Origin of the sequence: Kitasatospora sp. NPDC058048, from assembly GCF_042885555.1 — a bacterium.
GTDB classification, from domain to species: domain Bacteria; phylum Actinomycetota; class Actinomycetes; order Streptomycetales; family Streptomycetaceae; genus Kitasatospora; species Kitasatospora lactacystinica.
This window is the reverse complement of record NZ_JBHVRT010000013.1, coordinates 115343-173013: the sequence shown is the minus strand read 5'-3', so window position 1 is coordinate 173013 and position 57671 is coordinate 115343. Positions and strand designations below refer to the sequence as shown.

The window sequence follows — 57671 nt, the reverse complement described above, 5'->3', positions numbered from 1 at the left end:
CTCGCTGCGCACGGTGATCGTCGGACGCCAGCGCGGGGTCCTCTTCCCGGGCTCGAACCGATCCTCGTCCCGGGCGACGACGGTGCCACTGAACGCTTCTCCGCTCAGCTCGTACTCCGCCATCACCAGCGGGTCGTCGTAGGCCCGCTGGGTCTGGTAGCGGGACGTGTCGTCCTCCAGCAGGCCCAGCCGCCGGGCCGCGCCCACCGCGCGGTCGCGCCTGCCCTGCGGGTGGCCGTGCTCCTCCAGGTAGGCCGCGTAGTCGGTGAACCGCCGACGGTCGCTGGTCCACCGTTCCTCGACATGTCCCCCTTCGGGCAGGGCGCGCGCCAGGCCGACACCCCGCCAGACCAGGTCCCACGTCGGCCGCAACTGCTCGCACAGGGCGCGGTCGATGCGCTCGCCGAACCGCTCCCGCACCCGTCCCTCGGCTTCCGCGTGGCGGGTGAGGAGGTCGTCGAGGAGCGCGTCGAACCCGGCGTCCGTGGCAGGTCCGGCAGGCGGCCAGACCAGTGGGTTCTCGGTCTCCCGGGCGGCTTCCGCCCCCGTACGGCCGTCGGGCGGATCGATCCAGGCGACGACGGCCGCCAGGTGGGAGTCCTCGGCGGAACTCTGGCCGGTCGCCCAGTGCGCGGTGAGCACCCGGCTGACGGCGAGCATGGCACTCGACCCCGGGAACTCCGCCCGACCCTCGAACCACGTCAGCCACTTGCCGAGCTTCGGCACGTCGGGATGAACAGCGTGAGATCCGTCGGTGCTGCGCAGCCGGGTGAGCCGGCCGAGGCGGCGGAGGTAGGCGATGCCTTCACCGTTGGGGACGAGCAGTTGCGGTGCGCGGCACGCCTGTTGGCGCTCCTCCGCCTTCTCGCCCTTGCCGACGGTGTAGGTCTCGGCCTCCGCCAGGCACTCCTCGAAGTAGGGAAGCAGAAGGGCCGCCAGCTCCTCCGCGAACCGGAACCGCTGGACCCGGTCCCTGGGCCGGCGGACGGTCAGCAGGGTCGGGTGGTCCGGGTCGGTGCCCGCCAGTGCGGCCAGCGGCGCACAGGCCTCCCCTGCGAGGGTCAGCGGCACCAGGACGAACGGGTGGTCGTCCAGGTGGTGGTGCCGGACCGTGGCCAGGGGCTGGGCCCTGCCGGTCTGGGTCGCGCGGAGCGTCGCGACCGTGGCAAGCATGCTCATGCGGTCTCCTCGGTGCGCAGCCGGAAGAGCCGGTCGGCGGCGATGAGCAGTTCGACGGTCTCGGCGTTCTCCGCGCCGGGCGGCAGACCGCTGTCGAGGTAGGCGAGGGCCGTGCTGGTGGAGTCGATGCCCGCCAGGGCGTTCCGTACGGTGCTGCCCAGCCGGGCGGGGTATCCGTGGGCGTCGGCCTCGTCGCGGCAGTGGTGGGCCATCTCGCAGAAGGAGAGGCAGTCGGGGACGTAGGAGGCGGGCAGCTGCTCCACCGACTCGTGGAGCACGGCCGGGTCCCGGTCGATGTCGAGGGTCGCCGTCGCCGGAAGAGCGCGCGCCAGGTCCTCGGCGCGCCGCAGCCGGTTCAGCTGGAAGTCGAGGGCGGCGAGTTCCTGACGCAGGTCGATCCCGCTGAGGCACGGCCGGTTGGAGAAGTCCTTGGGGCAGACCAGCAGGAAGGTGTCGGCGATCTGCTCCGGATCCAGCCCTGCGGCCGCGAACGCGCGCCGCAGGGCCAGCACGTACACGGAGGCCTGCTTCGCGGTCCGGGCGACGGCGGTCGGATCGGCCTGACCGTCGATCACGGGGAACGACCTGATCGCCACGACGTGAAACCTGCCGTCGATCCGGTGGGTCAGGGCATCGGGCTCCAGGTAGGCCAGTCGGCCGGCCACCTCCACGGTGAGCACCGGACTCTGCAGGATCAACCGCTCCTCGTCACCGGCGGCGATCCGCTCGATGACACCGCGGGTCTCCCGTTCCCGGACTTCGAGCGAGGTGATCCCCCCGACCTCGCCGAGGTCCTGGAGCTTGGCCTCGTCGACCGGTACGCCGAGGTCCTCCCGCAACAGCCGGATCAGTTCGGCGTACGAGCCCCAGCGCACAGTGGCCTTGAAGGCCTCCTCCCGTGCGATGGCGAACGGCGACTGGCCGAAGCGCGGTTCATGGCCCAGCCGCCGGGCCAGAGCGGTCTTGTCGACCCCTGAGGCGTCCAGGACGGACCGCCGGGCACAGGCCGGATTCGCCGTCAGCGCGGTGATCTTACGGGCGGTGTACGCCAACGGCGGCCGCGCGCCGCGAAGTTGAGCCAACCGGTCGGGCGGCTCGGATGAGTGGGAAGGCATGGCCTCTCTTCGTTCCGGGGTGGCGCCGATCTCCTGAGGTTCCGATGCGAATGCGGGACCCCTCGACTACAGGACCCCTCCCCCGCTGCGGAGGGCGTCATGGAGTTCCCTCGCACCGAAAAGCTGCTGCACATCGCTGAGTTGTTCGCGTGCGCGGCGAGCGGCGTCGATCCGCTCCCGGTTCCCCTCGCCCTGGTGGACCTCCGCCTCGGCTCGCGCGGCGGAGAGCACCCGCTCCGGGTCGGGCCGCAGGGCCTCGCTGTAGGCGCCCGGAATCGTGAGCGCGAAGCGGCGCAGCAGCCGCCATGCCGCCTCGGACGGCGGATTGCCCGCGTTGTCGAGGCGCTGGATCTGCTCGGCCGTCCCGATCGCGTGCCGAAGGAAGTCGGCACGCGGGCTAAGCGGAGTGATCAGGCGCTGCTCCAGCGACCAGACCGAGACCGCGAGCAGGCCACGGGCCGCGGTGAGGCGGTCGTGGTTGATCGCGGCACAGATGTAGTAGGGACGGGAGTAGCCCTGCGCGGTGAAGGAACGCTCCTCATCACGCCGCAGGGAGGCAAGCTTGGTGGCGACCAGCGACTCGGAGAAGAAGGCCTCGTACACCGAGGAGATGAGCTTCGGCGCGGCGGGCGCACCGAGGATCGTCAGCGACTGGTAGACCTGCTCGCGCACCGGGACGGCTCCGGGGATCGCCCTGCCGACCGGCCGCTGCTCGGCCCGCGTCGGCGGCGGCGCGGTGGAAGCGCCCTGGAGCGACTCCGACTCCTCCTCGTCCAACACCGCTTCCCAGTCCGCCTCGACCTCACGCAGCTCCTTGCGGATCCGCGCGGTCGCCGTCGCATCACCGGCGCGCCGCGCCTCCCTCAGCTGCGTACGCAGAGCGGCGAGGCGTTGCTCGAGTTCCTCCACTGGTGTGGCCATGCGGCGAGCCTAGTGCATCACCCATCATTTTCCAAGATTAACCAAAGATCTCCAAGAAAATGCACCAAGGATTCCTTCCAAAGAAATTGCGCTATCGTCATCGCCAGGCACCGGTCCTCCCAAGGGCGGCGAGGCACGGTGCCACCGCTATCGGAAGGGGGACGGAATGGGCGACAGCGCGCGCCGGCGCAAGCCGCAGTGGGGGTCCGGCAACGACGGGCACCTGCAGATCGACCAGGGACCGGAGGCCACGGGCCGGCGACCGGAACGCGGTCCCGTGTCCGGCGAAGGCCCCGGCCCGGCACGTGGCGGCGGCCCCGGGCGTTCGACCCGCTGGCTGGCGCCGACGGCCATGACAGCCACGACCGCAGGCCCGATGGTGGCGGGCTTCCAGGGCAACACGACCATCGCCGTCATCTCGGCCGCTCCGACCTTGGTGGTCGGCTTGTTGCTCTTCTTCGGCGTGGTCTGCCCAGCTGTATGGTCGACGAAGCCCCAGCGCCAGCGAGCGGCCCTCAAGGTGATGAACACCCTCATCGGCCGCAGCCCGACGAGAACACCCGCGTCGCGGTAGGCCCAGGGGAGACGGGGCGCTGCCTGCTTCCCGGGCCCGCCCACACCGCTGACGCCGGAGCTGGTGGGCTGCGAGGACGGTCGGCGCGGCGGTCCAGGTCGCCCTCGGTGGGCTCGGCGGCGAACCGGCGACTCATCGTCCGGCGCCCGACGAATGCCAGGCGCCGGATCTCAGATCGGCCACGAACGCCACCGGCATCGCACCACACACTAGGCTCGTCCAGCGCGCTCACCTGCGCACCCTACTTATGACAGAACGGAGTTGTCCGGCTTGGAACACCGACGCCCCGGAAGTCGGAGTGGCACCGACCCGTTGGAAGGACTCCTCGACCACTGGCAGAAGGCCCTCATCGATCTCGGCTTCCGCAACCGACTGGTGAGTTACCGCCGTACCAGGAATCAGGCCGGCATGGACATCACCGATCCGGGGATGTCCGCCATCCTCGACCGGCTGATCGACGGATGCGTCTTCGCACCGGTCAAGGAGCCCGAACCGGACGCCGCAGCGGCCCAGTCCGCCCTGCCTGTACGGCTCGACAAGCCAGTACGACCAGCGGCGGCCCAAGCCGGGAGCCGACCGATCGACACACCGGCCTCCCGGGCCGCCGTCAGGCGCCCCTCCCAACGAATCGAACTCGTCACCTCGAAGGCGACACAGGCTGAGCAGGACCGCCATCTGCGTCGGCTGGTGACCGTCGCGAAGGAGAAGTTCAACGACTACGGCCTGTGGGTTCTCCACCTGGGCGTCGGTTTCCTGAAGTGGCGGCCGGCCCCGTCGGCGGAGAGCGTCGTCTCACCGCTGGTGCTGGTTCCCGTGACGCTCCGCCGGTGGAAGGGCGACTCCTACCTGCTGGAGATCAACGGCGACGAGGAGGTGGCTTTCAACCCGGCCCTGGCGATCAAGATGGAGGAGCTCGGGGTCGACTGGCCGAGTCCGGAGCAGGTCGACCTCCCCGATGTCCCGGTGCTACTGGACCAGATTCGCCGGAAAGCCTCGAAGCGCGAGGGCTGGTCAGTCGATGACCGGGTCGTACTCGATGCCTTCAACTCCAGCAAGGAGGCCATGTACCGCGATCTCAAGGACAACCGGACTCGAATCCTGAAGAGCCACCTGGTCCGTGCGATCGGCCTGGGCGGAAGCTCGAACCTTCCCACCGCCACTTTCGACTTCGACCCGATGCCGCTCGACCGGATCGACCAGCTCCAGCCTCCCGAGCAGACTCCACTCGTCCTGGACTCCGATTCGTCGCAACGCCAGTGTGTGGCCGCCGCCGTCGAAGGCCGGAGCTTCGTCATGGACGGGCCGCCCGGCACTGGCAAGAGCCAGACAATCACCAACATCATCGCCGGACTCCTCGACCAAGGGCGAACCGTCCTCTTCGTCAGCGAGAAGGCGGCAGCTCTCGACGTCGTGCGCAACAGGCTCAGGGACGTGGGTCTCGACGACTACGTCCTGGCCCTGCACAGCAACACCATGGGCCGGAAGCAGGTCGCCCAGGAACTCGGCAGGGCACTCGAAGCACCTCCGCGGTCCTTCCCCAGCCCCAGGCGCGGCGAACGCTCCGTAGCGAAGGATCTCCGCGAAGAACTCTCCGGCTACGCCGCGGCGATGAACGAGCACCGTGCCGGCCTCGGTGCGTCACTCCACACGGTTCTCGGCCGGATCGCCCGGCTGGAGAACGTCCATCCACTTCGTCCGGAACCGTCCTTCGACGCCGGCGGGCTGACGGAGGAGGTCCTGCACCAGATCACCGAGGCCGCCGGCTGGATCGCCCGATCCTGGCGTCCCGCCCTTGAGGGCGAGGCCTTCGTCTGGCGTGACCTGACCGGTGCCCGCGGCGAACTTGAGGCCTTGGACCGGGCGTTGGAGGAGCTCGATGGCATCCGCCGGACTCTCGCCCCACACGCGGCCCTGCTCGACGCCATGGGATGGGAAGGCCTGCACGACGCGGCTCGTCTGGTCGAAGCACTGCACATGGGCGAGAAGCGCCCCGCGCTTCCCGTTGCCTGGCTGGGACTGGACTTTCCCCACCTCGGCTCCACGGTCGAGTCGTTCATCGGACGCTACACCGACGCCGTTGAGGCGGAGCAACGAGCGGTGGTCGCGCTCGGTGCCGGCTGGATGGACCTCGCATCGACCGGATCTCGTGCCGAGGCGACCGAGTGGTCCGCACCCTCGAACCTCTCATCCTCCTCGCTGGATCTGATGGTTCTCACATCCGACCAGGCGAAGGCACTGATCACTCAATTGGCGACCGACGCGGATGCCTTGGACCAAGCCTGCCAACTCTCCACCGGTGCCGCCAGCATGTACGGCGTTCAAGAGCCGGTCACCTGCGCGGATGCGCTCCGGCTGGCTCGGCTGGCCACGTTCTCGACTGCTCCGCCAGAGCTGAAGCCGCCTGCCCTCTGGCTCTCCCCAGAGGGGCTCAGCTCCGCGCGGACCGCCCTGTCGCGCTTGTCCAAGGCGATCCAGAAGCTACGAGCGGCACGGGGCAAGGCCCAGCACGTCTTCACCGACAGCGTGCTGACGGAGGACTCGCTGGAGGAGGTCGCGCAGCGCTTCGCCACCGTTCACCAGACCTTCACCGGCCGGTTCTCGACCGCACGCCGAACCGACCGCCGACTTGTCCGCACGCTCCTTCCCCCTCAGGGCAAGTGCACCAAGAGCGTCATCGCCGCGCTGCCCAGCGCAGTCGCATGGCAGAAAGCCCAGCAGGAGCTGACGCGGCAAGCCCGGCTGGAGAGCCAGGCACTCGCGCATCTCTGGAAGGGCGAGGACACCGATTTCGACGCCGCCGCCGACCTGATCGCCCGCGCCGAGGAGATCGTGGAGCTCGCGCCACGGGTGACGAACCCAGAGGCTCTGCGAGGAGAGCTCGCGCACGACGGAAGTCCTCGCGCGGCGGCGCGGACCGCCGCGTCGCAGGCCGCGGAGATCCTCACCCGGTGGCGGGACTCGCTGGTCCCCCCGCCGGCTGTTGGTGCTCCCTACACGCTGGAGGACGAGCCGGTCGCCTCGGTCGCCCAGTGGAGTCGGGACCAGCTGCCGCCGCTCCAAACGGCAAGAGACGTACTGCAGACCGTCGGCTCGGTGTCGGGCCGCACCGACTGGACCCTGCGTGCTGCAGTGGATGCCCTGAAGCTGGTGACCGACGCCGTCGCGGCGAACGAGCAGTTCAGGGCTTCCGCCACACAGGACCGACAGTTCCTTGAGGACCTCTACCGCGGGCGCACAACTGATCCATCGGCTCTCCGAGCGGCCGTTGCCTGGATCGCCGGGCTCCGGAAGACCTGTGGCCTCGTCACCGGCCAGGTCTTCCCGGTCGAGAGCACGAAGCCGCTCCACGCAGCCAGACGGGATGCCGAGCTGGAGGAGGCCGTGGGCGGATGGTCCCGCGCGAGTGCCCAGCTGACCGGGTTGTTCATCGCCGAGCGGGAGCAGAAACTGCAACTCGCCCTGACGCGGGACCTCGCGTCCGCCCAGGCCCTGCTGGCCCAGTTGGACGGTGACCGTGGCGGACCGGACGAGTGGGCGGCGTATCTGCGCGGCCGGCAGGTGCTCGATGCTCGGCGTCTCGGCGATCTCGTGGTGCGCGCCGCCAAGGCAGGCGTGGGACGGGATGACTTCCGCGCCGTTGTCGAGAAGGCGGTCCTCCGCTCATGGGCGGACCGCGTCATCGAGAATGACGGCCGACTCCTCTGGACCCGGTCCCAGGACCGTGACGACCGGGTGACGGAGTTCCGAAAGGTCGACCGGCTCCTGCTTGAACACGCACAGATCCAAGTGGCACAAGCCTGCGACGCCCGTCGGCCCAGTGTCCTACGTGACCCGGGCACCAGACTGCTGAACACCGAGGGCCGCAAGAAGACCCGCCACAAACCGGTCCGTACGCTGCTCAGCGAGGCGGACAAAGCCGTACGGCTCGTCAAACCCTGCTTCATGATGAGCCCGTTGATGGTCAGCAGGCTGCTTCCACCGGAGTTCACGTTCGACGTGGTCATCTTCGACGAGGCGTCCCAGGTCCTGCCGCAGGACGCCATCAACTGCGTCTACCGCGGCCGTTCCCTGATCGTCGCGGGCGACGAGAAGCAGCTCCCGCCGACCGCCTTCTTCACTGCGGGCGAGGACGAGGACGAGGACGATGCCGTCCCCGGCGAGGCAGAGGACAAGCCGACCAGTTACGAGTCCCTGCTCACCCTGGCCAAGGCCAGTGGGATGATCAAGAACCTCTCACTGCGCTGGCACTACCGCAGCCGTCACGAGCACCTGATCGCCTTCAGCAACCACGAGTTCTACGACCGTTCGATGACCACCTTCCCGGGTGCGCTGGCCGACAGCCCCGATGTGGGCGTGGCCTTCGTACGAGCGAAAGACGGGTGCTACCAGCCCGGCACCGGTGCACGTAACAACCCACTCGAGGCCAGGGAGGTGGCCCGTCGGGTGATCCACCACTTCGACACGCGTCCTGGTCGCTCGCTCGGCGTGGTCGCCCTCTCCCAGGCCCAGGCTGACGCCGTCCGGGAGGCCGTCGACGACGCCAGACACGGCCGACCCGACTTGGACGAGCACTTCTCCGAGGACCGCCTGGACGGTTTCTTCATCAAGAACCTGGAGACCGTCCAGGGCGACGAACGCGACGTCATCATCATGTCGGTGGGCTACGGCCCGCAGCAGCCCGGCGGCAGGGTCTCCCGCAACTTCGGCCCAATGAACCGTGCGGGCGGCTGGCGTCGCCTGAATGTCGCCGTGACCCGAGCACGGTACCGGGTCGAGGTCGTCGCCTCCTTCGACCCTGACGAGATCGGCGAAACCGAGGGCGAGAGCTTCCGCTACTTCTCCCGCTACCTGAAGTACGCCAAACACGGCCCATCCGTCCTGGCCCAGGAACCGGAGGGGGAGGAAGCTCCTCCCGAGAGCCCATTCGAGGAGTCTGTACTGGAGGTGCTGCGAGGCTGGGGCTACGCCGTGCGTCCCCAGGTCGGCGTCGCTGGCTACCGGATCGACCTGGGCATCCGCGATCCTCGACGGCCGGGACGGTACGCACTCGGTATCGAGTGCGACGGTGCGATGTACCACTCGTCGAAGGTCGCACGGGACCGGGACCGTCTCCGCGAGTCCGTGCTCTCCGGCTTGGGCTGGAAGCTGCACCGGATCTGGGGCACGGACTGGTACCGGAACCGGGCAGGCGCCGAGGCTCGGCTCAAGGAAGCCGTCGAGCGCGAGGTCGGCCCTCCGGAGCAGGCGCCTGAGGCGTTCCACATCCCCGCCCAACAGACCTCGGACCGGCCCGGCTCCATACCGCCGCCCACGATGGCGGGCCTTGCGTCCGCGCCCGAGATTCCTGCCGCCGGCTCTCGGGTCACGGCCCGACAGGAGTTGCTGTCAGGGCCTGTGGGACAGCGCATCGACCACGAGCTGGGGCAGATCCGTACGAGGCTGGAGCATCAGGCCTCGTCCGACCATCGGGCTGGGCCGCGCGCACGAGCAGATCAGCTCCGACGAGAGCGGGACCAGCAGGCCGACCTGGCGGCCCGTGCAGCCGTTCTCAAGGCCTACCTCACCGGCGACCGCACCGCTCCGGCCGACGTCGTCAGTCCCGGCCGCGTGGTGACCCTGCGTTTCGACGGTGAGGGCGAGGAGCAGGAGTACGAAATCACGTCGGGAAAGCCCCTCGACGAAGGGACCACCCAACTGAGCCCCTTCACGGCCTTGGGCAGAGCACTCACCGGCAGCCCAGTCGGAAGCACTGTCACTTGCGACGAGAACGGGCGACGGATCACCGTCCACATCCGCAACATTCGCGATTGAGTACGGAGCGGGCGGTGGCTTGCCACCGCCCGCTCCGTACTCAATCCGCACGTGGCGTGAGCGTGCCCGCCGCAGAGGCTTGACCAGGCTCCGCTACCTCGCATTCCGCGCCCGGTGGGCGGCGATCAGGTCGCGGTACCAGGTGTACGAGGCCTTCGGGGTGCGCTGCTGGGTCTCGAAGTCGACGTGGACCAGGCCGAAGCGCTGGTGGTAGCCCTCGGCCCACTCGAAGTTGTCGAGGAGGGACCAGGTGTAGTAGCCGCGGATGTCGATGCCTTCGGCGGCGGCGCGGGCGAGGGCGTCGAGGTGGGCGGCCATGAAGTCGATGCGGGGCTGGTCGGGGACGGCCTCCTCGGTGACGGAGCAGCCGTTCTCGGTGATGGTGATCGGCGGGAGGGCCTTGCCGTAGGTGTCCCGCAGGCCGAGGAGGAGTTGGCGGAGGGCGTCGGGGACGACGGGCCAGCCGAAGGCGGTGTGGGGGACGTCGGGGATGTCGACGAGGTCGAAGGGCAGGCCGGGTTCGGTGGGGGCGGCGACGCGGGTGGGGTTGTAGAAGTTGAGGCCGAGGCCGTCCAGGCCGGGGGTGTGGATGAGGTCGAGGTCTCCGGGGTGGACGGCGCCGAAGATGTCGTCGGGGACGCCGAGGGCGGAGAGGTCGGGGTAGCGGCCGAGGAGGACGGGGTCGGTGAACAGCCGGTTGTGGAGGGCGTCGTAGGCGGCTGCGGCGGCGAGGTCGGCGGGGTCGGAGGAGGCCGGCTCGACGGGGGTGAGGTTGTTGGAGAGCATCGCCTCCAGGCCGCGGTCGTGGAGGACGGAGGCGGCCAGGCCGTGGGCGAGGAGCTGGTGGTGGGCGGCGGGGAGGGCTTCGAACATCAGGGTGCGGCCGGGGGCGTGGGTACCCAGGGCGTAGCCGAAGACGGTGTGGACGAAGGGCTCGTTGAGGGTGATCCAGGCGGGGACGCGGTCGCCGAGGCGGTCGGCCACGACGGTGGCGTACTCGGCGAAGCGGTACGCGGTGTCGCGGTTCAGCCAGCCGCCGTGGTCTTCGAGGGCCTGCGGGAGGTCCCAGTGGAAGAGGGTGGGCAGCGGGGTGATGCCCGCGTCGAGCAGCGCGTCCACCAGGCGGTCGTAGAAGGCGAGGCCGGCCTCGTTGACGGCGCCGGCGCCGGTGGGCAGGACGCGGGACCAGGCGAGGGAGAAGCGGTAGCCGTCCAGTCCGAGGCCCTTCATCAGGGCGATGTCCTCGGGGTACCGGTGGTAGTGGTCGCAGGCCACCGCGCCGGTGTGGCCGTCGCGGACGGCGCCGGGGCGGGCGGCGAAGGTGTCCCAGACGGACGGTCCGCGGCCGTCCTCCTCCACCGCCCCCTCGATCTGGTAGGCGGCGGTGGCGGCACCCCAGCGGAAGTCCGCCGGCAGGTCGAAGCGGTCGGGCATGACAGCCTCCTGAGGAGAACATGAGGGGCTGTCATATTACTGACGGCGCGTCGGAACACCAGAGAGGGCGACCCCGGACTTCGGCGGTCGGCCCCCTATTCGGCCGGAGCCGTGCGCGGCGGCCGACCGGTGCCGACCGGTGCCGGCCGACCGGTGCCGGCCAGTGCCGGCCGACCGGTGCCGGCCGGGGCGATCGCGGCGCCCGCGATCGCCCTGGCCCGGCCCGGCCCGGCCGGCCGCCGTGGCGAAATCCCGTGGATCCGTTCTGCGGTGACCCCGGCTCAGCTCCCGTTCGCGAGGGTGTCACCGCGGACCAGGCCGGAATCCGCCGGCACGTCGGCCGGATCGGAGCCCTCGTGCAGGATCCGGTTGTTCTCGTCGACGAAGACCACCCGGGGTTCGAGCTTGCCGAGTTCGTCCTGGTGCACCTGCGCGTAGGCGATGATGATCACAAGGTCGCCGACGCCGATGAGCCGGGCGGCGGCGCCGTTGATGCCGATCACACCGCTGCCGCGCGGCCCCTCGATCACATAGGTGGACAGCCGCTGCCCGTTGTTGATGTCGACGATGTCGACCTTCTCGCCGGCCACCAGGTCGGCGGCCTCCATCAGGTCGGCGCAGATGGTCAGCGAGCCGACGTAGTGCAGGTCGGCCTGCGTCACCGTGGCCCGGTGGATCTTCGACCGCATCAGGGTGCGATACATGACTGCTCCTTCTTTGACGGGGTGTACTGGCACCGTGACGCCCTCGGCGAACACGGGAGACCTCTCCGCGGTTCCGGCTGACGCTCCGTCACGATCAGGGGCCCGCGGCGGGAAGTGCGGTGGTCAGGGGTCACAAATGCGGGTTGACGCGTTCGCGGCGTGATGTGACCATCGAACGGGTTCACGCCCGGGGACACTGTGGCCGGCGGGAATCGTTGGGGAGGTTCTGCTCGCGTCCGGGGAATCGCCCTCGGCACTGTGGCCTGTCCGCGCGCTGCCACCGGGATCGCCGTCGACTCCGGTTCGAGCAGGCCGTGACGTGGTGCCGATCGGGCACCCGCCGACGGCAGGGAGGCGCCTTCGCGCGCGGTCAGCGAGTTATATCTGCACAAGGGGGAAAAATGATCGCTGCCTTGACGGATCCTCGACAACTCGGTGAGTCCGAGCACCGCGTGCTCGACGCGTACCGCGCCAGAATGGGCGACGCGGACGTCATGCTGGACGTTCCGGCGGGCCACGACCGCTCGCTCACCGGGCTTCTGGTCGCCGGTCACGCGCTCGAACGGGGACGCAGCGTGGCCTACTTGACCGACGACAGCGACCGGGTGCTCTCGCACGCGAGCGTGCTGCCGGAGCTGCCGGCGGTGCGCCGGCTGCACGGGCAGAGCTCGCTGAGCGACATCGTCGCCTACTACAACGCGCAGGCGCTGGGCGTCATGGACTTCGCCACCTACTTCAACACGAGCCCCAAGGTCGAGCTGGCCGAGGTGGTGGTGTTCGACGACTGGCACACGGCCTGCGAGATGGTCGGAAGCCTGTTCACGCTGCGGGTGGACCGCCGGCTGCAGCGCCGGGCCTACGACGGCATCTGCGACCTCGCGCTGTCGCTCGGGGACGAGAGCTACGCCACGGTGGCGCGGATGCGGCACGAGGGCGCCGACAGCCTGCTCTCGCCGCGGCAGCTCGACCTGGCGGACTGGGCACGGATCGCCGACCGGGCCGCCGAGGTGCTCACCCCGGAACTGTGCACGGAGGACGACAGGTTCACCTGGCCGCGGCTGCAGCCCTGGCTGCACCAGTGCCGGGTGCTGATCGCGCCCGCCGGTATCGAGATCCGTCCCCCGCACCAGCTCATCCGGACGCTGCCCGGCTACCGCCACGCCGACCAGCGGGTCTTCCTCACCCGGCAACCGGTCGAGCCGGCGGTCGAGCCCGCGAAGGTCGGACGGGACCTGCGGCTGCCGGACACCGACCGGCTCACGCTCTCGCCGAACATGCGGGCCGCCGTGGCGTACCTGCGGGGGAACTACGCGGACAGCGGTCTGACACTCGGTCGTGTCGCGCGCAGTGCGTACATGAGCCAATATCACTTCTCCCGCCGCTTCAAGCAGGAGACCGGCTGGCGGTTCATCGACTTCGTCACCGCGCTGCGGCTGACCGAGGCCGGACACCTGCTGCGCAACACCACCATGTCGATCACCGATGTCTCCCGTACGGTCGGCTATCAGGAACTGAGTCACTTTCAGCGCACGTTCAAGAAGTGGTTGGGCACCTCCGCGTCGGGCTACCGGGGCGTGTCCCGGTAGCCCGACCGCACGGTCAGTGCTGGCAGCACTGACGCATGCTCCACTCCGGACGGTGCCAGTAGTGAGCGGGGTCCTGCGAGGCCGACGGCGCGGCCGGGCGAACGGTCACGACGGGCGCCCCGGCCGCCCCGGCCGCCTCCGCCGCCTTGGCCGCCTTGGCCGGCCGGAACGGCGCGAGGATCTCCGGCACCGTGCGGGTGACGCCGGCCACCATGACCGACCGCACCGCGGCCGCGGCGCGGATGTCGGTCAGCGGGTCGCCCTCGACCATGACCAGGTCGGCGATCCTGCCCGGCGCCACCGCACCCAGCTGGTCGCCGTAGCCCAGCGCCCTGGCGGCGTTGCCGGTCGCGGTCATCAGCGCCTCGCGCGGAGTGAACCCGTACTTCACCAGCACGCGCAGGTTCTGGTGCGCGCTGACACCGATGTCGTCCAGCGGCGCGTCGGTACCGAAGACGACCAGGCCGCCCCCGCGGTGCACCCGCAGCAGCGCGTCCACCATGCCCCTGGTGATCCGCTGGTCGAGCTCGCTCTCCGGACCCGGCTGCGCGGCGCCGTCGGCCTTGGCCACCAGGCGCCGGTAGTCCCAGTCCGGGAACAGCACCTTGGTGCGCTCGTCCTCCACCAGCGACCGGTCGCCGGCGTACAGCTCGCTGGCGAAGATCATGGTCGACGACACCCACATGCCGCTGGCCACGAGCAGGTCCACGGCGTCCTGGGACATCCGGAAACCGGCGTAGCTCAGCGTGCGCGAGTAGTTCAGCCGATGGCCGCCACCGGGGTGCTCCATGCCGTCCAGGCCGGTGTGCGCCGCCGGGTACAGATAGTGCGAGGTGACCGGCACGCCCATCGCGTGCGCCCTGGCCACGATGCGCTGCTCGAAGGCCACCGGCATCCGCATGTACGACTTGATCTGGTCGTAGTCCAGCCCTTCGGCGCGGTCCAGTTCCCGCTCCAGCTGCTGGGCGGTGTGGACCGGCCGCATGCAGTTGTAGAAGGCCCGGCTGCCGTCCAGCGCCTGCCCCGAGCCGAGGTAGCGGGGGCCGACCCTGGTGCCGGCCTCCATCGCCTCCCGGTTCTCCACCATCTGGTACGCGAGGTCGCCGGGCGACTTGCTCGTGGTCACGCCGTAGGACAGCCACAGCCGCCCCTGCCGGTCGCCCCACTGCTTGCCGCGCATGTTCCAGTGGTTGTGGGTGTCGATCAGGCCGGGCATCACCGTCAGCCCGGAGGCGTCCACGATCCGCACGCCGCTGGGCACGCCGCCGCCCCTGGACAGCACCGCCTCGATCGTCGTGCCGCGCACCACGATGTCGACATCGCGGCGCAGCTGCTCGCAGGTGCCGTCCCAGAGCGCGCCCGCGCGCACGACCGTGGGCTCGCTGACCCGTGCCGGGCGGTAGGTGAGGTCGGCGGTGATCGTGCGGGCCGGGCCGCCGTCGGGCCCGACGGTGCGCAGCACGCCGTTGCACAGGTAGACGACGGTGCCGTCCGCGCTGATCGACAGCGAGTCGGTGACCTCGTCGGTCAGCTGCTGCGGCTCGCCGGTGATGGTGCCGTCGGCGGCCACCGGGACCCGCCAGGCGAGGCTCTCCGCGCCGAACACCAGGTGCCGGCCGTCGGAGGTCCACAGCGGGCCGTCGTTGTCGCGGGTGCTGATCGACCGGTCCGGCCCGATCTCCTGGTACCGGACCTTGTTGTCGGTCAGGTCCACGGTCAGCACCTGGTTGTTGCCGTTCGAGGTGCGCTTGGAGTACGGCATCAGCGCGGCCAGCGCGATCCTGCCGCCGTCCGGCGACCAGGTCGGCCGGCCCGGCTGGTAGAGCGCGGGCAGCACCTGGCGCACCGAGCGGTCGGCGACGTCGAACACCCAGGTCTGACCGGACTCGTCCTGGTAGGCGATCTTCGCGCCGTCCGGGGAGAACCGCGGCGCGAGCTGGCCGCCGGGCAGATCGGTGAGCCGGTCGGAGCGCCCGGTCGCCAGGTCCAGCCGCCACAGGTTGGCGGTGCCGGCGCGGTCGCTGACGTAGACCAGGGACTTGCCGTCCGGCGCGAAGTCCGGATCGGCCGCGAAGAACCCGTCGTCCACGACCTTGCGGGGCCTGCCGCCGATCGGCAGCAGCCACAGCGCGTTCAGCGCGCGGAACGCCACCTGCTTTCCGTCCCGCGACACCGCGGGGTCGGCCATGCCCTTCGCCCGGCGCGACGCGTCCGACACGAGGTTGCGCCGCTTGCGCTGGTAGTTCCGCCCCGAGTACGGCAGTTCGGCGGTGAACGGGATCTCCCGCACGGCCCCGGAGAGCGAGCGGCGGCGCAGCCGGCCGCCGGAGCTGTAGACGAACTCCTGCGCCGAGGTCCACGACACCGGCAGCGGCGGCAGGTCCTCGCCGGTCACGATCGCCTTGGCCCCGAGCATCATCGTGGTCCCGGTGCCGCCCGCGCTCAGGTAGCTGACCTGGCCGTCCGGCGCGTAGACCGGCGAGTACACCAGGGCGTCGGCCGGTGCGCCGAGCAGTTGCCTGCGCACGCCCGAGCCCAGGTCCAGCTCCTCGATGGCGCCGTCACCGACGACGTAGGCCAGCTTCGTGCCGTCCGGGGACCACACCGGCGCCGCGTGCACCTCGTCGGCGTCGGTGACGGCGCGCTGCTGCCCGCTGGCGAGGTCCAGCACCCAGATCCGGCTGACGTGGTCGCGGTCGGAGGCGAAGGCCACCTGCTTGCCGTCGGGCGAGAAGCGCGGCTCCAGGTCGAAGCCCCAGCCGGTGGTGAGCCGGGTGAGCCCGGTGCCGTCGGCGTTGATCATCCACACGTCGTAGGCGGTGTCGAGGAAGGACTGGAACACGATCCGGCGCCCGTCCGGCGACCAGTGCGGCCGGGTCGCGTCGTGCTCCTCCGGCGTGATCCGCTGGGCCCGGCCGCCCGCGGCCGGCAGCAGCCAGATGCCGCCGGCGATGTCCACCGCGAGCCGGCGGCCGTCCGGGGACACCGCGACCCCGACGTTGGCGCTGTCCCGCACGGTCACGCTGCCCTCGCCGGGACGGCCGTCCGGCTGCGGCGTCTGCGCGGACGCGGGCACCGCGCCGGCGGGCACCGTGCCTGCGGTCAGCCACAGCGCGCCCGCGCCCGCGACGACCGCGCCGCCGCGCAGCACCTGCCGGCGGGAGAGCCTCTCGGATGGTGACGTGTGTTCCATGGTCTTCCTCGTTACTTTCTGCGCGCGGTGGTGTACCGGGGGGTGCCCCAGTGGTCCACGCCGTAGCTGATGCCGGTGAAGGCGTCCTGTTCCCGCAGCAGGGACATGACCACGTCGGCCTGCTCGTCGTCGTGCTCGATCGCGACGCCGCCGCCGGAACGCAGCAGCCGGGTGGCGGCCGCCACCACCGCGCGGATCACGACGAGTCCGTCCTGGCCGCCGAACAGCGCGGGCCACGGCTGGTGCTCCTGCCATTCCGGCGGCAGCACGACGCCGTCCACCACGAACGGCGGATTGGCCAGCAGCAGGTCCACCGTGCCGTCCAGGTCGGCGAACATCGCGGGGTCGGTGACATTGCCGGCGTGCAGGATGATCGGGGTGTCGCCGAGTTCCGCCTGCCGCGCGGCGTTGCGGCGCGCCCACGTCAGCGCCACCGGGTCGAGCTCGATGGCGTGCACGGTCGCGTCCGGCCGGGCGTGCGCGACCGCCAGGGCGATCGCCGCCGATCCGGTGCACAGGTCCACCGCGAGCGGCTTGGACACCTCGCTCACCACGTCCAGCCCCCAGGCCAGCAGCGGCTCGGTGTGCTTGCGGGGCACGAAGACGCCCGGACCCACCGCGACCTCGACACCGCCGAGCACGGCACGGCCGGTCAGGTACTCCACCGGCGTGCGGTCGGCCCGGCGGGCGACCAGGTCCCGCAGCCGCGCCAGATCCTCCCGGCCGAGCGCGGCATCGAGGGACAGCCGCTCCACGGCGCGGCCCAGCACGTACTCGGCCAGCTTCTCGGCGTCCCCGCGCGGCTGCCAGGCGCCGGCCTCGGCGAGGGTCTTCTCGGCGTCCGTCAGGAACGCACCCAGCGTCGGTTCACCAGTGTCGGCGGTCATCCGTTCCGGACTCCTTCCAGGATGTTCGCGGCCGTCTCCAGATGGCCGCGTTCGTGCAGCGAGGACAGGGCGAAGCGGATCAGACCGGTGCCCTTGGCCACGGTGGGGAAGAAGGCCGGCAGGATGAGCACCCCGGCCTCCTTCAGCGTGGTGGCCGCGCGGAAGGCCGCCTCCTCGGTGTCGAAGTGCGCACCGCGCACCGGGGACCGCAGACCGGCGTTGACGAGCCGGTTGCCGGTCAGCTCGTCGAACACCTCGGTGTTGCGCCACAGCCGCTCCTGCAGCGCGGCGACCTCGCCGTCGAGGTGCAGCCGGGCCGAGGCGACGTTCGCGGCCAGCATCGGCAGCATGATCGAGTGCCCGAAGACCAGCGGGTTCGCGAACTTGCGCAGCACCCGCACGTCGTCCTCGCTCGGCACCACGGCGAACCCGCCGCAGCCGCCGAACGCCTTGGACAGCGAGCCGGCGATGACCACGTTGGGCGGCAGCCGGTCGCCGAGCGCCTCGAAGGCGTAGCCGGCGCCGTGCTTGCCCGCGACGGAGATGCCGTGCGCGTCGTCGATGTAGAGGTGTCCCCCGTGGGGCGCCAGCGCCTCCAGGATCCCGGCGACGTCGATCAGACCGCCCATCGAGCCGACTCCGTCGATCAGCACGATCGGCGTGCGCCCGTCGCGACGGGCGTCGCGCAGCGCGGACTCCAGCGAGTCGGGCGTCTCCAGGTCGAACCGGCGCGCGGGGCCGATCTGGTCGAGGACCCCCCGCAGCACCTGCATCGAGGAGTGCGCGGTCCGGTCCACCAGGAAGGTCGCGCCGCCGGGCGCGATCGGGTAGCTGGGCAGCGCGCCGGCGCCGAGCAGCGGCAGCAGTCCCAGGTGGACGGTTCCGACGGAGGTGAAGGGGACGACCTTGTTGCCGCGGTACACCGTGGAGAGCAGGTCCTCCAACTCGCCCAGGTAGTGCGGGCGCATCCGGTTGCGGGAGGTCGACAGGTGGACGCCGAAGCGGCGCAGCGCCTCCTCGGCGGCCGTCACCAGCGCGGGGTGCTCCTCGAGACCCAGGTAGGAGCAGGACACGAACTCCAGCGCCTCGGTGCCGTCCGCCAGGCAGACCACCTTGCCGGGCTTGCGGCCGGTGACCACGTGCCCGGTCAGGCCCTGCTCGAACGCCACGTCCAGGGAGTCGGACGTCTTGTTGATGCGGGACTCGACCCAGTTGGCCGGCTGTGTCTCCTGCTGCGGATGGATCATGTCGCCTCGATTCGGGTGGACGCGGACAGGGCGTCGAACAGGTGGGCACAGGTGTCGCGGTGCTCGTCCAGGGCGGTGCCGAAGAGGTCGCGCAGCCGGCCCTGCGCCGCGGCGAACCCGGCTTCGTCGCCGCCGTCGATCAGGTCGGCCAGTCGGCGCACGGACGCGGCCAGCGCACCGCGGGCCCGCACGGCGTCGGGATTGGCGACCTGGATGTCCCAGTACACCTCCGGTGTCCCGGAGGCGATCCTGGCCAGCAGGGCCAGCAGGGTCGCGTGCGGCGGCGGGGCGATCTCGCCGAGTTCGCCGATGTCGGTGCCGAGTTCCTCCAGCGCCAGCCCGAAACCGAGCACGCTGGCGTGGGTGAGCACCTGCGCGGCGGCGGTGAGCCGGTCGTGCCGCTCGGCGTCGAGCAGCACCGGTCGGCCGCCCCACTCGGCGAGCAGCCGCAGCAGTTCGGCCGCGGCCGGCCCGTCGTGCACCACGACGGTGGCGACCGGCTTGCCGGGCATGCCCAGGGCCGGCGCGAACATCGGGTTCAGGCTGACGGCCTGCACGCCTTCGACGCCCTGGAGCGCGGTCACCACGGCGTCCTTCACGGACAGCGTGTCCACCAGCAGGGCACCGGGACGCAGGTGCGGAGCGATGAGCGGGATCGCGGCCAGCCCCGTGCGCTCGGGCACCGCCAGCAGCACCAGATCCGCCTTGCCCAGCTCCGCGACCAGGGCGTCACCGGGCGCGGTGATGTCCCCGGCGATGTCGCCGCCGGCCGGGTCCACCACGACGACCTCGGCGCCCGAACCGGCCAGCAGCGAGGCGAACATGCCGCCGACCGCGCCGGCGCCGCCCGCCACCAGACAACGCCGCAGCGACCGAACTCCGGCCCCGCTCATGCCAGTCCTCCCAGCGCGGGGCGCAGCGCCGTCGCCGCGACCGCGGTGAGCACCGCGCGCGATTTCACCACGGTCTCCTCGTACTCCTCGTCGGGGTCCGACAGCGCCACGATCGCGCCGCCGACGCCGAAGCTCATCCGCTCGCCGGTGGCGACCAGGGTCCGTATGACGATGCTCAGGTCCGCGGCGCCGGACAGGGCGAACCAGCCCAGCGAACCGCTGTAGACGCCGCGCGGCCCCTCCTCCAGTCGGTCGATGATCTCCATCGTGCGCACCTTCGGCGCACCGGTCATGGAGCCGCCGGGGAACGCCGCGCGCACGCAGCCGACCGCGCTCTCCTCCGCCCGCAGCGTGCCGCGGACGGTGGAGACCAGCTGGTGCACCGGCGCGTACGTCTCCACGTCGAACAGCACCGGGACGTGCACCGAGCCGATCTCGCACACCGTGTTCAGGTCGTTGCGCACCAGGTCGACGATCATCAGGTTCTCCGCGCGGTCCTTCTCGTGCGTGGAGAGGTCCAGCTTGAGCAGCTCGTCCTGGTCGGGAGTGCCGCCGCGGGGCCGGGTTCCCTTGATGGGCTTGGACTCCACGACGCCGTCGGCGCCGATCCGCAGGAACCGCTCCGGCGACGCGCTGAGCACCGCGACCTCGGCGAAGTCCAGGAAGGCCCCGTAGGGCACCGGGCTGATCCGGCGCAGCCGGGAGTAGGTGTGCCGGGGATCGATCCTCTCGTCCACGGTGACCGTGTTGGTCAGGCAGATCTCGTAGGACTCGCCGAGCCGGATCTCGTCGAGGCACTCCTCGATCCGCTTGAGGTAGCCCTCGCGGTCGTGGCGCGGACGGGCGGTCTCCCAGCCGGCCATGTCGGCGGCCTCGGCGCCGGCCAGCACACCCGTCCGGCCCGGGTCGTCCGCGGCGGACCCGTCGATCCGGGACAGCCGGGCCGCCGTTTCGTCCAGCCAGTCGAGCGCGGCCGCCTCGTGCTCCGGGGTGCTCAACGCCAGCAGGTACGACCGGTGTTCCGCGTGGTCGACGACCAGCGCGCGGTCGGCGAACAGCAGGGCGGCGTCGGGGGTGTCGGCCCGGTGCACCCGGGAGCCACCGGTCTCGGCCTTCAACTCGTAGCCCAGGTAGCCGACGTAGCCCAGGTTGAAGTCGAACGGCAGACCGTCCGGGGCCGGCAGCGACCGCGCGGCCAGACTGTCCTGGAGGTAGCCGAAGAAGTCCTGGTGGACCTCCTCGACCCGGCCGTCCGAGTGGGTGACGGTGACCAGCCGCCGGCCGACGTCGTAGGAGACGTACTCGGCCAGCGGTCCGCTGTCGTCGCCCATGATCGAGAACCGCGAGCGTTCGTGGCGGGTCTCGCTGCTGTCCAGCCAGAAGCTGCGGGTGGAGCCGGAGAACAGTTCCCGGTGCGCCGCGTCCGGGTCCGGCTCGTGCGCCGCCTCGCGCACGTGCAGGCGCAGATCCGACGTGGCGTCACCGCGCGCCGGCCGCGCGGCCGGTGGAGGCGGGGCGACGGCCGGAGCGGGGCGCGCGTCCATCGCGAGGTCGCGGAAGTTCGCCAGCAGCAGCCTGCCGTGCTCGCTGCTGATGGATTCGGGGTGGAACTGGACGCCCCACAGCGGGTCCGTCCGGTGGCGCAGGCCCATCAGCACGCCGTCCTCGGTCCACGCGGTGCGTTCGAGCACCTCGGGCAGGTCGGTGACGGTCAGCGAGTGGTAGCGCACCACCGAGAACGGCGTGGGCAGCCCGGCGAAGACGCCGTCGCCGGTGTGGTGCACCAGCGAGCTGCGGCCGTGCATGGGCTCGGGCGCGAGGCCGACCTTGCCGCCGAACAGGTTCGCGATGCCCTGGTGGCCGAGGCACACGCCGAGCACCGGCCGTCCCGACTCGAGGACGGCGCGGGAGCTGATGCCGAAGTCACGGGCCCGGTCGGGCCGGCCGGGCCCGGGGGACACCACGATGCCGTCGAACTCGGCCATCCGCTCCGCCGGGAATTCGGCGTCGTTGCGCACCACGACCGGCGCCCGGCCGGTCACCTCGCCGAGCAGCTGGTACAGGTTGTAGGTGAACGAGTCGTAGTTGTCGATCAGCAACATCCGCATTGCCCGGTCTGTCCTTCCTTCAGTGTGGCCGTGGTGCCTAGCTCGCCGGGGTGTTGCCGATGACCAGGTCCTCGACCCGGCAGGTCTCGGCGATGATCAGGTCGTACAGCCGGCGCAGGAAGTCCTGGTCGATCCCGTTGCGCTCGCCGTACCGCGCGGCCCGCTCCTGCACGATGCCGATGCGGTGCGGCTGCATCATCGGGACGCCGTGCTCCCTCTTGTGGTGGGCGACGCGCACACAGACGTCGATCCGGTCGCGCAGCACGTCCAGCAGACGGGCGTCGATGCCGTCCAGTTCGCCCCGCAGTTCCTCGAGTTGACGGTCCGCTTCGCCGGATCGTGCCGCCGAATCCCCCATGGTCACCTGGAATCTCCTCGTGATCGTCTCGCCCGCCGAAGGGCTCTTCCAGATGTACCTGCCAACGGCGGTCCGCAGGAGCCCGCGCGGCGGTTGCGGCAACAAACGCGGTCTCGCGCAACAACCGAGGTCCACATGCGCAAGAAAGACCTTGTCGCTTCCGGCAGGCCCACGGACGATCGGTTCCCGGAAACCATCACCGGAAGGCGCGCCGATGACCTTGTCCGCTCGAACCCTGCTGTCCGCCGAGTCCCGTGCGAAACTCGCCGCGGATCCCCGTCTCGGGGGCGGGAACGTCCTGGAGTCGGCGCTGGCCGTCAGCCCGAACCCGGACCTGCCGTTCATCGCCACCGGCCGGCCGGTCGCCACCTGCGACGGCGGGACGACGACCGAGTTCAGCCTCCGCGGGCTGGACCGGCTCGTGCAGAGCTGGTCGGTCTGGTACCTCGACCGGGGCGTGCGGCCCCGGGACCGGGTCGCGGTCCACATCGAGGACTCCTTCGCGTACTCGGTTCACCTGCACGCGCTGGCGACCATCGGCGCGATCGCGGTGCTGATCAACAGCAAGGCCCCCAAGGAGAACGCGCTCGAACTGATCCGGCGCACCGAGCCGGTCGGCGTGTACACGACCCGCGGCCGGCGCGACCTCCTCGGCCCCGAGCTCGCCGAACTGCCGGGCTCACGCTGGGTCGTACTGGCCGAGGACGTGCCCGCGCCGCCCCGGGCCGAGCTGGACGCCGCCGCGCGGTTCCGGCACGCGCCCGACGACCCGGTCTCGATCCTGCATTCCTCGGGCACCACGGGCTTCCCCAAGCCGGTGGTGCAGACGCACGCGTCCAGCGTCGCCGGCCCGCGCTTCCGGCTCACGAACTACCTGGACTCGCCCGACGACCTGATGATGGCCGCGCAGCCGCAGTCGCACCTGGGCTCGGTGGTGTACGTCAACTACGCCGTCCTGGCCGGCACGCCCATGGTCGCCCACTACGACCCCACCGGCGCCGACCTGGTCGACGCCATCCGCCGGTACCGGCCGACCACGGTGATGGCCTTCGCGCACGCGTTCACGGAACTGGCCGACGTCGAGGTCCCCGACGGCGCGGTCGACTCGGTGGACAGCTGGGTGACCATGGGCGACGCCATCCATGAGGCCCACCTCAAGGCCATCCTGGGCAAGCGCGACCCCGAGCTGCCCTCCGCGGTGTTCTACGACCGCTTCGGCGCCACCGAACTGGGCTGGGGCCTGATGGTGCAGCCGCGATCGCTGGCCTCGCAGCGCAACGACCGCTGCATCGGCCGTCCCGACGCGCTGTCCGAGGTCGTCGTGCTGCGCCGGGACGGCACCGTGGCCGACCGCGGCGAGATCGGACTGCTGGGCGCCAAGGGCCCCACCATCACCGCGGGGTACTGGAACGACTCCGACACCACCTACCGCAGCCGGCTGTCCGGGTACTGGCTGTCCGGCGACCTGGCGTACCAGGACGAGGCCGGCGACTTCTACCAGGTGGACCGGGCGGTGGACACCATCGAGACCGCGGCGGGCCCCGCGCACTCGGTGCAGATGGAGGAACTCCTGCTCAACGAGCTGCCGGTGATCGTGGACTGCACGGTCGTGGCCGGCCGGCACGGCGGGAACACGGTCGCGGTGGCGCTGGTCGCCGCCCACGGCGAGCACCTCGACCCGTCGCAGCTGCTCGCCTCGGCCAACACCGTGCTCGGCGCGGCCGGTCACCCGACGCTGGCCGTGCTCGAACTGACCCGCTCCGTCACCGACATCCCGCAGGGCGTCACCGGCAAGGTGCTCAAGCGTCAGCTCCGTGAGCGCTACGACACGCTCGCGGACTACCTCCTCGCGAGCGACCCCGCCGCGGTGGCCACCACCCTCTAGGCGAGCGACCCCGTCGTGGTGGCCACCACCCTCCGGGCGGGCGGCCACCACGACGTGCGGACGTCATCCCCGGGCGACCTGAGTTCCCTCGGCGACGACGTCCGCGCCGGCCCACTCGGTGCCCAGCATCGCGTACACGGCCAGGTCCGCCCGCTGGCCCTTGAGCATCTCGCCCTGCACGAAGAACGCCTCCCGACGCATGCCGAGACGCTCCATCAGCCGCATCGACGAAACGTTGTCCCCGTTGCACATGCCGACCACCCGGTGGAAGCCGTACCGCTCGAACGCCAGCCGCAGCACCTCGCGGCCGGCTTCGGTGGCGTACCCGCGGCCGCCGTGGTCGGGGTTCATCACGAAACCGATCTCGGCGCGGCCCAGTTCGGCGCTCAGCCAGTCCAGGTTGAACTCGCCGATGAGCCGGCCGGACTCGCGCAGCTCCACCGCGACGGCCAGGTTGTCGCCCTCCCCGGCCAGCTCGGACTCCGAGATCCTGGTGGCCAGCGCGGTGCGCGTCTCCTCGCGGGTGCGGGCGTCCCACAGCAGGTACCGGGTCACGTCCGGACGGCGCTGGATGTCGTGCAGGTCGTCGATATCCGCCTCGGTGAAGGAACGCAGCACCAGCCGGTCAGTGACAACAGGATCCACGGGTGAGACTCCGAATTGGATTATTCGATGAATGGTCCAGCGGATACTAGCATCCGAATATCGGCATTTAGGGGAATCGTGAACACCTTGTTCCGCGGAGTACGCCGGTGATCCGTCGACTGCCGTTGATCGCACTCGTCGCCGCGTGCGGCGTGTCCTCGTGCGGCGCGACGATGACGATGATCGCCCTTCCCTGGTTCGTGCTGTCCAGAACCGGCAGCGGCCTCCAGACCGGGGCCGTGGCCGCCGCCGAAACGCTCGGACTGGTCCTCTCGGTGGTGCTGGTCGGCCCGCTGCTGGACCGGTACGGCGCGTGGCGCGGCAGCATCATCGCCGACCTGGCGGCCTCCGTCGCGGTGATCGCGATCCCGGCCGCGGAGGCACTGGACCTGCTGTCGCTGCCGGTGCTCGTGGTCCTGGTGTTCGGGATCGGCGCCGGCCGAGCGCCCTCCCGCAGCGCCAAACAGGTGCTGCTGCCCGCCGTGCTGGCCGCGACCGGCGTCCGCGTCGAGCGGGGCACCAGCGCGGAGGAGTCCGCGCTGCGCACCGGAGACCTGCTCGGCGCGCCGCTCGGCGGCATACTGATCGGGCTGATCGGACCCACCTGGGTGCTGCTGGCCGACGGCGCGGCGCTGCTCACCGCGGCGGCGCTGGTGGGCCTCCTGGTCCGGCCCGCGGCCGCCGCCGGACGCGAGCCGGCCGGCGGTGCGCACGGCTACCTGCGGGAGCTCAAGCAGGCCGCCGAGCACTTCCGGCGCGACCGGTTGCTACTGGTCATCGGCGTGCAGTGCGCGGCCTTGAACGCCCTCACCGTCGGGCTGCTCTCGGTGCTGCTGCCCGCCTACGGACTGACCGTGTGGCACGACAGCACACTGGTCGGCGTGCTGATCGCCGCGTCCAGCGGCGCCAGCATCCTGGGCACGGCGCTGTACGGCTGGCTGGGCGACGGCGGCCGTCGGTGGCGGGTGTTCGCGATCTGCTCCCTGGTCTCCGGCGCGCCCGTCTTCCTGGCCGTGGCGGCCGACCCGCACCCGGTGCTGCTGGTGCTGGTGGTCTCGGCCTGCATGATGGCGAACGGCCCGATCAACCCGGTGATCGCCGCGGTCAAGTACGCCCGGGTGCCCGAGGGGCTGCGCGGCCGGGTGTTCGCGGCGTTCCACGCCTCGGCCAACGCGGCCATGCCGGTGGGACTGCTGCTGGCCGGGGTGCTGCTGGACGCGGTCGGGCCGACCGCCGCGGTGCTCGTGCTCGGCGGGCTCTGCCTGCTCGTTTCGCTGTGGCCGTTCGTGTTCCGGGTTTGGCGGGAGTTGGACGAACCGGAACGCCTCCCGTCGACGGTCGGATAATTCGCGCAACAAATGCGGCCCCCAGCAAAAAATGCCGCCCCATAACGCAAAGAAGCCGGTCGTCCGGTCGTCCGGCGGAATCTAGTGTTCGGGCGTCGACGGAATGGGAATGGGACCACGCGAATGCCCGGTGCGGCCGGCCCGTCGGCGCCGGGGCCACCCGGGCGAGGACGCGCCGCGCGGAGCCGTCCGGGCAGGCACGGTGATCGTGCGCGACGAGATCAGCACACAACGGAGGTTCCCGATGAACACCGGCATTCGGCTCGCCGCCGACCTGGACGCCATCAGCCGGGAGGAGATCGAGCGACTGCGGGCGCACAACTTCACGCGGTTGGTGACCGCGGCCCGGCGCACGCCCGCGGTACTGCGCCGCTGGCCCGGGCTCGACTCCGTGCACAGCCTGGACCGGTTGCCGGAACTGCCCGTGCTGACCCCGTCCGCGCTGGCCGACGGCTGTCCACCGCACTCGGCGGAGTTCCTGATCGACGGCGACCAGCCCGGCATGGTGCTTCGTTCGAGCGGGACCTCCAGCAAGGTCAAGATGATGTACCACTCCTGGGCGTTCAACGAGCAGGTGTCCGCGCTCGGCGCGCGCGGGCTGCGCGCGACCCTGCCCGAGCCGCCCCGCCGGGTGGCGAACTGCCTCTACGGGGCCGAACTCAACGGATCCTTCCTGTTCACCCAGGAGGTCGCTCGGCTGCTCGGCGCGCGGGTGTACCCCCTGGGCAACGTCACCAGCGTCGCGGAGACGGCGAAGATGATCTCCGAGCACGCGATCGACACCTTGGCCGCGCCGCCGGGGTACGGGGTGGACCTGCTCACCGGAACGCCCCCGGACCTGCTCGCCTCGATGCGGACCTACCTCTACATCGGGGAGAGCCTCGGCGCCAGCCGCACCGCGGCGCTCACCGCCGCCCTGCCCGGACTGACGGTGCGCTCGCTGGCCTACTCCACCACCGAGACCGGGCCCATCGGCTACCAGTGCCAGTGGCTGTCCGGCAACGACCACCACGTGCACGAGGACGCGATGGTGGTGGAGATCGTCGACGAGGAGACCGGGCTCGCCGTGGCCGCCGGCGAGGAGGGCGAGGTCCTGGTCACGCCGCTGAGCGACACCGGCATGGCCCTGTTCCGCTACGCCATCGGCGACCGGGGCCGGCTGAGCACGCAGCCGTGCCGCTGCGGCAGCCAGGCCTCCGTACTCACCCTGCTCGGCCGGGCCCGGCAGTCGCTGAACGTGGACTCCGAGACCGTCTCCGCCGACCAGTTGATGTCGCGGCTCGCCCGGTTGGGCATCACCGATCCCGCCGACTGCCAGTTGCAGGTGCTCTGGAGCGTCAACCGGTACCGGGTGCGGCTGCTGCTGTCACCGAGCACACCCGCGGACATCACCGTCGACGCGGTGGTCGCGGCCTTCGCGGACACCGTGGAGCTCAACCAGATCGTCACCGGCCCGCGCTGCCTGGGGTTCACCGTGGAGCACGTCGAGCGCGGCGACTTCGAGCGCACCGAGCGCGGCAAGGTGCCCACCCTCTACCAGCGAACGGTCACCGCATGAACCGGAACCCCTGCCCCGTCACCCGGTCCTACCTGGACGAATGCGCAGCCGAGGGGCGCGACGGCCTGCGCGGGGTCGTCGACCACCTGCGGTTCCCGCCGCACTTCACCGCGGCCTTCGACGGGCGGGTGCTCGGCCGGCCGCTGTTCGTCGAGGAGACCGCGATCCGCGGCGTCGCCGACCGGCTCATGCGGTTCCACGACCTGATCGTCTCCCTGCCCGGCAGGCTCCACGGCGGCGACGTGTTCGCCTACGGCGAGGCGCTCGGGCTCGACCGCCGGTCGGTGGAGGTCGTCCGCCGGAACGGACTCGTGCCGCCGATCCCGTACGGCCGGGCCGACCTGCACCGCGACGGCGACTCCTGGCGGCTGCTGGAGTTCAACATCGGCGCCGACCTCGGCGGCATGGAGCGGACCGGCGACATCCCGCGGGCGCTGATGGACGTGCCCAGGTTCCGGGAGTTCGCCGAGAAGCACCGGCTGACCTACCCCGACATCGGGGCGGGCATCGCCCGCATGCTCACCCGCTGCGCCGAGAGCGTGTCCGCCGCCGGCACGCCGGTGGTCGTGATGCTGGAGAGCAACGGCCGGGTGGCCCAGTACCGGAAGTACATGCTGCCCTTCCAGGAGTACATGCGGGGCAAGGGAATCGACCTCCGGCTGGCCGAGGTGGGCGAGTTGAGCTCGCCGGGCGGGAAGATCCACCTGGACGGCACCCCGGTGGACGTGATCCTCCGCTACGTGTCGGTGGACCAGATCCTCGCCGACCCCGAGGTCGCCGCGGCCATGGAGCCGGTCTTCCGCGCCCACGAGGAGGGCCGGACCGTGCAGCTGACCCCGATCTGTACCGACCTGCACGGCAACAAGGGCATCCTGCCGATGCTGCACGACCCCCGGTTCCGGGCCGCCCTGGCCGAGGACGAGCTGGCCCTGATCGACGGAATGCTGCCGTGGACGCGGTCGATGGCCGAGGGCACGGTCGAGGTGGACGGCGACGTGGTCGATCTGATCGATTACTGCCGCGCCCATCGGGAGGACCTGATCCTCAAGCCGAACAACGACGCGCGCGGCGGCGGCATCGTCGCCGGCTGGGAGACGTCCGACGGGGACTGGCGGCGGGCCCTGACGGAGTGCGACCGGCGACGGTTCCTGGTGCAGCGCAAGGCCCCGGCGCAGCCGGAGCCGGTGCAGGACGCGGAGACCGGCGAGGTGCGGGACTGGCTCGCGACCTGGGGCGTCTACCTGACCGACGAGGGGTACGCGGGCACCTACATCCGCGCGCTGTCCAAGTCCGCCGGCAGCGCGGTCGTCGGCTGGGACGCGCTGCCGCAGCTCACCGCCGTGTTCAGCTACCCGGCCTGACCCGTACTCGCGGGCGAGCCCGGGCGCGGCATTGCCTTAACCTTCATCCATTGCAACGATCCATTGCGTTCGAGTTCAGCGTCATTGCATCAATTTACCGCCGCTGAGCTGGAAAGACGCGTTCCCCGCGATTGACGTCGAGTCAGAAACGGCCGTAGCTTTCCAGTTGTCCGAACGAGCGGCAACGCGAAACGAGGAACGGCCATGGGTGAATCCCCGCACACCGTCACGACCATGCCGGTGGCACGCCGCCCCGGCTGTCCCTTCGACCCGCCCGCCGAGCTGACCGACGCCCGCCGGCACGCGCCGATGAGCCGCTACACCTTCCCCGGCGGGCAGCCCGGCTGGCTGGTCACCGGATACGACCTGGTCAGGGCGGTGCTGGCCGACACGAGGTTCAGCTCGCGCAAGGACCTGATGCTCCACCCGACCATCGACTACGGCGACTTCCAGATCCCGCCGGCGCCGCCCGGGGAGTTCGTCCTCATGGACGAGCCCCAGCACAGCCGCTACCGCAAGCCCCTGACGGGCAGGTTCACCGTACGGCGGATGCGGCTGCTCACCGAGCGCATCGAGCAGGTCACCGCCGCCCGCCTGGACGCCATGGAGGCGGCCGGGCCCCCGGCGGACCTGGTGACCGCGTTCGCCAAGCCCATCCCCGCCATCGTGATCTGCGAGCTGCTCGGGGTGCCGTACGAGGACCGGGGCTCCTTCCAGGAGCAGGTCGACTCGTTCATGAACGGGGAGACGAGCGACGAGGACATGATGGCGGCCTACGCCTCGACCCAGGAGTACCTGGCCGAGCTGGTGGCCGCCAAGCGCGCCGACCCCACCGACGACGTGCTCAGCGACCTCACCGACAGCGATCTGACCGACGAGGAGCTGAAGGGGATCAGCCTGATCCTGCTCGCGGCCGGTCTCGACACCACCGCGAACATGCTCGCCCTCGGAACCTTCGCGCTGCTGCGCAACCCGGACCAACTGGCCGCACTGCGGGGCGATCCCGCACTCGCCGACCGGGCCGTGGAGGAACTTCTGCGGTACCTGAGCGTCGCCAAGACCTTCATGCGGACGGCCCTGGAGGACGTCGAACTCGGCGGCCGGACCGTCAGGGCCGGCGAGCGGCTGATCCTCTCGTTCAACACCGCCAACCGCGATCCCGAGCGCTTCCCCGATCCCCATGTGCTCGACCTGCGCAGGCAGGACGGCGGACACCTGGCCTTCGGCCACGGCATCCACCAGTGCCTGGGCCAACAGCTGGCCCGCATCGAGATGCGGGTCGCCTTCCCCGCGCTGCTCGACCGCTTCCCCACGCTGCGCCTGGCCGTACCGCCCGAGGAGGTCGCCCTGCGCCCGGAGATCGCGGACATCTACGGGGTGAAGAGCCTCCCCGTCACCTGGGACGCGTGATCGATGAGGATCACCGTGGACGCCGAACGCTGCATCGGCTCCGGAATGTGCGTCCTGACGGCCGGCGAGGTCTTCGACCAGCGCGAGGACGACGGCACGTCGTTCGTGCGGCAACCCGAACCTGCGGCCGGGGCGTTGGACGCGGTTCGCGAGGCGGTCGCCTTGTGCCCCGCCTCGGCGATCAGCCTGTCGGCCGACCCGCGGCACCAGGGCGGGCCCGACGCATGACCGTCCGGTGGAAGAACGGCGAGGTCCTCCGCCCGGCGGGTGCGGACCTCGGCGGCGACCGGTCTCCGTGAAGAGTGGAGCCGGGTCCCGCCTCCGGCCAGGTGGTGGACACCCATACCGGAACGCCGGAGGTATGTGACGCCTCCATAGGGACGGCACTGCGGCGTCCGTAGCGTGTCGCGCACTTGGCCCCGGTGTGGAGGAGTGAACGCGTATGCGAAGGAACGGGCGTGGCAGGCGAAGAGGACTGGGCTGGGTGCTCGCGGGCGTCCTGGCGCTGGCCGGTGCGGCCGTCCCGGCGGGTCCGGCCGCGGCCGCGGTGCCGGCCAACCTGACCCTGGAGGCGACCTACAGCACCGTCGCCAACGGCTGGGACCGGGTCGAGCGCTACCTCGACACCACCACCGGCTTCCGGCAGGAGCAGTACCCGCCGGACGGCCGCGGCGACCAGGACGGCCAGCGGCTCACCTTCTTCGGCGGCGTCAAGCAGCCCTTCTCCGGCCGCTTCCTGCTCTACTCGGCCCCGGGCTGGAACACCGGCTCGCACCAGGTCCCGGTGCTGCTGGTGCACGGCGCCAACGACAACCCGGACCGGGCCTGGGCCAACCCCGGCGAGTCCGGCGGCTACGGCTGCGGCTCCATGTCCTGCCCGAACACCGGGCTGATGCAGAACCTGGCCGGGCAGGGCTACCGGGTCTTCGCGATCGGCTTCGCGCACAAGCAGGGCGACAACCTGATGCAGGCCCAGGAGGTCGGCGACGCCGTCGCGCTGATCCGCGCCAAGCTCGGCGTCCCGCAGGTGGACGTGGTGGGCTGGAGCAAGGGCGAGATGTCCTCGCGGGCCTACGTGTCCTCGGTGAAGCCCTCCTGGGGCCGCCCGTACGCCGGCGACGTGCGCAAGCTGATCACCCTCGGCGGCCCGAACGGCGGCTACGACTACCCGTTCGCGCACGGGTGGGCGCACGACTTCTCGATCTGGCCGCAGTGCGGCGGTGCGGTCAACGCCCCGTCCCCGCACCTGCGCATGACCTGCTACGGCACCTACACCGCACACCCGGAGTTCTCCTTCACCCCCTCGGGCGGCTACGACAACTACCCGGGGCAGCGGCAGATGCTGGCCCGCTGGGACTCGGTGTTCGGCATCGACCAGACCCAGCAGGACTGGTACACGACCTACTACGGCGGCCAGGGCTTCTACACCGACGGCGGCGGCATCCAGGCCGCGATCAACGCCGGCTCGCTGATCGCCCCGCTGCACCAGGCCGGGGTGCCCTCCTCGGTGACGGCCTACCTCCTGGCCGGCGGCACCCCCAGCATCGTCGGGATCTTCAACGAGAACCGAGGGCCCAGCGACGGCGTGGTCTTCGTGGCCAGCGCGCTGGACAAGACCGGCTACGGCACCGTCGGCGGCACCGCGCTGATCGCCCTCGCCAACCACCTGCAACTCGGCTGGGACAGCGCGGCGAGCGCGCAGGTCGCCAGTTGGCTGAACTGAGGACATCCCGGATGATCACCGATCGACTGATCCCCACCGACCGGCTCACCGTGGGCTACGCCGAGATCGAGGGCCGCACCGGGGAACCCGTGGTCCTGGTGCACGGCAACGTCTCCTCCGGCGTCTTCTGGCACTCGACCATGACCGGGCTCCCCGCCCGCTACCGCCCGCTGGCCCCCGACCTGCGCGGCTTCGGCCGCACCGAGCCGCTGCCGGTGGACGCCACCCGGGGCCTGCGCGACCACAGCGAGGACCTGCTCTCCTACCTCCGGGCGCTGGCCCTGGGCCCGGTCCACCTGGTCGGCTGGAGCATGGGCGGCGGTGTGGCGCTGCAACTGCTGCGCGACCACCCGGAGCTGGTCCGCTCGCTCACCCTGGTCAACCCGGTCTCCCCGTACGGCTTCGGCGGCACCCACGGGGTGGACGGGCGGCTCAACTCGCCCGACGGGGCGGGCTCCGGCGCCGGCGGCGCGGCCCCCGATTTCGTCCGGCTGCTGGGCGAGGGCGAGACGGGCGCCGAGTCGCCGTTCGCGCCGCTCTCGGTGCTGAACACCACCTACGTCAGCGAGCCGCTGGCGGAGCCGGACCCCTACGTGGCGGCGATGCTGACCACCCGGACCGGGGAGGACCACTACCCGGGCGACAGCCGCACGAGCGACGCCTGGCCGGGCTTCGGCCCCGGCGAACGCGGGGTGCTCAACTCGATGGCGCCCACCCACTTCCGGATCGACGACCTGGAACTGGTCGAGCCGAAGCCGCCGATCCTGTGGATCCGCGGCACCGCCGACGTGATCGTCTCCGACACCTCGCTCTTCGACCTGGCCCACCTGGGCGCCATCGGTGCCGTCCCCGGCTGGCCCGGCGCGGACACCTGCCCGGCGCAGCCGATGGTGGCCCAGACCCGCGCCGTACTGGACCGCTACGCCGCCGCCGGCGGGCGGGTGCGCGAGGTCGCGGTCGAAGGCGCCGGGCACAGCGTGCAGCTGGAACGGCCGAAGGAGTTCCTGACCGCGCTGGTGGAGGTGCTGGACGGGGCCTGACGGCGGGACGGCCCCCCGCGGGTCGAGCAGTCCTGACGGACGGGGAAGGGCGGCCGGAGCGATGTGCTCCGGCCGCCCTCCTCGTGTTTCGGCCGCCCTCTTCGTGTTCCGGCCGCTCTCCTCGTGCGCCGTTCGACGGGTCCGGCGCGGCGCGGTGCCACCGATCGACTCGGTGGCACCGCGTTCCGGCACGTCCGGCCGCCCGCCTACGGCGCCGGGCGGGACCGCTCAGTCCAGGTCGCTGTTGCCCAGCTCCTCCCGGACCAGGTTGAGCAGTTCCTCGTCGTCCGCGGCGTCGAGGAGGTCCGCGATGGTGTCCTCCTCCGCCGGGGCACCGGCGGACCAGCGGGCCAGGAAGGCCTGGAGCCGCACGGTCACCCTGGAGCGGGAGAGCTCGTCCAGCGGGTTGACGGTCATCGCCGCCTCCAGCCCGTCGAGCATCCCGAGCAGCGGCTCGACGTCCGCGGCCGGCTCGGCGCCGCCCGGGAGCGCGCCGTGCAGGTGGCCTGCCAGCGCGACCGGGGTCGGGTGGTCGAAGACGATCGTCGCCGGGAGCGCGACACCGCACTCCCGCGCCAGCCGGTTGCGGAACTCGACGGCCGTGAGCGAGTCGAAGCCGAGGTCGCGGAACGGCCTGGTCTCGTCGATCTGTTCGGCCGCGGAGTAGCGGAGCACCTCGACCAGCACGTCCCGGACCAGCTCCAGCAGGACGGCCGTCCGCTCCTTGGCGTCCAGCCCGGCCAGCCGGGCGCGCAGCGCCCCGCCGTCCGCCCCGCCGTCCGCCGCCGGAATCCCGGCCGAAGCCGCGGCCCCGGCCGGGGACCGGCCCTCGGCCGCCTCGGGCAGGTCGCCCAGCAGCGGGCTCGGCCGGCCCGAGGTGAAGGCGGGCGCGAACCGGGTCCAGTCCACGTCGGCGACGGTCAGCGCGCTCGCGCCGCCGTCCACGGCCGCCGCCAGGGCGGTGAGCGCGAACTGCGGGTCGAGCGGCGTCAGTCCGCGGCGGCGCAGGTACTCCTCCGCCCCGTCGGCCGCCATCCCGGCGCCCGCCCACGGGCCCCACGCGACCGACGTCCCGACGAGACCGCGGTCCCGCCGGTTCCGGGCCAGGGCGTCCAGGTAGGCGTTGCCCGCCGCGTAGAGGGCCTGCCCGCCGCTGCCCCAGGTAGCGGCGATGGAGGAGAAGACCAGGAACAGCTCCAGGTCCGCCTCCGCGGTGAGCTCGTCCAGGTGGGCGGCGCCGTCGACCTTGCCTCCGGTGATCCTCGCGATGTCCTCGACACCGGTCTGCGCCAGCATCGCCGACTGGGCGACACCGGCCGCGTGCACGACACCGATCAGCGGGCGGTCGGCCGGGACCGCGGCCAGCGTCGCCGCCAGCGCCTCCCGGTCGGCGGCGTCGCACGCGGCCACCGTCACCCGGGCGCCGGCCGCCGTCAGTTCGGCGGTCAGCTCCTCGGTGCCCGGGGTCCGGGAGCCGCGGCGGCCGGTGAGGACCAGGTCGGTGACGCCCCGGCCGACCAGCCAGCGGGCGACGACCGCGCCCAGCGCGCCGGTACCGCCGGTGACCAGCACCGTGCCGGGCCGCGACGGCCGCCAGGGCTCCGCCGGGGCCGCTCCCGCGTCGGTGCGGACCAGGCGGCGGGCGAGCACCCGCTCACCGCGCAGGGCGAGCTGGTCCTCCCCGGTCGCCCCGTCGAGCACCGCCGCGAGCGCCGCGAGGGTGCCGGCGTCCGGCTCGGCGGGCAGGTCGACCAGCCCGCCCCAGCTCCGCGGGTGCTCCAGCGCCGCGGCCTGGCCGAAGCCCCACAGCTGCGCCTGCTCGGGGCGGGTGACCCGGTCCGCCGCGTCCACCGCCACCGCGCCCCGGGTGACCATCCACAGCGGCGCCTCCAGCTCCGCGTCGCCGAGGGCGTGCAGCAGCACAAGACCGCGGTCCAGCCCGGTGGGCAGGTAGGCGATCCCGCGGGCCTTCTCGGCCAGCTCGCGCAGCCGCTCCGCCAGTTGCTCCCGGTCGAGGTCGCCGACGGCGAGTCGGACCGGGGCGGTGTCGGCGGGCAGCCGCGTGAGCAGGGTGTCCGCGAACGCGCCGTCGTCCTCGGTGTCGGTGACCAGCAGCCAGCCGCCGTCGAGCCGCGCCGGCGGGACCTCGACCGGCTTCCAGTCGATCCGGTAGAGGCAGTCGTCCAGGACCGCGGCGGCACCGTCGGCCCGGCCGGACGCCGCGAGCGGCAACCGCGGCCAGTACCGGTCCCGCTGGAAGGCGTACGTCGGCAGGTCCACCCGGCGGCCCTCCGGCAGCACGGCCGACCAGTCGACCTCGGCGCCCGCCGTCCAGAGCCGGGCCAGCGCCTCCAGGGCGGTGTCCCGCTCCTCGCGGCCCTTGCGCAGCAGCGGAGCGAAGGTGCCCGCCGCGACCGACTGCTGTGCCAGCCCGCAGAGCACGCCGTCGGGGCCGAGCTCCAGGTACCGGGTGACGCCCTGCTCCGCCAGGCGGGTGACGCCCTCGGCGAAACGGACGGCCTCGCGGACCTGGCGCACCCAGTAGTCCGGTGTGGAGAGCAGCCCGGGTTCGGCGAACGTCCCGGTCAGGTTGGAGACAACCGGGATGCGCGGCTCAGCGAAGGTCAACTCCGCCAGCACGGAGGCGAATTCGGCGAGCATCGGCTCCATCAGGGCCGAGTGGAAGGCGTGCGAGACGGTCAGCCGGCGGATCCGGCGCCCGTCGGCCTTCCACCGGGCGGCGAACTCCTCCACCGCCTCGACCGAACCGGAGACCACCAGCGAGGCCGGACCGTTGACGGCCGCCACGTCCAGCCGGTCGCCGATCGCCTCCCGGACCTCGGCCTCGGCGGCCTCGACCGCCAGCATCGCCCCGCCGCTCGGCAGCGCCTGCATCAGCCGGCCCCGCGCCGCCACCAGGGCGCACGCGTCCGCCAGCGAGAGAACGCCCGCCGCATGGGCCGCGGCGATCTCACCGATCGAGTGCCCGAGCAGGAAGTCGGGCGTCACACCCCAGGATTCGAGCAACCGGAACGAGGCCACCTCGACCGCGAACAGCCCGGCCTGCGCCCACACCGTACGGTCCAGCTCCTCCGCCCCGTCGAACACCACGTCCTTCACCGGCCGGTCCAGCAGCAGGTCCAGCTCCCCACAGACCGCGTCGAAGGCGTCCGCGAAGGCGGGGAAGGCCTCGTACAGCTCCCGGCCCATCCCGACCCGCTGCGCACCCTGACCGGTGAACAGGAACGCCGTCCGCCCCTCGGCCACGACGCCCGACACCAGAGTGCCGGACGGTCGGCCCGCGGCCAGGGCCGCCAGCGGGGCGTCCCGGTCGGCGCCGAGCACCACCGCGCGGTGTTCCAGCCCGGCGCGGGAGAGCAGCGACCGGGCCACGTCCTGCGGCCGCAGCTCGGCCCGCCGCGCCGCGAAGGAGCGCAGTCGCCCGGCCTGGGCGGCGAGCGCCGCGGCCGAGCGCCCGGACAGCAGCCAGGGCAGCGCGTCCGGCTCGACGGCGGAAGCGGCTTCCACCGCGTCCGGCTCGACAACGGCCGTGGCCTCGGCCGCGTCCGGCTCGACGGCGGCCTCCAGGATGACGTGGGCGTTGGTGCCGCTGATCCCGAAGGAGGACACACCGGCGCGGGCCGGCCGGTCCACGGCGGGCCACGCCCGGCGCTCCGTCACCAGCTCCACCGCGCCCGCCGACCAGTCCACCTGCGGGGTCGGCTCGCCGACGTGCAGGGTCGGCGGCACGATGCCGTGCCGCAGGGCCAGCACCATCTTGATCACCCCGGCGACGCCGGCGGCGGCCTGGGTGTGGCCGAGGTTGGACTTCACCGAGCCCAGCAGCAGGGGCTCCGCGGTGCGCTCCCGGCCGTAGGTGGCCAGCAGCGCCTGCGCCTCGATCGGGTCGCCGAGCCGGGTGCCGGTGCCGTGCGCCTCGACCACGTCCACGTCGGCGGCCGACAGTCCGGCGTCCGCCAGCGCCTGGCGGATCACCCGCTCCTGGGACGGGCCGTTGGGGGCGGTGAGGCCGTTGGACGCGCCGTCCTGGTTGACGGCGCTCCCCCGCACCACCGCGAGCACCCGGTGGCCGTTGCGCCGCGCGTCGGACAGCCGCTCCAGCAGCAGCACGCCGACGCCCTCACCCCAGCCCGTACCGTCCGCCTCCGCCGAGAAGGCCTTGCAGCGGCCGTCCGCCGCGAGGCCGCCCTGGCGGTCGAACTCCGCGAACACCACCGGGGTCGACATCACCGAGACGCCGCCCGCGAAGGCCAGTTCGCACTCGCCGCGGCGCAGCGCCTGGGCCGCGAGGTGCAGGGCGACCAGCGAGGAGGAGCAGGCGGTGTCCACGGTCATCGCCGGGCCCTCCAGCCCGAACGCGTAGGAGATCCGGCCGGAGAGCACGGAGGCGGCGTTGCCGGTGGCCACGTGGCCGTCCACGTCCTCCTCCGAGGCGGCGAGCACCAGCGGGTAGTCCTGACCGTTGGTGCCCGCGAAGACGCCGACCGGCCGGCCGCGCATCGCCCTCGGGTCCACTCCGGCGGACTCGAAGGCCTCCCAGGAGGCCTCCAGCAGCAGGCGCTGCTGCGGGTCCATCGCCAGCGCCTCGCGCGGCGAGATCCCGAACAGGCCCGCGTCGAACTCGGCCACGCCTTCCAGGAATCCACCCCGGGCGGCCGCGTCCACGCCGGTCCAGCCGGCCTCCCAGCCGCGGTCGGTCGGGATGCCGGTCATCGCGTCGACGCCGTCGGACAGCAGCTCCCAGAGCGCGTCCGGGGAGCCGGCGCCGCCCGGGAAGCGGCAGGCCATGCCGACGATCACGATCGGCTCGTCCTCGGCCCGGGTGCGGTCCGCGACCTCGGCGGCCGCGGCCGGTTCGGCGGCGCCGAACAGCTGCTCGCCGAGGTGGCGCGCCAGCGCGGCCGGGGTCGGGCGGTCGAAGACCAGGGTGGCCGGCAGCGCCAGCCCCGTCCGGGCGCTCGCCAGGTTGCGGAACTCCACCGCCGTCACCGAGTCGAATCCGAGGTCGCGGAACGCCTGCTCGGCGCCGACCGCGTCCGGCGAGCCGTGGCCGAGCACCGCCGCGGTCCAGGACCGCACGGCGTCCAGCAGCAGCCCGGAGCGCCTGCTCCCGGGTGCCGCCGCCAGCTCGGCCCGGAACTCCTCGGCCGGTCCGGCGCCGCGGGTGCCGGCCGTGGCCGAGGCGGCCTCCGGCAGGTCGGCCAGCAGGGCGCTGGGCCGCAGCCCGCCCGCACCGGCCGCGAACAGCGACCAGTCGACGTCGGCGACCACCAGGGCGGCCCCGTCGTGACCGATCGCCCGGGCGAGTGCCGTGACGGCGAGCGCCGGGTCCATCGGCGGCAGGCCGCCGCGCCGCAGCCGCTGCACCAGGGCCGGGTCGGCCGCCATGCCCTCGTTCGCCCACGGGCCCCACGCGACCGAGACGCCCGGCAGGCCGCACTCGCGCCGCCCCTCCATCCAGGCGTCCACGAAGGCGTTGGCGGCGGCGTAGTTGCCCTGGCCGGCGCTGCCGACGGCGCCCGCCAGCGAGGAGAATGCGACGAAGAACTCCGGCTCGTGGCTCCGCGTCAGCTCGTCCAGGACGACCAGGCCGGCCGCCTTCGCGGCCAGCACCGTCCTCAGGCGCTCCGGCGTGAGCGCGTCCAGCGCCCCGTCGTCCAGCACGCCGGCGGCGTGCACCACGCCGATCAGCGGGCGGTCCGCCGGCACCGCGTCGAGCACCGCGGCCAGCGCGGTCCGGTCGGTCACGTCGCAGGCGGCGACCACGGCCTCGGTGCCGCGCGCCGCGAGCTCCGCGACCAGGTCCGCCGTGCCCGGCGCGGCCGCCCCGCGACGGCCGGTCAGCACTACCCGGGCCACGCCGTGGTCGGCGAGCCAGCGGGCGACCTCGGCGCCCAGCGCGCCGGTCCCGCCGGTGACCAGGACGGTCCCCCCGGCGGTCGGCGACCAGGACGGCGCACCCGCGCCGGCCGTCGCCCGGACCAGTCGGCGGCCGTACGTGCCGGAGCCGCGCACGGCCACCTGGTCCTCGCCGCCACCGGACAGCACGGCGGCCAGCCGGGTGCCGGCCCGGGCGTCCGGCGTGGACGGCAGGTCGATCAGACCGCCCCAGCGGTCCGGGGACTCCAGCGCGGCGACCCGGCCGAGGCCCCACACCTGCGCCTGTCCGGCGTCGGCGGCCCGGTCCGAGCGGCCGACGGAGACCGCCTGCGCGGTCAGCGCCCAGAACGGGGCGGTGACGCCCGCGTCGCCGAGCGCCTGGAACAGGGCCAGGGTCAGTTCCAGGCCCGGCGAGACCGCCGGGTCCGGGTCCGGTTCCCCGGCGAGCGCGGCCAGCGACACCACACCGGCGAACGTGCCCGGGCCCGCCTCGGCGAGCTGCGCGGCCAGGGCCGCCCGGTCGGTGCCGACGGGCCCGAAGCGGACCACCTCGGCGCCCGCCGAGCGGATCGCCGCCGCCACGGCCTCGGTCAGCGGGTGCTCGGCGGCCGCCCGCGGGACGGCCAGCAGCCACCGGCCGGTCAGCGCCGGGGCGCCGGCCGGGGTGCCGAGCGGCCGCCACATCACCCGGTAGCGCCAGGAGTCGACCACCGAGTCGACCTTGCGCCGCTGCCGCCACGAGGAGAGCACCGGCAGGGCCGCGCCGAGCAGCTCGGCTGGGTCCGGGGTGTCCAGGAGGTCGGCGAGATCGCCGAGGTCCTCGCGCTCCACCGCGTCCCAGAACCTGGCCTCCACCACGTCGCCGACGGGCTCGGCGGCACCGGCCCGCGGCCAGAACCGCTGCCGCTGGAAGGCGTACGTCGGCAGCTCCACCCGCCGGCCCTCGGGCAGCACCGCGGACCAGTCGGCCTCGGCGCCGTCCGCCCACAGCCGGGCCAGCGCCCGCAGCGCGGTCCGGGAGTCCTCCCGGCCGCGGCGCAGCAGCGGCGCGAACACGCCGTCCGCCACGCTCTGCTGCGCCAGCCCGCTCAGCACGCCGTCCGGACCGAGCTCGGCGAAGCGGGTGACGCCCTCGCGGTGCAGGGTCTCGACGCCGTCGGCGAAGCGGACGGCCTCCCGGACCTGGCGGACCCAGTACTCGGGGGTGGTGAGGAGACCGGGTTCGGCGATCCCGCCGGTCAGGTTGGAGACGACCGGGATGCGCGGTTCGTTGAAGGTCAACTCCGCGAGGACGGAGGCGAATTCGGCGAGCATCGGCTCCATCAGCGCCGAGTGGAAGGCGTGCGAGACCGTCAGCCGGCGGGTCTTGCGGCCCTCGGCCGACCAGCGCGCCGCGTACTCCTCGATCGTTTCGACCGGCCCGGAGACCACGAGGGAGGCCGGGCCGTTGACGGCCGCCACGTCCAGGCGGTCGCCGATCGCGTCACGCACCTCCGCCTCGGTGGCCTGGACCGCGAGCATCGCCCCGCCCTCGGGCAGCGCGTCCATCAACCGCCCGCGCGCCGCCACCAGGGCGCACGCGTCCGGCAGCGAGAACACCCCGGCGACGTGGGCGGCGGCGATCTCGCCGATCGAGTGCCCGAGCAGGAAGTCGGCCGTCACGCCCCAGGATTCGAGCAGCCGGTACGAAGCCACCTCGACCGCGAACAGCCCGGCCTGAGCCCACACCGTCCGGTCGATGCCGATGCCCTCGAACACCGCCTCGGTGAGCGGCCGGTCGAGCCGGAGGTCCAGCTCCGCGCGGACCGCGTCGAAGGCCTCCGCGAACACCGGGAAGGCCTCGTACAGCCCCCGCCCCATGGCGGCGTACTGCGAGCCCTGGCCGGTGAACAGGAAGGCGGTCCGACGGTCGGCGACCGCGCCCCGGACCACCGCCGCATCGGGTGCGTCGTCCGCCAACGCGGCCAGGCCGCGCAGGAGTTCGGCGTGGTCCGCGCCGACGATCACGGCCCGGTGGTCGAGCGTCGCCCGGGTGCCGGCCAGCGACCAGGCGACGTCCCGGACGTCCGCGCCGGGCTCGGCGAACGCCCGCAGGCGCCGCGCCTGCTCCCGCAGGCCCTCGGCGGTCTTCGCCGAGACGGCCCAGACGGGCAGCACCGGCGCCGCCTTCGGCTCCTCCACCGGGGCTGACGGCACGCTCTCCAGGATGACGTGGGCGTTGGTGCCGCTGATGCCGAAGGAGGACACCGCCGCGCGGCGCGGCCGCTCCAGCTCGGGCCAGGGGCGCGCCTCGGTGAGCAGTTCCACCGCGCCCGCCGACCAGTCGACCTTCGGGCTGGGCCGCTGCGCGTGCAGGGTGGCCGGGAGCAGGCCGTGGCGCATCGCCTGCACCATCTTGATGACACCCGCGACGCCCGCGGCGGCCTGGGTGTGGCCGATGTTGGACTTGATCGAGCCGAGCCAGAGCGGCTCGCCGTCGCGGTCCCGGCCGTAGGTGGCCAGCAGCGCCTGCGCCTCGATCGGGTCGCCCAGCACGGTGCCCGTGCCGTGCGCCTCGACGGCGTCCACCTCGGCGGCCGACAGCCCGGCACTCGCCAGGGCCTGGCGGATCACCCGCTGCTGAGCCGGACCGTTCGGGGCGGTCAGGCCATTGGAGGCACCGTCCTGGTTGACCGCGCTGCCGCGCAGCACGGCCAGCACCCGGTGCCCGTGGCGGCGGGCGGTGGAGAGGCGCTCGACCAGCAGGACGCCGACGCCCTCGCCCCAGCCCGTACCGTCCGCCTCCGCGGCGAAGGACCTGCAGCGGCCGTCCGAGGACAGCCCGCCCTGGCGATCGAACTCGGCGAAGGCGGCCGGCGACACCATCACCGTCACACCGCCGACCAGCGCCGTCTCGCAGTCGCCCTCGCGCAGCGCCTGCGCCGCCCAGTGCAGGGCCACCAGCGAGGAGGAGCAGGCCGTGTCCACAGTGACGGCCGGACCCTCCAGACCGAAGACGTACGACACCCGGCCGGAGATCACACTGTTCGCCGAGCCGGCCAGGACGTGGCTCTTCGCCTCCTCCAGGCCGCCGACCGCGTTGTAGCCGGAGTTGGAGGCGCCGACGAAGACGCCGATCTGCTCGCCGCGCACCGAGCGCGGGTCGATCCCGGCATCCTCGAAGGCCTCCCAGGACGCCTCCAGCAGGATCCGCTGCTGCGGGTCCATCGCCAGCGCCTCGCGCGGCGAGATCCCGAACAGCCCGGCGTCGAACTCCGTCACTCCCTCCAGGAAGCCGCCGCGCGCCGCCTCGGCCGCGATGCCCTCGACCGACCAGGCGCGGTCCGCCGGGAAGCCGGTGACGCCGTCCGCCCCGGCGGCCACCAGGTCCCACAGCCCGGCGGCCGAACGCACCCCGCCCGGGTAGCGGGCGCTCATGCCCACGATCACCACCGGGTCGTCCGAGACGGCCACCGCCGCACCGGTCTCCTCCGCGGCCGCCACCGTCACCGGTACCGACTCCAGCAGTTCCCCGGCCAGATGGGCCGCCAGCACCGCCGGCGTCGGATAGTCGAAGGCCAGCGTCGCCGGAAGGGCGAGCCCGGTGTCCTTCACCAGCAGGTTGCGCAGGGCCACCGCCGTCAGCGAGTCGAAGCCGAGGTCGCGGAACGCCTGACCGGCGTCCACCGCCTCCACCGACGTGTGGCCCAGCGCCGCCGCCGCGGACGACCGGACCAGGTCCAGCAGCATCCGCTCCCGGCGGCCGGCCGCGGCCGCCGCCAAGGTGTCCAGGAAGGCCGAGGCCCCCTCGACCGCCGCCACCGGCGCCGACCCGCGGCCGGCCTCCGGCAGCTCCGCCAGCAGCCGGCTGGTGCGCACGGCGGTGAAGGCCGGCGCGAACCGCTGCCAGTCCACGTCCGCGACCGTCACACAGCCCTCGTCCCCGTCCACCGCGCGGGCCAGCGCCAGCACCGCGAGACGCGGTTCCATCACGGCCAGACCACGGCGGCGCAGCTGCTCGGCGGCCTCGCCCCGGGCGGCCATGCCCTCGCCGGCCCACGGCCCCCAGGCCACCGACGTGCCCCGCAGACCGTGCGCCCGGCGCCGCAGCACCAGCGCGTCCAGGTGGGCGTTGGCCGCCGCGTAGACGCCCTGACCACCACTGCCCCAGGTCGCCGCGACCGAGGAGAAGACCACGAACAGATCGAGGTCCAGACCGGCGGTCAGCTCGTCGAGCAGTTCGGCGCCGGCGGCCTTGCCGTCGAGCACCCGGGCGATCTCCGCCTCGTCGGTGTCCGCCAGCGGCGCGGCGCCCTGGCCCACCCCGGCCGCGTGCACCACGCCGGTCGGCCTGTGCTCGGCGAGCAGCGCGGCCAGCGCCTCCCGGTCGGTCGTCGCGCAGGCGGCCACCACGACCTCGGCGCCCGCCTCGGTCAGCTCGGCGGCCAACGCGGCGGCGCCCGGCGCGTCCGCGCCCCGGCGGCTGGTCAGCACCAGCTTCGGCACTCCCCGGCCGACCAGCCAGCGGGCCGTCTCCGCGCCCAGCGCGCCGGTGCCGCCGGTGATCAGGACCGGGCCGGACGGCGTCCACGGCGCGGCGGGCGCGGCACCGGAGGCGGCGCGCGCCAGGCGGCAGCCGTACGCCCCGGCGCCGCGCACGGCCACCTGGTCCTCGCCGGTGCCGCCGCCGAGGACGGCGACGGCACGCTCGGCCGACTGCGGGTCGAGGACGGCCGGGAGGTCGATCAGCCCGCCCCAGCGCTGCGGGTGTTCGAGCGCCGCGACCCGTCCCAGGCCCCAGAGCTGGGCCTGGACGGGATCCCGCAGCGGGTCGGAGCGGCCGATCGACACGGCACCGCTGGTGACCAGCCAGAGCGGGGCGTCGACGCCCGCCCCGCCCAGCGCCCGCAGCAGCGCGACCGCACCGGACACCGGGGCGTCCGAGGGCAGCAGCGCCACGACGCCGGCGATTCCGGCCACCCCGGCCGGGACGGCGTCGAGGGCGAACGGGAGCACCTCGGCGCCGGCCTCCCCCAGCGCGGCGGCCAGCGCGGCCCCGGGCTCGGAGCCCTCCGGCGCGGCCAGCAGCCACGTCCCGGAGAGGCCGGTCCCGACGAGGCCGGCGAGCGGCTTCCAGGTCGACCGGTAGCGCCAGGAGTCGATCACCGCGTCCTGACGGCGCGACCGCCGCCAGGCGGTGAGCACCGGCAGCACGGAGTCCAGGCCCTCGGGCGCCCGGTCGGCGTCCAGGGTGGAGGCGAGGCCCGCCAGGTCCTCGTTCTCGACCGCCGCCCAGAACCGGACCTCCGCCGGGTCGGCCGCGACGCTCGTCGGCTCGGCCGCCTCCGGCCAGTAGCGCTCGCGCTGGAAGGCATAGGTCGGCAGCGGCACCCGCCGGGAGGCGGGCAGCAGCGCGGACCAGTCGATCGCGGCGCCCGCCGTCCAGAGGGCGGCCAGCGCGGTCAGGACGGTCTCGCGGCCGTCCCGGTCCTTGCGCAGCAGCGGCACGCCGGCCACGTCGGGGGCGCTCTGCGCGGCCAGCGCGGTCAGCACACCGTCCGGACCGAGCTCGACGAGACGGGTGACGCCCTCGCGGTGCAGGGCGTCGACACCGTCGGCGAAGCGGACGGCCTCCCGGACCTGCCGCACCCAGTACTCGGGGGTGGTGAGCAGGCCCGGCTCGGCGATCCCGCCGGTCAGGTTCGACACGATCGGGACCTGCGGCTCGGCGAAGGTCAACCCACCGAGCACGGACGTGAATTCGGCGAGCATCGGCTCCATCAGGGCCGAGTGGAAGGCGTGCGAGACCGTCAGCCGGCGGGTCTTGCGGCCCTCGGCCTTCCAGCGCTCCGCGAACTCCTCCACCACCTGCGCCGGACCGGAAACCACCACGGAGGTCGGGCCGTTGACGGCCGCCACGTCCAGGCGGTCGCCGACCGCGTCACGGATCTCGGCCTCGCTGGCCTGCACGGCGAGCATCGCCCCGCCCTCGGGCAGCGCGTCCATCAACCGCCCGCGCGCCGCCACCAGGGCGCAGGCGTCCGGCAGCGAGAGGACGCCCGCCACATGAGCGGCCGCCACCTCACCGATCGAATGCCCGAGCAGCACGTCCGGGACCACACCCCAGGACTCCAGCAGCCGGAAGGACGCCACCTCGACCGCGAACAGCCCGGCCTGCGCCCACACCGTACGGTCCAGATCCTCGACGCCGTCGAGGACGACCTCGCGCACCGACCGCCCGAGCCTCGCGTCCAACTCCGCACAGACCGCGTCGAACGCCGCCGCGAAGGCGGGGAAAGCCTCGTACAACTCCCGGCCCATGCCGACGCGCTGCGCGCCCTGCCCGGTGAACAGGAACGCCGTCCGTCCCTCGGCCGCCACCCCGGTGACGACCCCGCCCGAGGGGCGGCCGTCCGCCAGCGCGGCCAGGCCGTCCAGCAGCGCCGCCCGGTCGTCGCCGAGCACCACCGCACGGTGGGCCAGCCCGGTCCGACCGGTCGCCAGCGACCACGCCACGTCCTGCGGACGGGCCCCGGACTCCAGCGCCCCGGACTCCGGCGCCCCGGACTCCAACTCCCGTGCCAGTCGGGCCGCCTGGGCCTTCAGCGCCCCGGCGCTCTGCGCCGACACCACCCACGGCGTCGGCCCGGTCGCGTCTCCGACCGGCGCCGTCTCCTCGGCCGGCGCCTGCTCCAGCACCACATGGGCGTTGGTGCCGCTGATCCCGAAGGACGACACACCCGCCCGGCGCGGACGGTCCGCCTCCGGCCACGGCCGGGCCTCGGTGAGCAGTTCCACCGCGCCCTCCGACCAGTCCACCTCGGAGGTCCGCTGCTCGGCGTGCAGGGTGGCCGGGAGCGTCCCGTGCCGCATCGCCTGCACCATCTTGATCACCCCGGCGACGCCGGCCGCCGCCTGGGTGTGCCCGATGTTGGACTTGATCGAGCCCAGCCAGAGCGGCTCGTCACCACGGCCCCGGCCGTAGGTGGCCAGCAGCGCCTGCGCCTCGATCGGGTCCCCGAGCCGGGTCCCCGTCCCGTGCGCCTCCACCGCGTCCACCTCGGCCGCCGCCAGCCGGGCGTCGGCCAGTGCCTGCCGGATCACCCGCTCCTGCGCGGGCCCGTTCGGCGCGGTGAGGCCGTTGGACGCACCGTCCTGGTTGACCGCGCTGCCGCGCACCACCGCGAGCACCCGGTGCCCGTTGCGACGGGCGTCCGACAGCCGCTCGACCAGCAGCAGGCCGACCCCTTCGGACATCCCGGTGCCGTCGGCGTCGGCCGAGAAGGCCTTGCAGCGACCGTCCGAGGCCAGGCCGCCCTGGCGGTCGAACTCCGTGATCACGCCGGGCGTGGCGAGGGTGGTCACGCCGCCCGCCAGCGCCAGGTCGCACTCGCCGCCGCGCAGCGCCCGTACCGCGAGGTGCAGGGCGACCAGCGAGGAGGAGCAGGCGGTGTCGACCGTCATGGCCGGGCCCTCCAGCCCGAACACGTAGGCCAGTCGGCCGGAGGCGATGCTGGTCGCGCTGCCGGTCATCAGGTGGCCGAGCGCGCTGTCCGGGATCCGCATGCCGAGGCCGTAGTGGGACGCCGCCGCGCCGACGAAGACGCCGGTGGAGCGGTTGCCGAGGTCGGCGGTCACGATGCCGGCGTCCTCGAAGGCCTCCCAGGCGGTCTCCAGCAGCAGGCGTTGCTGCGGGTCCATCGCCAGCGCCTCGCGCGGGGAGATCCCGAACAGGCCGGCGTCGAACTCGGTGGCGCCGTCCACGAATCCGCCTCGGGCGGCCTCTCCGTGCGCCACGTCGAGGGGCCAGCCGCGGTCGGTCGGGAAGGCGGCGGTGCCGTCCTCGCCGGCGGCCACCAGCCGCCACAGGTCGGCCGGGGAGGCGACGCCGCCGGGCAGGCGGCAGGCCATGCCGACGATCGCGATCGGCTCGCCGGGGTCGGCCGTCGGCGACGGCGCGGCCACGGCGGGGGCCGGTGCGCTCTCGCCCAGCAGCCTGGTGGCCAGGTGGTCGGCGAGCGCGGTCGGGTTCGGGTGGTCGAACACCGTGGTGGCGGGCAGCCGCAGGCCGGTCGCGGCGTTGAGCCGGTTGCGCAGTTCGACCGCGGTCAGCGAGTCGAAGCCGAGGTCGCGGAAGGCCTGCCGGGCGCCGATCGCCTCGGCGTCCGCGTAGCCGAGCACGGTGCCGGCGTTGCCGCGGACCAGGTCGAGCAGGATCTGCCGGCGCCGGCTCGCGGAGGCGTTGCGCAGCTGTCCGGCCAGGGTGCCGGTGTCGCCGGCCTCGCGCTCGGCGGCGCGGCGCACCGCGGGCCGGATCAGGCCGCGCAGCAGTGCCGGGACCTCGCCGCCACCGGTGCGGTCCAGGGCGACCGGCACCAGGTGCGGGGCGGGCAGGGCGGTGGCCGCGTCGAAGAGGGCGAGGCCCTGCCCGCTGTCCAGGGCGGTGCCGAGCTTGTCGGTCCGCGCGTCGGCGCCCGGGTTCAGGTGCCGGGTCATCTCGCTGGCCTCCTGCCACAGGCCCCAGGCCAGTGACTGGGCGGGCAGCCCGAGGGCGTGCCGGTGGGAGGCGAGGGCATCCAGGAAGGCGTTGGCCGCCGCGTAGTTGGCCTGGCCGCCGGTGCCGAAGGTGGCGGAGGCGGAGGAGTACAGCACGAACATCGCGAGGTCGCGGTCGGCGGTCAGCTCGTGCAGGTTGACGGCGGCGTCGACCTTGGGCCGCAGGACGGCCTCGACCCGCTCGGGGGTCATCGCGTCGAACACGCCGTCGTCCAGGGTGCCGGCCGCGTGGATCACGCTGGTGAGCGGGTGCTCCGCGGGGATCGCGGCGAGCACCGCGGCCAGCGCCTCCCGGTCGGCGGCGTCGCAGGCCGCGACGGTCGTCTCGGCGCCCAGGTCCCGCAGCTCGGCGACGAGTTCGGCCGTGCCCGGGCCGTCGGCGCCGCGCCGGCTGAGCAGCAGCAGGTGCCGCACGCCGTGCTCGGCGACCAGGTGACGGGCCAGCAGCCCGCCCAGGGTGCCGGTGCCGCCGGTGATCAGCACGGTGCCCTCGGGGTCGAGCGGCGCCGGGACGGTGACCACGTTCTTGCCGACGTGCTTGGCCTGGCTGATGTGCCGGAACACGGCGGGCGCCTCGCGGACGTCCCAGGCGGTGATCGGCAGCAGCCGCAGCGCACCGGACTCGAACAGGCCGATGATCTCCGCCGTGATCTCCCGGACCCGCTCCGGGCCCGCCTCCGCGGGGTTGAACGCGCGGTAGCGCACGCCGGGGTGGTCGGCGGCGACCTGCTCGGCGTCGCGCGGGTCGGCCTTGCCCATGTCGGCGAAGCGCCCGCCCTCGGCGAGCAGCCGCAGCGAGGCGTCCGTGAACTCGCCGGCCAGCGAGTTCAGCACCACGTCCACGCCGCGTCCGCCGGTGGCGGTACGGAACGACTCCTCGAAGGCGAGGTCACGGGAGGAGGCGATATGGGCGTCGTCCAGACCGGCGGCGCGCAGCGCGTCCCACTTGCCGGGGTTGGCGGTGCCGTACACCTCCAGGCCCAGGTGGCGGGCCAGTTGGACGGCGGCCATACCGACGCCACCGGCCGCCGCGTGCACCAGCACCGACTCCCCCGGCCGGGCCGCGGCCACATCGACCAGCCCGTAGTAGGCGGTCAGAAAGGCGACGGGCACCGAGGCGGCCTCGGTGAAGGTCCAGCCGGCCGGGATCCGGGCCAGCAGCCGCCGGTCGGTGACCGCCCGGTCGGCGAGGCCGCCGCCGTCGAAGTGGCCGAACACCCGGTCGCCGACGGCCAGATCGGTGACGTCCGCGCCGACCTCGGTCACTACACCGGCGGCCTCGGCGCCCATCACGGCCCGGTCGGGGTACATGCCGAGCGCGAGCAGCACGTCGCGGAAGTTCACGCCGGCCGCGCGGACGGCGATCCGCACCTGGTCGGCGCCCAGCGGGGCGTCGGCCTCGGCGGCGGGCACCAGGGCGAGGGCCTCCAGGGTGCCCTCCTCGGTGACGTCCAGGCGCCAGGCGCCGGGCCCGTCGGGGGCGGTGAGGCCGTGGACGGCGCTCTGCCGGACGAGCCTGGGGGCGCGGGCCCCGCCCTCGCGCAGGGCGAGCTGCGGTTCGTCCTGGACGGTGGCCCAGGTCTGCCAGTCGGGGTCCTGGCCGGCCGGGTCGCGGTCCAGCAGCAGCACGCGGCCGGGGTGCTCCGACTGGGCGGAGCGCAGCAGGCCCCACACGGCCGCGCCGGCCAGGTCGGTCACCGGCTGCCCGGGGGCGGCCGGGACGGCGCCGCGGGTGACGACCACCAGCCGGGTGTCGGCGAAGCGGTCGGCGGCGAGGAACTCCTGGACGGTGCGCAGGACTTCGGTGGTGATCCGGCGGACGGCCCGGGCCGGCCCGCCGTCGGAGGCGGCGGGCGGCAGGGTCAGCACGACCACCGGGGGCGTCGCGCCGTCCTCGACGGCGTCGATCTCCCGCCACTGCGAGGTATCGGGCCGGGCCGGGTCCCGCTGCGGCAGCGGGGTCCAGTCGACGGTGAACAGGGCGTCGTGGACGGCGCGTTCGCCGGCCCGCCGCAGCGTCGCGGGGGCGATCTCGCGCAGGGTCAGCGAGGCGATGTCGATCACCGGCGCGCCGGTGGGGTCGGCGGCGTGCAGGCCGACGCCGTCCGCGCGGACGGTCAGCGCGACCCGGAGCACGGTGGCCCCGGTGGCCCGGAGGTGGACGCCGTCGAAGGAGAACGGCAGCCGGGTGCCGGTGGCGGGGTCGGCGGTGAGGCCGATGGCGTGCAGGGCGGCGTCCAGCAGCGCCGGGTGCAGGCCGAAGCCCTCGGCCCGGACGTCCTGCGGCAGGGCGACCTCGGCGTAGACCCGGTCGCCGTCCCGCCAGGCGGCGCGCAGCCCCTGGAAGGCGGGGCCGTAGCCGTAGCCGGCCTCGGTGAGCGCCTGGTAGAAGCCCTCGACCTCGACCGGCCGGGCCCCGACGGGCGGCCAGACCGCGAGGTCGGGGCCGTCCTTCGGGGTGGTCGCGGCCGGGGCGAGGAGGCCGGTGGCGTGGCGGACCAGCTCGGTGCCGGTGGCGTCGGGGCGGGAGAACACCTCGAAGGTCCGGCTGCCGGTGTCGTCGGCGGTGCCCACGCTCACCTGGACCGCGACGCCGCCCTGGGCGGGCAGCACCAGCGGCGCCTGGAGCACCAGTTCGGACAGCAGGGCGCAGTCGGCCCGCTCGCCGGCGGTCAGCGCCATCTCCACGAAGGCGGTGCCCGGCACCAGCACGTCGCCGTGCACCGCGTGGTCGGCCAGCCAGTCCTGGCCGGCCGCGCTCAGCCGTCCGGTCAGAATCAGGGCTCCGCCGGGCAGCGGGACGGCGGCGCCCAGCAGGGCGTGCTCGGTGACGACCTGGCCGACCGTGCTCAGGTCGCCGGCGGCGACCACGGCCCGCGGCCAGTAGCGCTCGCGCTGGAAGGCGTAGCTGGGCAGCTCGACCCGGCGGCCGGCGGGCACGACCGGGGTGAAGTCGACGGACGCGCCGGCGGTCCAGGCCTCGGCCAGGGCGGTGAGCAGCTGCTCGGGGCCGCCCCGGTCGCGCCGCAGCGTGCCCAGCGCGGCCGCGTCGGCGCCGGCGGCGTCGGCGCTCTCCTGCACGCCGACGGTCAGCACCGGGTGGGGGCTGCACTCGACGAACACCGAGCGGCCGTCGGCCAGCAGGGCCCGGGTGGCCTGCTCGAACAGGACGGTGGAACGCAGGTTGTCGTACCAGTACCCGGCGTCCATCCGCGCGGTGTCGATCGGCTCACCGGTCAGCGTCGAGTAGAGCGGAACCACGGACGTGGTCGGGCTGATCCCGGCCAGCTCCGCCAGGACCCGCTCGCGCACCCGCTCCACCTGGGCGGAGTGCGAGGCGTAGTCCACCGGGATCCGACGGGCCCGCACCCCGCTCTCCTCGCAGAACACCATCAGCTCGTCCAGCGCACCGGGCTCGCCCGACACCACCGTCGAGGACGGGCCGTTGAACGCGGCCACCGAGATCCGGCCGCCGAAGCCGGCGATCAGCTCCTCGACCACCGCGCTGCCCGCCGCGACGGACACCATGCCGCCGTCACCGGCCAGTTCGATCAGCGCCCGGCTGCGCAGCGCCACCACCTTGGCGCCGTCCTCGACGGACAGCGCACCGGCCACCACGGCCGCGGCGATCTCGCCCTGGGAGTGGCCGATCACGGCCGAGGGCTCCACGCCGTGCGCCCGCCACACCTCGGCCAGCGACACCATCACCGCCCACAGCACCGGCTGGACCACGTCCACCCGGGACAGCAGCTCCTCGTCGTCCAGGGCCTCGGTGAGCGACCAGTCGGTGTACGGCGCCAGCGCCGCCTCGCACTCGGCCAACCTGGCCGCGAACACCGGTGCGGCGGCGGCCAGTTCACGTCCCATGCCGAGCCACTGCGAACCCTGGCCCGGGAAGACGAACACCACGTCGCCGGGCACCGCCCGGCCCTTCACGACGCCCTCGCCGTCGAGGGTGCCCAGGCCGTCCAGCAGGGCGGCCCGGTCGGCGCCCAGCACCACGGCGCGGTGCTCCAGGGCGGCCCGGGACAGCAGCGAGCGGGCCACCTCCGGGCCCGTGAGCTCGGGGCGCCCGGCCGTGAACTCCCGCAGCCGCTCAGCCTGCTCGGTGAGCGCGGCCGGGGTGCGGCCCGACAGCAGCCAGGGCTGGGGACCCTCGGCGGCCTCGGACTCCACGGTCCCGACGACCGGCACGGACTCCAGGATGACGTGGGCGTTGGTGCCGCTGATCCCGAAGGAGGACACCGCCGCCCGGCGCGGCCGGTCGAGCTCCGGCCACGGCCGGGCCTCGGTCAGCAGCTCCACCGCACCGGCCGACCAGTCCACGTGCGGGGACGGCGCGTCCACGTGCAGGGTCGCGGGCAGCAGGCCGTTGCGCAGCGCCTGCACCATCTTGATCACGCCCGCCACGCCGGCGGCGGCCTGGGCGTGGCCGATGTTGGTCTTCACCGAGCCGAGCCAGAGCGGCTCACCGGCGCGCTCCTGGCCGTAGGTCGCGAGCAGCGCCTGCGCCTCGATCGGGTCGCCGAGCCGGGTGCCGGTGCCATGCGCCTCGACGGCGTCCACCTCGGCGGCGGTCAGTCCGGCGTTGGCCAGAGCCTGCCGGATCACCCGCTGCTGGGCGGGCCCGTTGGGCGCGGCGAGGCCGTTGGAGGCGCCGTCCTGGTTGATCGCGCTGCCGCGGATCACCGCGAGCACCTGGTGGCCGTTGCGGCGCGCCTCGGACAGCCGCTCCAGCACCAGGATGCCGACGCCCTCGGCCCAGGAGGTGCCGTCGGCGGCGGCCGCGAAGGCCTTGCACCGGCCGTCGGCCGCCAGGCCGTTCTGCTTGTCGAACTCGGCGAACACCCCCGGGGAGACCATCACGGCGACACCGCCGGCCAGCGCCAGCTCGCACTCGCCGCGGCGCAGCGACTGGGCGGCCAGGTGCAGGGCGACCAGCGAGGAGGAACAGGCCGTGTCCACGGTGACCGCCGGGCCCTCCAGGCCGAAGGTGTACGCGATCCGGCCGGACAGCACGCTGCTGACGGTGCCGGTGAGCAGGTGGCCCTCGACGTTGGCGGGCATCTCCATGCCGAGGCCGTAGCCGGAGGCGGAGGCACCGATCACCACGCCGGTGGACGAGTGGCCGAGGGAGTACGGGTCGATGCCGGCGTTCTCGAACGCCTCCCAGGCCGTCTCCAGCACCAGGCGCTGCTGCGGGTCCATCGCGAGGGCCTCGCGCGGCGAGATGCCGAACATGCCGGCGTCGAAGTCGGTGGCGTCCTCGACGAAGCCGCCGCGCCGGACGTAGCCGCCGCCCTCGGGCCAGCCGCGGTCGGTGGGGAAGCCGGTGACGCCGTCCCGGCCCTCGGTGACCATCGCCCACAGCTGCTCGGCCGAGCGGACCCCGCCCGGGTAGCGGCAGCTCATGCCGACGATCGCGATCGGCTCGTCGTCCGCCGCGGCCGCCACCGGGCGCGCCGGCCGGGCCTCGTCGGGGGTGCCGAACAGCTCGCCGAGCAGGTACTCGGTCAGCGCGGCCGGCGTCGGGTGGTCGAAGACCAGTGTCGCCGCCAGCTTCAGGCCGGTCTCCGCGCCGAGCCGGTTGCGCAGCTCCACGGCGGTCAGCGAGTCGAAGCCCAGGTCGCGGAAGGCGCGTCGCGGCGCCACCGCCTCGGTCGTCGGGCGTCCCAGCACCAGCGCGGTGCGGTCCCGGACCACCTCCAGCAGCAGCCGCGACCGCTCGCCCTCGGGCGCGGCGGCGAGCGAGTCCCGCAACTCCGAGGAGGGGGCGGACGATCCGGTGTCCCCGGCCGCGTCGGCCCGGTCGGCCAGGCCGCTCAGCAGCGGGCTGGGCCGGCCGGAGACGAAGGCGGGCCCGAACCGCTCCCAGTCGACGTCCGCGACGGCCACGCAGCCCTCGTCCCGGTCGACGACCCCGGCCAGCGCGCGGATCGCCGCCGTACGGTCCAGCGCGGACAGGCCGCGGCGGCGCAGGTAGTCCTCGAAGCCGGCGTCCGCGGCCATGCCGGCCTCGGCCCACGGGCCCCAGGCGACCGAGGTCCCGGCCAGGCCGCGGGCCCGCCGGGCCTCCACCAGCGCGTCCAGGAAGGCGTTCCCGGCCGCGTAGGCGCCCTGGCCGCCGCTGCCCCAGGTGGCGGCGATGGAGGAGAAGACCACGAACAGGTCGACGTCGCCGGCCAGTTCGTCCAGGAGCGCGGCCCCGGCGGCCTTGCCGCCGATCACCTCGGCGACGGCCTCGGCGTCGGTGTCCATCAACGGGCCCGGCGCGCCGACCCCGGCGGTGTGCACCACGCCGCTCAGCGGGTGCTCGGCCGGGATCCCGGCCAGCAGCCCGGACAGCGCCTCCCGGTCGGTCACGTCGCAGGCGGCGACGGTCACCCGGGTGCCCAGCGCGGTCAGTTCGGCCACCAGCTCGTCCGCTCCCGGCGCGGCCGGGCCGCGGCGGCTGGTCAGCAGCAGGTGCGGCACGCCCCGCCCGGCCAGCCAGCGCGCCACGTCCCCGCCGAGGGCGCCCGTGCCGCCGGTGATCAGGACGGTGCCGTCGGTGCTCCACTCCGCCGCGGGCGCCCCGGACAGCGGTGCCCGGACCACCCGGCGGCCGAGCACCCGCGCCCCGCGCAGGGCCAGCTGGTCCTCCCCGCCCGCACCCGCGAGCAGCGCCGCCAGCCGGCGGCCCTCCTCGGCGCTGACGGTCTCCGGCAGGTCGACCAACCCGCCCCAGCGGCCGGGGTGTTCGAGCGCCGCGACCCGGCCGAGGCCCCACAGCAGGGACTGCTCGGGGGCCGGCGACCGGTCCTCGTCCCCGGTCGACACCGCGCCCCGGGTCAGGCACCAGAGCGGAGCCTGCGAGCCCGCGTCCCCGAGTGCCTGGACCAGCAGCAGCAGGGCGCCGAGGTCGGCGGGCACCGGAAGGCCCGCGGCGGACGAACCGGCCACGAACACCACGCCGGCGAAGTCCTCGGCGGCCAACCGCCCGGCGAGGGCGGGCCGGTCCCCGGTCAGCGGCAGCCGGGTGACCCGCGCACCGGCGGCCAGCAGCGCGGCGGCCACGTCCTCGGCGGCCGCGGACTCGTCCGCGGTGGCGAGCAGCCAGCTTCCGTTCGGCCCGGCGGCGTCCGGCAGCGGCAGCGGCTGCCACTCCACCCGGTAGCGCCAGGAGTCGACCACCGCCTCCTGGCGGCGCGAGCGCCGCCACGCGGAGAGCGCCGGGACGACGCCGTCCAGCACCTCCGGGGTGTCCGACAGCCGCAGGGTGGCGGCCAGCTCCGGGACGTCGGCGCGCTCCACGGCCGCCCAGAAGCGGGCGTCCTCGGCCGAGCCGGGCGCGTCGAGCGGGACGTCGGGCCAGTAGCGCTCGCGCTGGAAGGCGTACGTCGGCAGGTCGAGCCGGCGCCCGGCCGACAGCACGGACCGCCAGTCGAGTTCGGCGCCGGTCGTCCACAGGGTGGCGAGCGCGGTCAGCGCGGTCTCGGACTCCGCGCGGTCACGGCGCATCAGCGGGGCGACCACGACCTCGGCGAGCTGCTGCCCGACCAGGCCCGACAGCACGGCGTCCGGGCCCAGCTCCACGAACCGGGTCACGCCCTCGCGGTGCAGGGCCTCGACGCCGTCGGCGAAGCGGACGGCCCCGCGGACCTGACGGACCCAGTAGTCCGGCGTGGACAGCAGGCCGGGCTCGGCGAGTTCGCCGGTCAGGTTCGAGACGACCGGAATCTGCGGCTCGGCGAAGGTCAACTCCGCGAGGGCGGCCGCGAATTCTTCGAGCATCGGCTCCATCAGCGCCGAGTGGAAGGCGTGCGAGACCGTCAACCGGCTGGTCTTGCGGCCCTCGGCCTTCCAGCGCGCCGCGAACTCCTCGACGACCTCCGCCGGTCCGGAAACCACCACGGAGGTGCGGCCGTTGACGGCCGCGACGTCCAGCCGGTCGCCGATCGTCTCGCGGACCTCGGCCTCGGTGGCCTGCACCGCCAGCATCGCCCCGCCGCTCGGCAGCGCGTCCATCAGCCGGCCGCGCGCCGCCACCAGGGCGCACGCGTCGGCCAGCGAGAACACGCCCGCAACATGAGCGGCCGCCACCTCGCCGATCGAGTGCCCGAGCAGGAAGTCGGGCATCACACCCCAGGACTCCAGCAGCCGGAACGACGCCACCTCGACCGCGAACAGCCCGGCCTGCGCCCACACCGTACGGTCCAGATCCTCGACGCCGTCGAGGACGACCTCGCGCACCGACCGCCCGAGCCTCGCGTCCAGCTCCGCGCAGACCGCGTCGAACGCCGTCGCGAAGGCGGGGAAAGCCTCGTACAACTCCCGGCCCATCCCGACCCGCTGCGCGCCCTGCCCCGTGAACAGGAACGCCGTCCGCCCCTCCACCGCGACACCCGCGACCACGCCGCCGGTCGGACGACCGTCCGCCAGCGCGCCGAGGCCGTCCAGCAGCCCCTCACGGCCACCGGTGCCCAGCACCACCGCGCGGTGGGCCAGCGCGGCCCGGGTCGTCGCCAGGGACCACGCCGCGTCGCCCGCGTCCATGTCCGGCCCGAACCGCTCGGCCAGCCGCGCCGCCTGGCCCCGCAGCGCCTGCGCGGTCTGCGCCGACACCGGCCACGCCACCGGGCGGACGCCCTGCCCGGGCGCCTCCGGTTCCGTCCGCGGCTCGGCCCCGGCCTCGGCCGGGCTCTCCTCGATGAGCACATGGGCGTTGGTACCGCTGACGCCGAACGCGGAGACACCGATCCGACGGGTCCGCTCCGCCTGCGGCCAGGGCCGGGCCTCGGTCAGCAGCTCGACGCCGCCGCCCGTCCACTCGACGTGCGGGGTGGGCGCGTCCACGTGCAGCGTTGCCGGGAGCACGCCGTTGCGCAGCGCCAGCACGCTCTTGATCACGCCGACCGCGCCGGCGGCGGCCTGGGTGTGGCCGACGTTGGACTTCAGCGAGCCGAGCAGCAGCGGCCGGTCGGCCGTACGGCCCCGGCCGTAGACGGCCTGCAGCGCCTCGGCCTCGATCGGGTCGCCGAGGCGGGTTCCGGTGCCGTGCGCCTCCACGGCGTCCACGTCGGCCGCCTCCAGCCGGGCGTTGGCCAGCGCCTGCCGGATCACCCGCTCCTGCGAGGGCCCGTTCGGCGCCGTCAGCCCGTTGGACGCACCGTCCTGGTTGACCGCGCTCCCCCGGACCACCGCCAGCACCTCGTGCCCGTTGCGGCGGGCGTCGGAGAGCCGTTCCAGCAGCAGGACGCCGACGCCCTCGGACCAGCCGGTGCCGTCCGCCGCCGCCGCGAAGGACTTGCAGCGGCCGTCGGCGGCCAGGCCGCCCTGCTTGCCGAACTCGGCGAAGGCGGCCGGGGTGCTGATCACCGCGACGCCGCCGACCAGGGCCAGGCCGCACTCTCCCTGGCGCAGCGACTGGACCGCCAGGTGCAGTGCCACCAGCGCGGAGGAGCACGCGGTGTCCACGGTGACGGCCGGGCCCTCCAGCCCGAACACGTACGAGAGCCGGCCGGAGAGCACCCCGCTCGCGGTGCCGGTCAGGTGGTATCCCGCGGTGTTCTCGGGGAGCCGGCCGGCTCCGTCGTAGCCGGACGGGGAGGCGCCGACGAAGACGCCGGTCGCCGTGCCGGCCACCGAGTGGGGATCGATGCCCGCCCGTTCGAAGGTCTCCCAGGCGACCTCCAGCAGCAGCCGCTGCTGCGGGTCCATCGCCAGCGCCTCGCGCGGGTTGATGCCGAACAGCTCGGCGTCGAACCCGGTCGCGTCGCCGAGGAAGCCGCCCCGGCGGGCGTAGTCGCGGCTGCCGGGGAAGGACTCCTCCCAGCCGCGGTCGGTCGGGAACCCGCCGATCGCGTCGGTGCCGTCCGCGACCAGCCGCCACAGGTCCTCGGGGCCGGTGACGCCGCCCGGCAGCCGGCAGCCCAGCGCGACGATCGCGATCGGCTCGCGGGCCGCCGCCTGGATCTCCCGGTTCTGCCTGCGCAGGCGCTCGACCTCCTTGAGGGAGGCCCGAAGTGCTTCGACCGCCTTGTCACCGCGGGTGTTCATCGATTTCTCCATGGCTCAGGCGTCGTCTCGTTCGGTGTTCAGGGCCATCTCGATCAGCGCGTCGGCGTCCAGATCGTCAAGGTCGTCAAGGTCGTCGTCGTCCGGCACATGCGCACCGTCCGGACCGTCCAACTGGTCCGGGCCGTCGGGTGTGCCGGGTGTACCGGGTGTGCCCGACGGCGCCGGGTCCGCCAGGCTCAGCAGGGTGTCCATCAGTCC

The 57671-nt window shown here is 73.5% G+C and carries 25 protein-coding genes (2 of these 25 running past the window's edge); 11 read left to right on the top strand and 14 right to left on the bottom strand.

The features are described 5' to 3' along the window. The 3 genes from ACFVVA_RS16400 to ACFVVA_RS16390 form a co-directional block, all read right to left on the bottom strand. A protein-coding gene (locus ACFVVA_RS16400; protein ID WP_387690020.1) for a hypothetical protein crosses the window boundary here: on the bottom strand, positions 1-1179 show its 5' portion. It extends 321 nt beyond the left edge of the window; the window shows 1179 of its 1500 coding nt (coding positions 1-1179); the start codon lies at positions 1177-1179; its stop codon lies beyond the left edge, outside the window. Further along, positions 1176-2294, bottom strand: coding sequence for a hypothetical protein (locus ACFVVA_RS16395; RefSeq protein ID WP_387690009.1), 1119 nt, complete (start codon positions 2292-2294; stop codon positions 1176-1178). Before ACFVVA_RS16395 ends, ACFVVA_RS16400 begins: the two co-directional genes overlap by 4 nt. A 66-nt stretch (positions 2295-2360) precedes the next feature. Beyond that, a complete protein-coding gene (locus ACFVVA_RS16390; RefSeq protein WP_387690007.1) occupies positions 2361-3215 on the bottom strand; it encodes a hypothetical protein in 855 nt (284 codons plus the stop codon). A 166-nt stretch (positions 3216-3381) separates the two neighbouring features. On the opposite strand from ACFVVA_RS16390, the gene ACFVVA_RS16385 reads away from it, so the two are divergent. After that, complete coding sequence (locus tag ACFVVA_RS16385) at positions 3382-3789, top strand: hypothetical protein (protein WP_387690005.1); 408 nt, start codon at positions 3382-3384, stop codon at positions 3787-3789. A gap of 312 nt (positions 3790-4101) precedes the next feature. Continuing rightward, entirely contained in the window at positions 4102-9600 is a 5499-nt protein-coding gene (locus ACFVVA_RS16380; RefSeq protein WP_387690003.1) for a DUF4011 domain-containing protein, read from the top strand. Positions 9601-9693: 93 nt separating this feature from the next. Here ACFVVA_RS16380 and ACFVVA_RS16375 read toward each other — a convergent pair whose 3' ends face one another. Next, a complete protein-coding gene (locus ACFVVA_RS16375; RefSeq protein WP_387690001.1) occupies positions 9694-11034 on the bottom strand; it encodes a GH1 family beta-glucosidase in 1341 nt (446 codons plus the stop codon). A 281-nt stretch (positions 11035-11315) separates the two neighbouring features. Then, positions 11316-11738 (bottom strand): aspartate 1-decarboxylase, encoded by a 423-nt coding sequence (gene panD, locus ACFVVA_RS16370; protein ID WP_387690000.1) that lies wholly within the window; start codon positions 11736-11738, stop codon positions 11316-11318. A 413-nt stretch (positions 11739-12151) separates the two neighbouring features. On the opposite strand from panD, the gene ACFVVA_RS16365 reads away from it, so the two are divergent. Then, positions 12152-13324, top strand: a complete 1173-nt coding sequence (locus ACFVVA_RS16365) for a helix-turn-helix transcriptional regulator (protein ID WP_387689998.1) — start codon at positions 12152-12154, stop codon at positions 13322-13324. A 13-nt stretch (positions 13325-13337) separates the two neighbouring features. Here the strand turns inward: ACFVVA_RS16365 and ACFVVA_RS16360 are convergent, their stop codons facing one another. Genes ACFVVA_RS16360 through ACFVVA_RS16335 form a run of 6 tightly spaced genes read right to left on the bottom strand, consistent with a single transcriptional unit; the run spans position 13338 to position 22010 of the window. Further along, a complete protein-coding gene (locus ACFVVA_RS16360) occupies positions 13338-16517 on the bottom strand; it encodes an amidohydrolase family protein (protein WP_387689996.1) in 3180 nt (1059 codons plus the stop codon). Positions 16518-16528: 11 nt separating this feature from the next. Beyond that, positions 16529-17404, bottom strand: coding sequence for a N5-glutamine methyltransferase family protein (locus ACFVVA_RS16355; protein ID WP_387689994.1), 876 nt, complete (start codon positions 17402-17404; stop codon positions 16529-16531). Next, positions 17401-18651, bottom strand: coding sequence for an aminotransferase class I/II-fold pyridoxal phosphate-dependent enzyme (locus ACFVVA_RS16350; RefSeq protein ID WP_359898889.1), 1251 nt, complete (start codon positions 18649-18651; stop codon positions 17401-17403). Before ACFVVA_RS16350 ends, ACFVVA_RS16355 begins: the two co-directional genes overlap by 4 nt. Next, positions 18648-19544 carry a prephenate dehydrogenase/arogenate dehydrogenase family protein gene (locus ACFVVA_RS16345; protein WP_387689992.1) on the bottom strand — a complete coding sequence of 299 codons (897 nt, stop codon included), beginning with the start codon at positions 19542-19544 and terminating at the stop codon, positions 18648-18650. Before ACFVVA_RS16345 ends, ACFVVA_RS16350 begins: the two co-directional genes overlap by 4 nt. Continuing rightward, entirely contained in the window at positions 19541-21652 is a 2112-nt protein-coding gene (pabB, locus tag ACFVVA_RS16340) for an aminodeoxychorismate synthase component I (RefSeq protein ID WP_387689990.1), read from the bottom strand. The genes ACFVVA_RS16345 and pabB overlap by 4 nt, the downstream gene beginning before the upstream one ends. 37 nt (positions 21653-21689) lie before the next feature. Continuing rightward, positions 21690-22010 (bottom strand): chorismate mutase family protein, encoded by a 321-nt coding sequence (locus ACFVVA_RS16335; RefSeq protein WP_387690103.1) that lies wholly within the window; start codon positions 22008-22010, stop codon positions 21690-21692. A 214-nt stretch (positions 22011-22224) separates the two neighbouring features. Between ACFVVA_RS16335 and ACFVVA_RS16330 the strand changes: the two genes are divergently transcribed. Next, complete coding sequence (locus tag ACFVVA_RS16330; RefSeq protein ID WP_387689988.1) at positions 22225-23895, top strand: class I adenylate-forming enzyme family protein; 1671 nt, start codon at positions 22225-22227, stop codon at positions 23893-23895. A 63-nt stretch (positions 23896-23958) separates the two neighbouring features. Here the strand turns inward: ACFVVA_RS16330 and ACFVVA_RS16325 are convergent, their stop codons facing one another. Continuing rightward, entirely contained in the window at positions 23959-24540 is a 582-nt protein-coding gene (locus ACFVVA_RS16325) for a GNAT family N-acetyltransferase (RefSeq protein ID WP_387689986.1), read from the bottom strand. 107 nt (positions 24541-24647) lie between these two features. Here ACFVVA_RS16325 and ACFVVA_RS16320 point away from each other — a divergent pair, with 107 nt between their 5' ends. From ACFVVA_RS16320 to ACFVVA_RS16290, 7 genes are all read left to right on the top strand, one after another. Then, positions 24648-25886, top strand: a complete 1239-nt coding sequence (locus tag ACFVVA_RS16320) for an MFS transporter (protein ID WP_387689984.1) — start codon at positions 24648-24650, stop codon at positions 25884-25886. Positions 25887-26130: 244 nt separating this feature from the next. After that, positions 26131-27444, top strand: coding sequence for a phenylacetate--CoA ligase family protein (locus ACFVVA_RS16315; protein ID WP_387689982.1), 1314 nt, complete (start codon positions 26131-26133; stop codon positions 27442-27444). After that, on the top strand, positions 27441-28805 hold the full coding sequence (locus ACFVVA_RS16310) for a hypothetical protein (protein ID WP_387689980.1): 1365 nt from the start codon (positions 27441-27443) through the stop codon (positions 28803-28805). The genes ACFVVA_RS16315 and ACFVVA_RS16310 overlap by 4 nt, the downstream gene beginning before the upstream one ends. A gap of 204 nt (positions 28806-29009) precedes the next feature. Beyond that, positions 29010-30215, top strand: a complete 1206-nt coding sequence (locus ACFVVA_RS16305) for a cytochrome P450 (protein WP_387689978.1) — start codon at positions 29010-29012, stop codon at positions 30213-30215. Positions 30216-30230: 15 nt separating this feature from the next. Continuing rightward, positions 30231-30443, top strand: a complete 213-nt coding sequence (locus ACFVVA_RS16300; protein ID WP_387689976.1) for a ferredoxin — start codon at positions 30231-30233, stop codon at positions 30441-30443. Positions 30444-30657: 214 nt separating this feature from the next. After that, the gene (locus ACFVVA_RS16295) at positions 30658-31938 is read left to right on the top strand and encodes an esterase/lipase family protein (protein ID WP_387689974.1); all 1281 of its coding nucleotides are present in this window, start codon (positions 30658-30660) and stop codon (positions 31936-31938) included. An 11-nt stretch (positions 31939-31949) separates the two neighbouring features. Further along, positions 31950-32978, top strand: a complete 1029-nt coding sequence (locus ACFVVA_RS16290; protein ID WP_387689972.1) for an alpha/beta fold hydrolase — start codon at positions 31950-31952, stop codon at positions 32976-32978. Between the two features lie 228 nt (positions 32979-33206). On the opposite strand, the gene ACFVVA_RS16285 is transcribed toward ACFVVA_RS16290, so the two are convergent. Both ACFVVA_RS16285 and ACFVVA_RS16280 read right to left on the bottom strand, forming a co-directional pair. Continuing rightward, on the bottom strand, positions 33207-57452 hold the full coding sequence (locus ACFVVA_RS16285; RefSeq protein ID WP_387689971.1) for a type I polyketide synthase: 24246 nt from the start codon (positions 57450-57452) through the stop codon (positions 33207-33209). Positions 57453-57467: 15 nt separating this feature from the next. Next, positions 57468-57671 carry the 3' portion of a type I polyketide synthase gene (locus tag ACFVVA_RS16280; RefSeq protein WP_387690101.1) on the bottom strand. It continues 10872 nt past the right edge of the window, so the window shows 204 of its 11076 coding nt (coding positions 10873-11076); its start codon lies off the right edge, out of view; the stop codon is at positions 57468-57470.

Excerpts from the sequence above, each read along its gene's own strand:
- ACFVVA_RS16310 (WP_387689980.1), top strand. The coding sequence starts at position 27,441 with ATGAACCGGAACCCCTGCCCCGTCACCCGGTCCTACCTGGACGAATGC.
- ACFVVA_RS16290 (WP_387689972.1), top strand. The coding sequence starts at position 31,950 with ATGATCACCGATCGACTGATCCCCACCGACCGGCTCACCGTGGGCTAC.
- ACFVVA_RS16295 (WP_387689974.1), top strand. The coding sequence starts at position 30,658 with ATGCGAAGGAACGGGCGTGGCAGGCGAAGAGGACTGGGCTGGGTGCTC.
- ACFVVA_RS16305 (WP_387689978.1), top strand. The coding sequence starts at position 29,010 with ATGGGTGAATCCCCGCACACCGTCACGACCATGCCGGTGGCACGCCGC.
- ACFVVA_RS16350 (WP_359898889.1), bottom strand. The coding sequence starts at position 18,651 with ATGATCCATCCGCAGCAGGAGACACAGCCGGCCAACTGGGTCGAGTCC.
- ACFVVA_RS16375 (WP_387690001.1), bottom strand. The coding sequence starts at position 11,034 with ATGCCCGACCGCTTCGACCTGCCGGCGGACTTCCGCTGGGGTGCCGCC.
- ACFVVA_RS16385 (WP_387690005.1), top strand. The coding sequence starts at position 3,382 with ATGGGCGACAGCGCGCGCCGGCGCAAGCCGCAGTGGGGGTCCGGCAAC.
- ACFVVA_RS16345 (WP_387689992.1), bottom strand. The coding sequence starts at position 19,544 with ATGAGCGGGGCCGGAGTTCGGTCGCTGCGGCGTTGTCTGGTGGCGGGC.
- ACFVVA_RS16330 (WP_387689988.1), top strand. The coding sequence starts at position 22,225 with ATGACCTTGTCCGCTCGAACCCTGCTGTCCGCCGAGTCCCGTGCGAAA.
- ACFVVA_RS16360 (WP_387689996.1), bottom strand. The coding sequence starts at position 16,517 with ATGGAACACACGTCACCATCCGAGAGGCTCTCCCGCCGGCAGGTGCTG.
- ACFVVA_RS16395 (WP_387690009.1), bottom strand. The coding sequence starts at position 2,294 with ATGCCTTCCCACTCATCCGAGCCGCCCGACCGGTTGGCTCAACTTCGC.
- ACFVVA_RS16390 (WP_387690007.1), bottom strand. The coding sequence starts at position 3,215 with ATGGCCACACCAGTGGAGGAACTCGAGCAACGCCTCGCCGCTCTGCGT.
- ACFVVA_RS16315 (WP_387689982.1), top strand. The coding sequence starts at position 26,131 with ATGAACACCGGCATTCGGCTCGCCGCCGACCTGGACGCCATCAGCCGG.
- ACFVVA_RS16335 (WP_387690103.1), bottom strand. The coding sequence starts at position 22,010 with ATGGGGGATTCGGCGGCACGATCCGGCGAAGCGGACCGTCAACTCGAG.
- pabB (WP_387689990.1), bottom strand. The coding sequence starts at position 21,652 with ATGCGGATGTTGCTGATCGACAACTACGACTCGTTCACCTACAACCTG.
- ACFVVA_RS16285 (WP_387689971.1), bottom strand. The coding sequence starts at position 57,452 with ATGAACACCCGCGGTGACAAGGCGGTCGAAGCACTTCGGGCCTCCCTC.
- ACFVVA_RS16355 (WP_387689994.1), bottom strand. The coding sequence starts at position 17,404 with ATGACCGCCGACACTGGTGAACCGACGCTGGGTGCGTTCCTGACGGAC.
- panD (WP_387690000.1), bottom strand. The coding sequence starts at position 11,738 with ATGTATCGCACCCTGATGCGGTCGAAGATCCACCGGGCCACGGTGACG.